The organism is Aerosakkonema sp. BLCC-F183 (assembly GCF_041929145.1).
Taxonomy (GTDB): Bacteria; Cyanobacteriota; Cyanobacteriia; order Cyanobacteriales; family Aerosakkonemataceae; genus Aerosakkonema.
The window spans coordinates 1-57,671 of the sequence record NZ_JBHFNU010000096.1 but is presented as its reverse complement, the minus strand read 5'-3'; the positions used below and the strand labels follow the sequence as shown (position 1 = coordinate 57,671).

Sequence of the window (57,671 nt, the reverse complement as noted above, 5' to 3'; positions counted from 1 at the left end):
CCGCTCAAATTGCTAATTGTTCATTGCTAATCGCTCACTCTCCATACTGCATTTCTTGCTCTTATGAGCTATCAGCGATGAACCGCTCGTCCGATTTTTGCTGTCCTTTTTTGCCCTTTTCTGCCCTTTTTTGCTCCTGATACTATGTTTAACCTCTCCATCCTCGCTCCCAAGTCTAAGACACTCTTTGGTTTTCGCCCAACTCAAAAGCCAAGCTCTAAAATTGCGAAGAGAAGCCCTTCTGGAAAAGAAGTATTTATTTGCCCGGAAGAATCTAATTTTTACTCGCAGTGCTTAGAGATGATGGTGCTAAACGATTGCGGTGAGGATGAAGTAGCGATCGAGTTTGGTTCTGGCGATGGCCTGCCAGTGATTAATTCATTGCTGAGAAACCAGTTTAATGGTATAATTCACGGCTACGAACTCAATCAGTCAGCTTGCGAAGTGGCCAATGCCAAAATCGCTACATACGAGCTCGAAGATCGATATGTAATTCATAATTCTTGTTTCTTCAATTCCGCTAAACCCGATTCGCGATATCTTGTATCAAACCCACCATATCTGCCATCATTAGATGACGATATCTATCTGCCATTATTACGCGGAGGCATGGATGGATCTGGAATTACCAGACAACTACTGTCATTAGATTACGAGAACGTGATGCTGATGATTTCCAGTTATTCCAATCCAGTAGACACCATTGATTATGCCATTGCCAAAGGCTACTACGTTTCTAAGTTTCTCGTTACCCCTCTAGAATTTGGCTATTATAGTTCTGAGCCAAAAGTTAGGAATACGATCGCAAAGCTGCGCGAACACAACATGGCTTTTTATTCAGAAAATGTCTACCTTTTGGCTGGTGTTTTGTTTCAAAAACAGCATAAACTTTCTATAGACTTGTCTAACGAGTTAATCCAGATAATGACAAGTTTGTGAACTCAGTAGCTTTTTGGTTAAAGATTTGGAGAAGAGAGAATTTGCCGATCGGTTCTGGAATCATTGCGAAGGTGTGGAGAGTTCCGAGGGACGCTGGGCGAACGGCAAAGGCCAGTTCGAGTATCTCGCCAATCCTCAGCCGCTTGGCCCAGAACCGCACCCACCCCAACCCGATCCGAAATTGCACGGGACGCCAAAAGACAGATAAAAGTGTTTGAGTTCTAGGGGCGATCGCACGATCGCCCTTATTTTATTCTGCCGCGAGTTTGAATAGCGATCGCGATTTAGTTAATTTTTGCAAATATTATCCCCCAGGTAGGTATAAACTAGGTTAAGGCTTGGTTAAGCATATCTATAAATACCGTTATCAAACGAAGAATCAATGGCCACTAACGGAGAAAATTTCAACCAACAGAACAAAAACAACTTTTTATACCCTAGAGGCCGCTACTACGGTGCCTTTACGCCCGAACAACTAGCTTTTAACGCTAATTTGCAAGAATTTGCTCAAAAAGTTGCGTATATCGCGGCCCTAGAAACCGGAGGAAAGATTTTGCCAGAGGAGGCGTATCAAAAGATCAAATCTTTGTGGAAGCAGTTAAAGCGAAGCAGGAAGGCGATGAAGATTGGCGAAAATCCGCCATCGGAAACGCAATAGTTTTTTCTGCTATCAGTTTATATTTATCACCGCTCAAAATAACCAAGATGTGTAACGCCTTGGCGGAATTCTTGGCGCAAACAGTTACCGGGCCAAACCATTTGCAACTGCCGAACTTTTAGCAGCGATCGCCCCACCGCAAATTGCCGAGCTTGTTTTAGGTGGGCAAATGTTGTAAAATCTAACAAAAATTGATGTGATGGCAGCTTTCTGAGCGCAATTAACCAAAAAAATCAAGTTGCGACACCCTAAAAGCACAGCATTAAAATTGAAAAATATTTAAATTATGCCATTGATAACTTCTTACACCTAGAAATACAAAAATGTCTCTAAAAGTTGAATTATTAGAACAAAGTTTCCAGCGCATTAAACCTCACGCGGAAGAATTTGCCGCTAGTTTCTACGAAAACTTATTTGCCGCTAACCCCAGAGTAAAACCGCTATTTGCTCATAGCGACATAAAAAAGCAGCAGGGAAAGTTGCTGAGTGCTTTGGTGTTAGTAGTAGAAAGTCTCCGGAAACCAGAAGTTCTCAAGGAAGTTCTTAAAGACTTAGGAAGCAGGCACGTCAGTTACGGGGCAATACCAAAATATTACCCGTTAGTCGGCGCGGTGCTGTTGGCAACTTTTGAACAATACCTACAAGAAGATTGGACTCCTGAAGTTAAGCAAGCATGGGTGGATGCTTATAGTGCGATCGCAGCTTTAATGTTTGAAGGCGCAGGTTATCCAGCCCAAACTCTCGAATTAGAAACAGTAACAATTCTTTCACCAGCCCCACACAAATCTACCACTGCAATCAAGGAAGTTGCAGCATCAGTTACCCCACTTCCGCCACAACAAAAATTATCAATCGCTTCCACCGACGAGAAGAAAACAGCGATCGGACAGCGGTCTTCTGGTGAGATGTTAAAAGATGCCGCCAGTGCAGCGCCACCTCCATTAATAGAAAAACAAGCAATCGCTTTTGTAGGGGAGAATAAAGCACCAATCGTGCAGAAATCCACTACCAATGTAAACGAATTTACAGCTAATGTCGCGCCACCTCCGCCACAAAAATCCGGTGCATTACAAGTAGAATTACTCGAAAGTAGCTTCGCCAAAATCAAACCCCAAGCAGAGCAATTTGCAGCTAGTTTCTATGAAAACCTATTTGCAGCTAACCCCAGAGTCAAAACTCTATTTGCTCATAGCGACATGAAAAAGCAGCAAGGAAAGTTACTCGCTGCTTTGGTATTAGTAATAGAAAGTTTGCGTAAGCCAGAAGTTCTCAAGGCAGTTCTTAAAGATTTGGGAGCAAGGCACGTCAGTTACGGAGCCATACCCAAATATTACCCGCTAGTTGGCTCTGCTCTAGTCACAACACTAGCGCAATATCTACAGTCAGATTGGACAGAAGAAGTCAAGCAAGCCTGGGTGGATGCTTATAGTGCGATCGCAGCTTTAATGTTTGAAGGCGCAGGTTATCCAGCCGAAACTTTGCAATTAGAAACACTACCAATCCCTTCAGCAGGCGAGCAGAAACCACCAACACCGCAAGAATCCACTACCTCTATATCAAAAAGTACAGCATCGACGACTTCTTCGGTATTAGAAAAAGCACCAGCACTAACTCCTTCTCCGGTATTGGAAAAAGCACCAACTCCGCAGAAATCCGGCGCTTTACAAGTAGAATTACTCGAAAGCAGCTTTGCTAAAATTAAGCCACAGTTGCCGGAATTTGTGGTGAGCTTCTACGACAACCTGTTTGCCGCTAACCCAGGTGTGAAACCGTTATTTGCCCACATCGATATGAAAAAGCAGCACAAAAAGCTGCTGAGTGCCTTGGTGCTGGTAGTAGAAAGTTTACGCAAACCAGAGGCTCTGCGCCAAGTGCTTCAAGACTTAGGATCTCGGCACGTTGCCTATGGCGCTTTACCAATATATTATCCCCCAGTGGTTTCTGCACTGTTGGTGACTTTAGAACAATATCTACAGCAAGATTGGACTCCCGAAGTAAAGGTTGCATGGGAGAATGCTTTTGCGACGATCGCCAATGTGATGTTGTCAGGTGCCGGTTATGCAGCCCCATCTCTGCCATCGCCGCCAGTACCTACTTTTTCTAATGACACAGTAACGGTACCAGTTACAGAAAAGTCTCCCGTTTTCCAGAATGAATTAATTAATAACAAATTCACTCTGCTTAAAACTCAAGCGCAAGAACATATAAAACGCTTAACATCGGTTGTTAAAGAAGGTGTAACAACAGAACAAATACAGGAAAAACTTACTGTTTCCCAGGAAACATTAGTTAAATGGTTCTGGGAACTACCGACATGGGCGATCGCCAGCTTTGCAGCCTTAATATTAATATCGCTCGTTCTCATCAGCGATGAAAATTCCCCTCTAGCAAAAATTCTGGGCAGTGCTGACGCTATCAGCGTTCTGCTGGCTTTGATTCTATTCATCAAAGAAATTCCCGAACGTAGGAAACAATCTCACTATCAAGCTTGGAGCATCATAGATGGAGCGGAAGGCGTAGAAGTTAGCTATGCTAGGTTAATGGCATTACAAGATTTGAATCGCGATCGCGTTTCTCTTAGAGGGGTAAAAGTTGCTGGTGCAAAGTTAGAAAATATCGATCTAAGCGAAGCAGAATTAACTGAAGCGGATATGAGTAACGCCGATCTCGATGAAGCCAATTTCACTCGCGCCAACCTCAACCGCGCCAATCTCAGTTTTGCCAGTCTCACTCGCGTCAACTTCAGCCGCGCTAACCTCAGTTTTGCTAAATTAAAAGGTGCAAGAATGGCTGGCTCTAACTTTAAGAATGCCAATTTGCTCGGTGCGGATTTAAGTGATGCTTTCTTGACTGGTGTAGATCTCAAAGGTGCTAATTTGAGTGCAGCTAACCTCAAGGATGCCAACCTGAGTGGCGCTAACCTGGAAAATGCCACTTTGACTGGTGCCAATCTAGAAGGTGCTATTATGCCTGATGGTTTCCAAGAAGGGTAAGATTTTGCCAAACCTGCCCCCTTCTTTTATAAGAAACGAAGGGGAACTATCGATCGTTTCGATTACAACTGTAAATTTTCCAATTCTTGCCACACACTATTCATAAATTCTTTGGCATCCTTGATTCCCATTTCTCCCAAAGCAATCCACTCCTCATCGCTATGCTCTCTATCCATTCCCATTACTTCTCTCGTCCAATAAGGCAAATTTGATGGGTTTTCCATCAGATCGCGAACTATCTCTAAAGCACTCTTACCAGCTACTTTCTCATCCCAGCCGATCGCCAAACAAAATCTTAGCAATTTCGCTAGGTTGCTCTTAGGCGGAATCGACAACAGCAAGGCCATATTTTCTGCAAGATAATATTTTTGGATGTCCATTTGCATCTACTCTTTTAGTTAGGCATTGATGACATTTAGAATACTCCAATTGTCATCTATCTAAAGATTGGCTTAGGAAATCTTAAGCTTCATTATTTATGGTTTGGGGTAGGCGCGATCGCATTCCGCTAGAAGGTGCGTTAGGACTAGGACTTCCCTATTTGTGACGATTTCCCTCACTTACAGCCTGTCGAGAGATCCCTGTTTTGTGGAGAGATCCCCGACTTCTTCAAGAAGTCGGGGATCTGTTTTGTGGAGAGATCCCCGACTTCTCTAAGAAGTCGGGGATCTGTTTACCTCAGACTTAGCGTTTTTGGATAAATCAAATAAAAAAAATAACGATATATCAAATATCTACCTTTAGGCAGTATTTTGTCGTACACAAAACTTGTTAGCAATAGAAGATAAAATTAAAGTGAATCCTGAAATAATGAAAAAAATTACCAGTTTTCGATTGTTCGTTACTAATTGTTCAGATATAGCAAGTACCTTCGTCCATTAGGACGTTCTAATTCCACCAAGCCCTTTATTATAGCTTCTTTTTTTGACTTTTTCTAGCCCCTAGCTATATGCCACAATACTTTGGAAAATTGCCCACGACAAATCAACCTTGGACAACAATCGGAACAGTGCGATCGATCCTACACGACGATCGCGACGTTTGGTGCTATTGCGGCGATACCCGCCTTGCCATTAGCATCCTAGCACCCAACTTAATCCGCGTTCGTCTAGCACCAAATGGCGAATTTACACCGCACAGTTCTTGGTCTGTTGCTTTAGATGATAAAGAATGGCCTATCGTACCTTTCCAATTTAAAGAAACTGCTTCAACCATAGAAATCGAAACAGAAAAGATGCGCGTTTCAATTCAACGAAACCCTTGCCGCATCGAATTTTTTGACAAAAATGGCCGTCCATTTGCTTGCGATACCGAAATGAGTATGGGTTGGCGAATGGGTGCAGTTGCTGCTTGGAAACGCATCGAAGCAGACGAACATTACTACGGTTTTGGCGAACGTACAGGATTTCTCGATAAATTATCCGAAGTTAAGACAAATTGGACAGTTGATGCGCTAGATTACGGTTCGCTTACCGACGAAATGTATCAGGCAATTCCATTTTTTATGGCATTGCATCAGGATGAAATTCCCCCCAGTTCACGGGGGGGATTAGGGGGGGTTAGTTATGGTTTATTTTTTAATACCACATTTTGGAGCCAATTCGATATCGGTGCCGAAAAACCCGGTGTTTTGCGAATGGAAACTCGCGGCGGCGAACTCGATTATTACATTATTTATGGCCCAGAACCAGCCCAAATACTCGATACTTATACGCAACTGACGGGGAGAATGCCCCTACCGCCAAAATGGTCGATCGGCTATCATCAATGTCGCTGGAGTTACGAATCGGAAACAGTAGTACGAGAACTGGCAAATGAATTTCGCCAACGCAATATTCCCTGCGATGTAATTCATCTCGATATCGATTATATGCGCGGTTATCGCGTCTTCACCTGGAGTCCGAAACGGTTCCCCTATCCTGCTAAACTGATTGGCGATTTGAAACAAAATGGTTTTAAAACAGTAACAATTATCGATCCGGGAGTTAAGTACGAACCAGAAGCAGATTATCATGTGTTTGATGAAGGAATAAAAGACGATTATTTTGTTCGTAATGCGGATGGTCAACTATTTCACGGCTACGTTTGGCCAGATAAAGCAGTATTTCCCGACTTTTTGCGACCCGATGTGCAGCAGTGGTGGGGCGACTTACAAAAAAGCCTCACCGATATCGGTGTTGCCGGTATTTGGAACGATATGAACGAACCGGCATTAGACGATCGACCTTTTGGAGATCCCGGCAATAAAATTTGGTTTCCCCTCGATGCACCCCAAGGAAACTCCAACGAACTCACAAATCATTTAGAAGTACATAATTTGTATGGCTTGTCAATGGCTAAAGCTTGTTTTCAAGGGCTAGAAAAGCATCGTGCGTCAGAGCGATCGTTCGTGCTGACGCGATCGGGTTTTGCAGGCATTCAACGCTGGTCATCTGTGTGGATGGGTGACAACCAATCCTTATGGGAGCATTTGGAAATGTCGCTACCGATGCTTTGCAATATGGGATTGTCGGGCGTGCAATTTGTCGGTTGCGATATTGGCGGTTTTGCTGGAAATGCCACAGCGGAATTATTCGCTCGATGGATGCAAGTCGGAATGCTTTATCCCTTAATGCGCGGTCATTCCGCAATGAGTACCGCACGACACGAACCGTGGGTATTTGGCGAAAGAGTCGAGAAAATTTGCCGCGAATACATCAATTTGCGCTATCAATTATTGCCTTATATTTACACACTTTTCTGGTCAGCGGCGACAACAGGCGCACCGATTTTGCGTCCGTTACTTTATCATTATCCTAACGATCCGAAAACCTACAATCTCTACGATCAAGTATTACTCGGCCCGTCCCTGATGGCAGCACCCATCTACCGACCCGGAATCGAACATCGCGCCGTATACCTGCCCGAAGGTACGTGGTATGACTGGTGGAGTGGCAATCGCTACGAAGGGCCAATTCACATCCTCGCCCACGCGCCTCTAGAACGAATGCCTCTGTACGTTGGCGGCGGTGCGATTATCCCAATGGCACCCGTAATGCAATACGTTGACGAACGTCCCCTCGATCGCTTAACGTTGCGTATTTGGCCCGGAACAGGTGAATGGACGCTTTACGAAGATGACGGTCATACCTTTGCCTACAAAACAGGCGCTTGGGCGACCACAACTTATCGCGTTTATCGAGAAGGACAACAAATAATTGTCGAAATTGGGGCGCGTGAAGGACAATTTTCGCCACCAGTAAGGGATGCGATCGTCGAACTCGTAGGCATAGGAGAACAGCATTTCCAAGATGATGGTACTGCAAAACATTTCACTTTTTGAACTTTTCAAGTGATCGAAAAAGCCGGTTTCTATGGAAAATCGTGCTTGGCGACGAGAAATCTCCGCAGAAATCGGGTTTTTGGCCTCTGCGTGCGTAACTCCCGTTTTAATTAAAAATCTGTAATTGGGAATACAGTTTGATGTATCTTTTGACAGAAGTTACAGCCTTAATTAAACACTTAGGATACTTGTGACAAAAAACAAAAAGGAAAATACTATGCAACGCCTTTTTTCCAGTTTAAAGCACGCATTTCGCCAAAGCTTTTTCATTTTCAGCTTGATTAGTTTGATTGGCCTCTCAAGTTTATTCATTTTCAGCCCGCCAAGTTTAGCCGCCGCCCCCACAGAAAGACAACCCACTTTAGAGAGAGGAATTGATAAAGCCGCTCAAACTAACCAAGCTGGCCATAATCGCGTAGATGCTTACGAAAAAGCAGTGAAAGCAGTTGACGATCCTCAAGGTCTGGATAAAGTTTACGAAAAAAATCTCGGCAAATACGAAGAAACACAACCAGATACAGGCATCATCAAAGAAGCTAGCAAAATAATTGAAAAAGTCACCGGTCAAGAGTAATCTATTTTTCAGAACTTTCGCAACTGGCCAATTAAACAAAGGTATGTTGTTGCGCTGTCTTCGCTAAAGCGCAACAACATACTTAAAAACTAACTCTACTTTTTGTGCCGATCGTAAAAATTTATCTAATCGTAGGGTGGGTTAGGCACGGGCGATAATTTAAACACTTTCAACCAATAATTTAGTTCCCTTACCGTAACCCACCGATCGCAATCTACTGTAACATAAATAAACATTTTCCCCATAAATCCGAAAGAGCCTACGATATAACATATTAATTGGTACGAATTTGAGGCATGGTGCGTTAGGCACTTTTGACTTTTGACTTTTGACTTTTGACTTTTGACTTTTGACTTTTGACTTTTTAGTCCCTAGCTATAACGTTGCAATTCCTGTTGCAAATGTTTTCCCCACTCAGTAGCTATAGCTATATCTGTGAAGGGAATTCGGATAGAATCGGTTGTATCTGCAAAAGAAAATTCTAACGCTACTGAACGACCTCGATCGGGTGGATTTTGTAAATCAGCTAACTTGTCATCTACCATTAGAGAGATTGATTTGACATTTTTCAGAGAAAACGTTTGCAGATTCACTGGTTCTGTGCGCGTAGGTTTTCCCCAAGTTAAATTGCTGCCATTTTGACCCAAAACAGCATAAATATCGTACTTTGCCCGCTCAAATTGCGACGCCCAGCGACGATAAGCTTCAACCTTTTGAAATTCGTTCCAGCCAGCCCAAGCTAACCAAATAAATAGTGCCAGCAGTGGCAGCCAAATAAGACCTCTTTCCATATTTCCGCGATCGACTTTTGGTAAATATCCTGCAACAACAGTTTCTAAACTGGGTGAGGTTGAGTTATGGTGGTGATCGAGCTGTCCCTACCCCTGGCAGGTTGACATGAAAAAGCTTTTTCTTCTGAGTTTGTTTATCATCGGTCTCGGTTTCGCCATCTTTAATTTTAAAGGACTGGCAGCCAGAGGCAACTATGACTCGATCGTACTGGACTTCCGGGAAGATGTTCCAGCGGCCCAAATTGCCGAAAAGTTGAGCGCGATCGCAAAACAGTACCACGTTAACCCTTATCTCAATAGCGAGTTCTCTGTAAAGGATAATGTCTATATTGTCAAGGGCGATGAGAAATTACTTAACGCCCTGAAAAAATCAGATCTAGCCAAACAGACAGAATCTATTGAGCCAAACTATCTGTATTACGCCCTAGAAATCCCCAACGACCCAGAGTACAGCAAGCAGTGGAACCTGCGAAGCATCAACATCGAGTCAGCGTGGGAAGAAACCAAAGGTAGCGGTGTGACAGTAGCCGTCATCGACACTGGCGTCAGCCGCGTTCCGGACTTGCAAAAAACTAATTTCGTCAAAGGCTACGACTTTGTGAACGACAAAGTAGAAGCTGATGACGACAACGGACACGGCACCCACGTTGCAGGTACGATCGCACAATCTACCAACAACGGTTATGGCGTCGCCGGCGTCGCCTACGAAGCCACCATCATGCCGCTGAAAGTCCTCAGTGCAGGCGGTGGCGGTACAGTTGCCGATATTTCCGAAGCCATCAAATTTGCCGCCGACAACGGTGCAGGCGTCATTAACATGAGCTTGGGTGGTGGCGGTGCCAGCGAACTGATGCAAGAAGCCGTTGACTATGCCCACAGCAAAGGCGTAGTTGTAGTAGCAGCAGCGGGTAACGAAAGCCGAGATTCCTCCTCCTACCCAGCTCGCTATCCCCATGTAATCAGCGTATCCGCACTCGGCCCCGACGGTGAAAAAGCACCCTACTCCAACTTTGGTGCAGCTGTGGATATCGCCGCTCCCGGTGGCAGCGAAGCTGGTAAGATTCTCCAAGAAACCATTGACTACCAAACCGGCGAACCAATCTTTGCCGGTTATCAAGGCACCAGCATGGCATCTCCCCACGTTGCTGGAGTCGCCGCGATGGTAAAAGCAATGGGTATCGAAAACCCAGATGAAGTCGAAGAAGTCCTCAAAAAATCCGCACTTGCGGTCAAAGAAGACCCCCTCAACCACTTTGGTGCGGGAAAACTGGATGCCGCCGCAGCAGTGAAACTCGCCGCCAAAGGACAAATCACCTTCCGCGACTTCTTCCGCTGGTTGCGCGAAAATGGTTATCTCAACCTCCGCTTCTGGTTTGATGGCGGTGCTGTAGCACTCCTACCTAAGATACTGATGGTATTGGGTTCCTACCTGTTAGCCTGGTTCTTGCGGAACTATTTACCCGGCTGGACTTGGGGGCTAAACAGCGGTTTAATCTTTGGCAGTTCCGGTTTGTTCTTCCTGCGCGGTTTATACGTCTACGATGCGCCCCAGTGGCCTTTCCGAGTCTTGGGTAGTTCTATTCCCGAACTGGGTAACGCCATTCAAGGCACTAGCGCTTTAAACCCGATATTTGCCAGCGTGCTAATTCCTTTAGTTTTAGTAGCGCTGTTGCTGGGAAATCGCAGTTGGAAGTGGTTTGCGATCGGATCTGGCATAGGTGTGGCCAGCTGCTTGCTTGTCAGCGCCGTGATGATGCCTCATGTCATGTGGCTGGGAGAAGGTATCTGGGCCCGCGCTTTCCTGATCGTCAACGCTCTACTCTGTTTCGGACTTTCTCGGTTAGCTATGCAAGGAGAAAAACAAACTGCATGAGTTTAAGCGTCACAGGTACGATCGAACGCAAAGGACTTGGGCCAGGAACCTGGGCTATAGTCACCGATAAAGGGGAAACCTACGAACTCTACGAAGGTGGCCCAAAAGAACTGCACGAATCCGGATTGAAAGTCAAAGTCAAAGGCGAAGTCCGAGATGATGTCATGTCCTTTGCCATGATTGGCCCCATCCTGGAAGTCAAATCTTTTGAGGTCGGTAAGTAATTACCGGAAAATCGGGGTTTGTAAGGGGGAGATTGAAAGCCTCTTCCTTATAGGGAAGGGAAGATGAAAATCTCCCCCCTTACACAAATAATTGAGCGGCAGCGAATCGATAGTTTTAATCTGCGCTATCGAAAACCTGGGTCTAAAACCCCGTCCTTCCAGGACGGCTTTTTTAGCTGCGGGCAATTTCTCTTTAGCCTCTAAAATTTTTAGACAAATATCTAACCCAGCCTCTAATCCATCTTCAAATTATCGTCGATATTCATCTCCACAATCACCGATTAGCTCATACAAATTCCGCGACTTTTCAGAGATGGAATCAATGCGATCGCCATCTTGCGCGTCTAGTGCAAAATCGAACACCTTCGCATTTTCTTCTATATGTTCCGATATGCTAAGTCTAGCACCGACGATCGCACCACCCACCGCTGGTTTATCCAGAACATAACGCACAGCTACGTTGGCAATACTTACGCCATATTTATCTGCTATTTGCTTGAGTGTATTCAGCAGTTCTTGGAAAAGATTCCACCCTCCCCAAGCATCGACCATATTTTTGTATTTTCTCAAGCTAACGGTGAAAAGATCTCCCCCTCGCGGTTCGGGATGACCCAAATATTTCTCCGACAACAAACCGCCGCAAAGTGTCCCGTAAGCAAACAGCTTAATATCGTGTTGTTGACAGAATTTTATCATGCTTACTTCCGGACGGCGATCGACCAAAGAAAATTGCACTTGATTGGATACAATTTTTATCCCTGCATCGGTGATAATTTTCAAATGCTCGGTATCGAAATTGGTTAAAGCTAGGTGTTTAATTTTTCCTTCTGCCTGAAGTTCCGCCATGTATTTTAGCGCATCCAGGTAGTTTTTATCCCTATATTCCCACCAGTGAAACTGTACCATATCCAAACTAGGTACATCCATTCTTCTGAGGGATATATTAATGTTATCTTCGACTACTTTACGAGTCATTTTGCTAGGGCGAGGTACCCATTTGGTGAAAGCTTGGAGATTTGATAATGCTGCTTGGCCGCGATTAGCAATTAATTGCCGTCTGAACTCGCCAATAAAATCTTCTGCGGGGCCATAATGGTCTGCTAAGTCCCAAGTGGTAAAACCCGCATCTATGTACTCGAACATATTAGAAATCGCGGTTTTTTGGTCAATTTTTCCGTGAGCGCCCGACACTTGCCACATACCATTGAGGATACGGCAGATGTTCAGATCGGGGGTAAGTTGCAGTCGGCTTGATGCAGGTAGTTTCATGTCGATCGCTTGGATTTTGAACTTAAGCTGTAGGGGTAATTCATGAATTACCCCTACAGGCAGAGATAACTTATCTATTTGAGTCCACTTAAGTGGACTTTTGCTATTAGCTGGGAACTTGATTTCCCAGGGGGATTAAAGCACAGATGCAAAATGCGAACCAAATCAAAACTGAACCCAACTGCCGTGGAAACCATAAGGTACGCGACTGGGTAGTGAAATTCTAGCAACAGGTTCGGCGGTTATTTCTTTAGCACTTACTACGACTAACTCGGAAGTTTCTTGGTCTTCGTCGTAAACAAATGTGACCAACCAGCCGTCATCTTCATCAGCAGCATCTGGTTGCGGCACAAATACTGCTTCGCCGCCATAACGTCCTTGCCCAAATTCGTGAATTTGGGAAGTACCGCTAACAAAGTCATACTTGATAAAGCCATCGAACAAAGGTACTGAAGTTGGGGCCGATCGCGCTGTATAACCGTAACGATTTGGACGTCCTACCAGTTGTTCGTTTACACGCGGAAATTCCGAGGGTATATCATCAATTTGTTCTTGTTTCATCGTACCAGTGCGGAGATTAAATCGCCAGCGGTGCAGCAGGGGAATATCGCTTTGGCTATTTTGAGATGTTGGGGAGGCAGCAAGCACGCTAGTGCTTTCCATGCGACAAGCGATGAGTACGATTTCATCTCCTTCTTCGTAGGCGTTGAGAGTGTGAAAAATATAACAAGCTGGTGCTTCAAACCAGCGAATGTTACTGTTATCTCCGTGGCGGGGAACGATGCCAAAGCGACTGGGTGTGTCCGATTCAAACATAAATGCCGGTTCGCCTCTTTTCATCCGTTCGGCTCGGAATGTGAGGGGCAAATCCATAAATATGGTGTAGTTTTCCGTGATGGCAAAGTCGTGCATCATCACGCCAACTGGTAAGTCAATTGGAACTGTTTGCAGCAACTTTCCTTCGGGAGAAACTACGCTGTATTGCAGATAAGGCGGTTGCGCTACTCCGTAGCCAAAAAACATCATTTCGCCAGTTACGGCATCGACTTTGGGATGGGCGGTGAAAGCGCTTTTTAGCTGGTTTTCATAAGTGTAGGAACCGACTGTTTCCAGTGAGGGTACTTTGATTTCGTGGGGTTCTCCGCCTTCCCAAAGTGCTAGCAGGCGTCGATCGTGCCATACTAAGGCTGTGTTAGCTGTGTTCTTGTATGGGCCATAGGGATTATTTTCCTGAATCGGTTCAAATATGCCCGTCCAAATGGCTTTATCGGCGTTGTGTTCGATTTGCCATCCTTGCGTTCGCACGTAACGGTTACGATAGGTAGCCCTGCCGTTGCTGATTTCTACTGCGTGTAACATTCCGTCGCCGTCGAACCAATGGTAACGACCTTTTGGGCGAAACTGGGGATTTGGGCCGTTACGAACAAACATCCCGTTGAGGTTGGGTGGTAGTTCGCCTATTACCGGGAGGTCTTGAGCTGTAATTTCCTCTGGGACTGGGGCAAAGTTACCTTCTAGATAGGGATTGACTGCTGTTGTTGTCATAACTCTGAATTTGCTTAATCGCTGGCTTTCCCTATTTTTACAAATTGTTACATAAGTAGCGATCGTTTTGGCGCAAGACCTTCTAAAATATCGATTCATTAATCCCAAAAAGCGGGTTTCTATAGGTCGCGCAATGAAATATGGCTGTTTGCAAAACAAGAAACACAGGTTTCTGGGCAAAGACAACGCCAAATCCAAAACGTTGGTACCAAAAGATGAGTAAATCTTCATCTATCAATAGATAGAGATTTTTATGGGATATCATTGTAAGACGATAGCCATCAACCTTCAACGGAAGAAGTTTCTTCCCTTTTTTTTCACTTTAAAAATCTAAACTTAAGTAAAAGCTCTACAGGTGGGATTGAAAGCTGAAATCTCAGAAAAACAACGAATAGAGACAACACCAATAAATTTAGGTATGGTAAAAATTATCACTTTGTTACTATAATGCACAAAATTTATAAGATTAATCAAAATTTAAACTTTCTCACGGATCTCTATACAGGATGCGATCGGCAGCTTTCCAGCCAGTGTAAGGGAATTAGTAAAATTATAGTAACTTCATCTCCTCTTGCCGCCCACACCTGACAATTTTCATAATAAAAGCGATACCCAGGGAGATATTGAGATGAGAATTCTGCTAGTAGAAGACGATGAGACAGTCGCAGGGCTTGTTTGTGACTTCCTTAGCAAACAACATTACGTCGTCGATGTTGCTGAAGATGGAGAAGCTGGTTGGGAATTAATAGAAGCCTATACTTACGACTTGATTCTCCTCGATGTCATGCTTCCTAAAATGGATGGTATGACTTTGTGCCGTCGAATACGATCTGGTGGGTATCGTATGCCCGTACTCCTCCTCACGGCTCGTCAAACTAGCATAGATAAAGTTACGGGTTTAGATGTGGGAGCCGATGATTATGTAGTCAAACCTTTTGATTTAAAAGAATTAGGCGCTCGCATTCGCGCCTTGCTGCGACGGGGAAATTCTGCTTTGGCTCCCGTTTTGCAATGGGGAAAGTTACACCTTGACCCCAGTACCTGTGAAGTCACTTATGAAAATAAAATAGTTCCTTTAAGCCCTAAAGAATATTCTTTATTAGAGCTTTTTTTACGCAATAGTCGTCGTATATATAGTCGCAGAGCAATTTTAGATCACCTTTGGTCTTGGGAAGATGCTCCGGGAGAAGATACAGTCAAAGCTCATATTAAAGGCTTGCGGCAAAAATTTAAATCTGTAGGCGCACCTGTGGATTTGATAGAGACAGTTTACGGTATGGGTTATCGTCTCAAACCACTATCTAAGGAACAGGAGGAAGAGAATCTGCCCTTGATTTTAGCGGCTGGTTTGCCCGAGCGATTAACATCCTGGTTGCAGGAGCGATTGGCTTTGCCAATCGAAAGAACTGATAGTAGTGAAGAAATGCTGGATGAACTAGAGCGAGGAAACTGGTCTTTACTGTTACTGGATGCGAGCGCGATCGATCCTACTGTAGCCAGAGTCTTAGAACAAGCTTATTCCCGACTCAAGGAAGCAAAACAATCAATCATCTATTGCTTCGATCCGAATTTAGCGACTAATTTACCAAGAAAACTAATCGGTCAAATTTTACTTCACCCTTTGGATTGGGAGGAATTAGCTAGGAGCGCAGCAGACACTTTGGGATTGACTTTAACTCCGGCTCAGCAATTGTCTACTTCAGATTTAACATTGCCTATCGAAACAGAAAACAGCCAATTGAAATTATCAAATTTACCCGCAGAAATTATTCATAACAAACAAGGGAAAAACAGCGCGATTGAAGATAAATCCGAGGTTCCACAAACGGAAATAATTACTGTTAATAGTGAAGACCCAACAAGTAATGAGGGCGCATCTATTGATAAACTAGCACGGATAGAATCGCTACAATCAGCAGTGGGAGGACTTTGGGAAAAGTTCAAAGACAAAATTATTAATCGTATTGCGGTGCTAGAACAAGCAAGTGAAGCTTTACTGGCAGGAACACTTAACGATCGATTAAGAGAACAAGCAATACGCGAAGCTCACAAATTAGCTGGGTCTTTAGGTACATTTGGTTTTGTTAAAGGCTCTTCAATAGCGCGGGAAATAGAGGAATTATTACAAGTAAAACAAGGGGAAACACATTCTCATGCCAGCAATGCGGACGAAGATCGACCACTACAAAAAACAACACTATCTACAGGCTCTTCCGGTTTGTGGAGTGGCTTAAAAATATCGCCAGCCCACGAAGTAAATATAATGCGCCTTTTTCAATTGGTGACAGCGTTGCGCCGGGAACTGGAAGCAGCTTCAGATGCAAATACTACCGATACTTTTCCTTATGCTGGGTGGCAGAGTTTATTAAATAATAATAAACGTAGACTATTAATAATAGAACCAGATCGACAGTTGGCAGAACCGTTAGTTAGAGAAGCAGTTACTTGGGGAATGCAGGTAGAGAGTCTTAGCAATTTGTCTGATGCCAAAGTGACAATTGAAAATAGTAATCCTGATTTAGTGCTGCTCGATCTTTATTTTGGCGATTCTACTGAGAACGGATTGAAGCTGTTGAAGGAACTATCGGCGCAAAATCCACCTGTACCAGTTATTATCTTGACATCTCGCGATACTTTCAGCGATCGTGTAGAAGTTGCTCGTATGGGTGGGTGCGCTTTTTTGCGAAAGCCGATCGAACCAGCCGGTGTGATGGAAGCAGTTAGTCAAGTGCTACAAAAAGAACGCAATAATGAATTTAAGGTCATGGCAGTAGATGACGATCCTCAAATACTCTCCACTTTAGAAACTATATTGCAGCCTTGGGGCATCAAGCCGATTTCCCTAGACGACTCGCGACGTTTGTGGGAAGTCCTAGAAGCGACTGCACCGGATTTGTTGATTTTAGATATAGATATGCCTCATGTGAATGGGATTGAAATATGTAAAGTCATACGTAACGATCCGAAGTGGAACTATCTACCCGTGCTTTTTCTTTCTAGCCACACTGATGCCGAAACTATAAAGCGGGTTTTTGGCGTAGGCGCTGATGACTACGTATACAAGCCAATTATAGGATCGGAACTGATCGCCCGTATTTTCAATCGCATACACCGAGTCAGGGTACTGCGGAGTATTTCTGAAACGGATATTTTGACTGGAGTACTCAATCGACGCAAGTTAATGCAGGATGTACAGCGGTTTTTAGGGATGTGTAAACGTTATGGACAAACTTTATCCTTTGCCATTTTAGATTTCGACTATTTTCAGGAATTTAACGAAGAGTACGGTCATGCTGCTGGCGATATGATGTTGCAGCGATTTGGCAAATTGCTGCTGGAAAGTTTCTGTAGTGAAGATGTGGTGGGCCGTTGGGCTGATGGAAAGTTTGCGATCGGTATGTACGCTCTTAACAAAGAATCTGCCGCAAAACGCTTGAGCGACTTAATAGCTTGTTTCCAGCAATCGGAGTTCGATCGCCCAGAAGCAAGGAAGTTGCAAGTCCATTTTAGCGTTGGTGTGGCTCAATATCCTGATGATGGTGGTGACTTACAATCTTTATATCATAATGCTGGTAAAGCACTAGATTTGGCTAAGGCAATGGAAGGCGATCGCATCACCTGCTATAACTTACCATAAAATCTAAAATCGAAAATCTAAAATCAGCATGGCAGCCAAGCGCATTTTAATCATTGATGATGAAGACGATATCCGAGAAATAGCTCAAGTTTCCTTGGAAACTATGGGGGGTTGGGAAGTGCTAACAGCTGCTTCCGGTGACGAAGGTTTAGCGATCGCCTCAGAGCAAGTGCTTGACGCCATTCTCTTGGATGTGATGATGCCGGATATGGATGGCCCCACTATTTTTCAAAAGCTACAGGCAAATCAAGCCACCCAACACATCCCTGTGGTCTTATTGACAGCTAAGGTTCAGGCGGCAGAACAGCGCAGATTTGCACAGTTGGGCGTAAAGGCTGTATTGACTAAACCTTTCGATCCGATGATGCTGGCAACTCAGCTAGCAAAAGCACTAAACTGGAGCCAATAAACTGGCAATTAAGCTGTAATTTGCTGGAGGAAGCCGTGTCACTTAATGTGGGATTTCAAGATCGCAACAGTGCCGGTGAGCAGCTAGCCCAAGCGATTAATGCTCAAATCGACCAGGTTCGGGAGCAAGGAATTTCGGCTTCCCCCATTGTCTACGCGCTACCTCGCGGCGGTTTGCCAGTGGCTGCACCTGTGGCTCAGAAGCTGGGTTGCCCTCTAGATATTATCGTGGCTAAAAAGATTGTTCAGCCAGAAGACCCAGAACTAGCCATTGGTGCTGTAACTGTAGATGGGCAGGTGGTGTGGTCAAATCGATTGCCTTTCCCGGAAGATCGTCCGCAATTACAACAAGCGCTCCTTCAAGCTCAAGAAAAAGCGATCGATCAATTCGATCGCTTCGCTGCTTATCGTCCTAAAATTACGCCAGAAGGTGCGATCGCCATCTTGATCGATGATGGCATTGCTACCGGGATGACAATATCTGTGGCGACTTCGGCTCTGCAACTTCAAAAAGCGGCACAGGTTTGGATCGCTACGCCTGTAGCACCTCTGGGATTGATGAAATTTTTACGCCGAATTTGCGATCGCGTTATTATACTCGAAACGCCCCAACAGTTCTTCTGCGTCAGTCGCTTTTATGTAGAATTTCCCCAAGTCGAGATGGAAGATGCTTGTAGCTTGTTGGAGCAGGTAAATAGGGGTTAGGGGTTAGGGCGTCGGGATTAGGGGAGCAGTGGAGCAGTGGAGCAGGGGGGCAGGGGAGCAGGGGAGCAGGGGAGCAGGGGAGCGGGAAGAAATTCTTAATTTTGACTTTTGACGGAGTGACTTTTGCCTTTCCCTCCTCCACGGACAACGGACAACTGACAACGGACAACGGACAACTGACAATTGTTTTGACACAAAGGAAAAATTAAAATAGTTTACGAAACTTAGTACTCACGGGGAAAATGTCGGCAACCCTCGTCTCCTCAGCAACTTCCATACCCGGTGCATACTGGTCGTGGCGAGAGCAACCCATCTACTATGTGCGAGCTGGACAACAACACTCGCAACGTCCGCCACTGCTGCTAATTCATGGATTTGGTGGTTCCACAGATCACTGGCGCAAAAATATCGCTGGGTTGTGTAAAGATTATGAAGTTTGGGCGATCGACTTGTTGGGATTTGGGCGATCGGCTAAACCAAACTGGCAGTATAGTGGCGATTTGTGGCGCGATCAACTACATGATTTCATCACACAAGTCATCAATCAACCAGCTGTATTGGCAGGAAACTCTCTGGGAGGCTATGCCAGTTTGTGCGTAGCGGCGCAGCGTCCCGACTCTGCCAAAGGACTGATTTTGCTCAACAGTGCTGGGCCATTTACGGAAATCGAACCTCAGCCCCAACCAGATCTTGTTAGAAAGATTTGGGGCGAGATTATGCTATCCATTCTCCGCCAACCTTGGGCTAATTACTTGCTGTTTCAGTACCTGCGACAACGTTCTGTAATTCGTAAAACTTTGGAGAAACTTTATCTTGACCAAAGTGCAGTTACCGACGAGCTGGTAGAAGATATTTATCGTCCTTCTTGCGATCCCGGTGCCCCTCAAGTTTTTGCCTCTGTGTTCAGTACCCCTCAAGGCGAAAAAGTGGACGTTTTGTTAAAACAATTAATTTGTCCGCTGTTGTTAATTTGGGGAGAAGCAGACCCCTGGATGAATGTAAAAGAACGGGGAGCAAAGTTTCGTAAATTTTATCCCGAACTGACAGAATACTATCTGCGTGCGGGGCATTGTCCTCACGACGAAGTACCGGAACAGGTGAATACTTTGATTTCTGAATGGGTGTTAGGTAATTGCAAATTTTAAATTTCAGATTGCAAATTGAAAGTAATTTTTTATTTTCATTTGCAATCTTTTTTCTTCCCCTAACCCCTAACCCCTAAACCCTAACCCCGACGCCCTATAAAAATTATCGCCAATTGCCTACCAAAACGTAGGGAGCCCAAAAATAAGGAAATTTGTATCGCTTTGACTGCAAAAGCTGTACCTGAGCTTGTCTGAGTGCTTCAGCTTTCGTTATGCCGGATTTGGCTAACTCGTTGTAAAATTTCACCATCAAAGCTGCGGTCGAATCATCGCTGACTCGCCATAAAGTTGCTAGAGTGCTGCGTGCGCCTGCTTTTACCGCCACTCCCGCTAATCCTAAAGCGGCGCGATTATCGCCATCTGCGGTTTCGCAAGCGCTAAACACAAGCAGTTCGATCGGACGAGAAAATTTTTGTTGTTTCCGGCGCAGTAAAATATCTAAATCCTTGACATTAATTTTATCATTCCAAGTCAGGATAAAAGTTTTTTCAGCTTGGGAACTAAACTGACCGTGAGTGGCAATATGCACGATGGGAAAAGGAAGAACATTGAGTGCTTGTTGTAGATTGTTATCGGTAAATTCGCTATCTAACAATACCTGACTGTTTACCTGGGATTTGATTTGTTCTAATTCGGGTATTACATTAGGAAGGGCGGGAAATCCTTGACGTGCTTCCGATAAACCGGCTGTCAGCACTCTAAATTGCTCTCTTCTCAGAGGTTGAGGCGCGAGTAGCTGCAATCCTGGGGTAAGAGCAATGCTATATTTTTCGATTAAATATTGTTTGCCATCGTGCAAAGCAGCCATTGGGATATTTCGCAACAAACCATCTGGTACAAACACTAAAGTTTGCACTTTATTTTTCTCTAATTCTGCTTCTGCCGGTCTGATAATCCAGTCATATACTTGTTGTGAAAGGCGTAAAACCCGGTCATTGTTAGCAGCAACTCTACCTATGTCTTGTTGCAGTTCGTCGAGAATAATTGCGATTTCGCTCTCTGATTTGAGGGTGGTATATAAGCGCAGACCTGATTCTGGCAATGCAAAGATAACAGCTAATTTATCTTTCAAAATGATCGGATAAATTACGGCAGCAGATGTGTCAACTCGATCGATTTGTACTGGTTTGGCATTGATGCAAGCTTCTTGAAAGAAGTTATCTAATTCTGCTAGTTGGAGAGATTCGATCGCATAACGCGCTTGGCGTAAATTTTCTTGACTTTGTTCGCTTTTTATGCTTACTAATAAATCGACAAATTCGCGATAAACTGGTTCTACCGTATCTCGAAAAGAAAACTGGATATCGGAATTATCGGCATTAATGGCAACCAAGTCACTGCGTAGGGATTTAAGGGTTTCAACTGCTACGCCATAAGCTGCGATCGCACCTTTTTCATCACCTTGAGTTTTGAGCAATCTTCCTAACTGCCATTGCCACCGATAATAAACATCAGCAGCGTTAATTGCTTGTGCCAAAACAAGCGCTTGTTGAGTGAGATTTTCGGCTTCTTTTGCTTGGTGCGCTAGTTCGTACAATGCCCCCAAGTTACCGAGAGCAAAAGATTCAGCACGTGTATCTTTTATGCTTCTGGCTTCTTGAACTGCTTTAGCTAATATTTGAGCGATTTCTTGTCTATTAGCGAGAGGCAATTGCGAATTTTCTTCTTTTTTGCTATTATCTATTTGCGATTTTCCATTTGTCAATTTACCTAAACTTTGGGCAAAGTTAATGCGAGCAAATACAGACCTGCGACTGGCAGGTAATTTCTCGAAATGAATTTGCGCTCGCAAATTTTCCGCTTCGCTAAATTGTCTTTCTTCAAGCAGCAAGCTAAGTTGATTCACTTGTGCTTGCACGCGCATGATTGGGGAAGTCGATGTTTCCGCTGCTTGTTGATACGCGCTGATAGCAGCTTGTACTTCAGTTTTTGCAGATGCTGCATTCTCTAAATATTCTGCTCTATTTGCCAAAGCTCTGTTGGTATTTCCTAAACTGAATTGAGCCGCGCTAATTGCTGCTGGCGATCGCAACTCTTGGGCTATGCTCAAACTTTGTTGCAACAATTGGCGGGATTTTTCCAATTCGCCTATCGCACGCAATGAATTACCCAAACTACGCAAACCTGTTGCTTTTAACAAAGAATTCGGTTGAGTTTGCAGAGATACTTCTACTTCTTCTAAAGTTTTGCGAGCGCGGCGGTAAAGACCCAAATTTTGCAGAGCTTGGGCTTGATTGATTTGACAGCCGATCGCACCTTCTTTATCTCCGATTTGAAAATATGTTGTCGCTGCTTTTTGCCAATTTTTTAAAGCAGCTTCCGATTGTCCCAAAGCTAGTTGCAAATGACCTTGGGCATTCAAAGCTTGAGCCAGAATAATTCCCGATTCGCTATTGTTATCTGAGTTACGAATGAGGGCGAGACTGGAAGCGATCGCATCTTGAGCTTCTGGCAATTTTCCTAATTGTTGATAAGCCAAAGATAAATGATTTAAAGCTTGAGCTTCGCCGAGTTTATCGCCAGAAGCTTTAAATGCAGCAGCAGCTTGTTGCCAAACTTCTGCTGCTTGAGAAAATTGTTCGGCTTGAAAAAATTCTCTCCCCTGTTGTAATAATTGTTGGGAATTGGGTATCGGTGATTGAGAATTGGGGATTGGTTCTTTGGCATTTACGATGGCCCATTGCCCATTTCCCGTGAGTGCGATCGAAATGCCAACGCCCACAAGCGCGGCTAAAAATGCCAGTACAAATCGCGCTAGCCACTTTTTAGCCAATCGCCAATATCGAGATAGATGAAAACGATAGATATGGGATTTTGTCAAAAATGCGATATGCCATCCAGCACCCGGCGGGAACGTCTTTCTCAAAAATTGTTTATGTTTAATAAACATTTTATACCTCCCATTTTGCCCGCCAGGGATTTAAATCCCTACATCATAGCGAAAGTCCACGCTCAGTGGACTGCATAATTTTTGAGATTCCTCTTGAGAGGACTTGGACTATTAGCTGGGGAATTGATTCCCCAGCGGGCGAACAAATTAGTAAAAAAGCTCAAATTAAGGCGCATGACATATATCGTTCAAGGATAACCTCCTTAGTTGAGTGCGATAATTGGAAAATCTCCTAACTCTTTCAGTCCGGCGGATTCTAATAGTTTTTTCCACTCCTGTGCTAATTCTGTATCGTTAGGATCGTCGCGGCGCAGTTCGGCTAAGGTTGCCAAGGCATCGTACCAAACGCCATTTTGAGCGTACAATTGCGATCGCTCTTTTTGCCCCACTCCCTCTAGTTCGCTTGCCAAATTAGGCCGCAGCGCGTTTATTTCCACTCGCCGAATCCACCCGTCTACTGTACTGCTCTGACGGCGATTTTTGGAACTGCAAAAAATTGAAAAATACCAATGATAATTTTGGTTTTTATCTAACTTAACAACGTTTTTGGGTACGCTAAATCTGACTATTCCTGCTGCACCGGAAATGGGAAAAGTTGTGCGATAAACATCTTTTCCATCTTCATCCTGCAAGGCAAATTCTGCCATACGTGCGGAAGTTTGGGGCACATATACAAAAATTTGTGGATTTTCTTCTGTCGTTAACGCCCAGTTATTATCTTTATTCAAACTGGGGATCAAAGCAGTTAGCAACGTACTTGTATTTTGTTCATCTCTGGAACAACTTCCCGAACGAGTCGCTCCCGATGCAGTTTCTGGAGGTACGCCTAAATTTTTTGGCGGTACGTATTGCGCTATCTCAAAATTGGCGACTGGAAAATTTTCGGAGGGAATGAAATCCCTTTCAACTTTGTTTGTCAAAGATAATACCTGGTGTGGCAAGAGGACGATCGCGCACAAATCCAGACTTAGAGCTACCGTAAATATTGCTTTGCTTGAGATAGAAATCTGTCTGCTCATATGTATCTACTTATTTAGAAACGATCGCTGTTTGGATTACCTCCAATACCGCCAAATCTTTTATTATAGCGGTTCCCTGAATTAATTTTTGATTTTGCCATACCAAAGCTTTGTTAAAATTATTAACAAAGCAACTGGTTTCATTCAACCAAAACTTGATAAACCTTCACCGGATGTTCGCGTCCCTTGAGCAAAACGCTGCCGACAAGTTTGGTGAGAAACTTGTCTTGATTGTACAGATAAGTGTCCTCGCTAATCAAAATTCGGCAGCTACCTCCATCAAGAGTCTTATCATAACTTTCCAACCGCGAGGCAATATTAACTGTGTCTCCGATCACAGTATAATCCTGTCTGCGATCGCTTCCTAAGCTGCCGGCCACAACTACACCAGTAGCAATGCCTACTCGCATACATACAGTAGGTAGACCCTGACTCTGCCAGCGCCTGTTAAGCGATTTTAATGCCTCTGCCATTGCCACAGCACAACTGACTGCTTTTTCGGCGTCTAAAGCGATTTCTTCAGGAGTTGTAGCGGGGATGGGAACGCCAAAAACTGCCATAATTGCATCGCCGATAAATTTGTCAATTATGCCATCGCGATCGAGAACAACTTGCGTCATTACTTTCATATAATCATTGAGCCAACACATAAGTATTTTTGGCTCCATATTCTCGGCAATGCTGCTAAAACCTTTTAAGTCGGTGAATAAGACAGTTGCCGTCATTTCTTGAGCTTGTAATTCTCCCTCTTCTAAAAACTTAGATCGCTCGCGCCAGATAGCCTCGGCTATTTTTGGCGTCACATTGCGCTCAAAAAGCTTCATTAAAGCTTGGCGTTCTTCTCTTTCTAAATTGGCGATGTGAATAGCCATCGCCATCTGAGAAACAGATAAAGCTAGTAGCGAAGGAACTACTGGAATCCACCAACCAATCAAAAAAGCTAAGTAAGAACCAACAATTAAACCTCCTCCGATAATTGCGATTGTGAGGATGATTAAATAAATTAAATAAAGTCGATATTTTGTACTAAAATATCTCTCCCACCAAGCCAAACCCACACCAATTGCCGACCACCCAAAAATCCATAAGTACTCTAAAGGTTCAGACCAAACTTTAATCAAAGGTCGCCCATCAAGTGCAGATGCAATCATTTGGGATATCGAGTTAGCATGAATTTCTACTCCAGAAGTACGTTTCGGAGAACTCGAAATAATAGTATCATCGTAAGGAGTCTGGAAATAATCTTGTAAACTGGCGGCATTTGAACCAATTAAAACAATGCGATCGCGCATCAAATTGGCTGGAATTCTGTTTTCTAAAACATCCATCATCGTGACGATTTGGAAAGTTTCTCGTGGCCCTCTAAAATTAATCAGCACCTGATATCCGTTTGCCGAAGTACGGACATAGCCTCCATCATCGGGTTGAAAACGAATAAATACCGCCTTACCTAATTGTAAATATTCCGGATTTACTGCCGCATTTTTCGGAAGCATTCCCTTACCTTGCAGATAAATAAAAGCGAGCTTCAAAGGCAAACTGGGGATAGCTTCACCATGATTATTTCCTATATACAGAAAACCGCGACGAACTTTGCCATCTGCATCTATCGCTACATCGCTAGCACCAACTTGTCCTTTTTTAGCCAGGATAGGTGATGGATTAACTGCAAAACCATTCCGATCGCCACTTACTTTTTTTACTCCTATCAAATTAGGAGTTGTCTGAAAAACTTGAACCAGCTTTTGATGACCTGGTTCTACTGGTAAATCGCGATAAACGTCAAGACCGATCGCACTTGGTTTTTGCTGTTTTATTTTCTCGATTAACTCAGCGATATCGCCATCGGGAATAGGCCATTTGCCAACTTTTCTAATATCCGATTCAGAAATCCCTACAATCACAATACGCGAATCGGGAGATGACAGCGGACGCAGAAGAAAAAAACGATCCAAGGCTGACCATTCCAAAAATTGTAAAACTCCGGTTAGGCGCAGAGCAATTAATAGTGCGGCTACACTGGGGGCTGTAATTAGTACGCTACCCCAATCTTTAACAAAGGTATTCAGCCTTTTCCACATAATTGATTTAAACAATTTTAAAGGTAAATAAAGTACACATATTTGATGCACCATTTCGACATATAAAATGCAGCTAGTATTTAGTTTGACTAGCAAGGGGAAAATGTTCGGCCAAAAACGCTTCAGCAGCAGCGCGAATCTCCTGGGGAGATGCTTCGTTAACACAGACTACCCCATCCAGCGTTGCCGCTAACAAAACATCTAACATTTTGCTATATTGCGGCCCAGGTTTATATCCTAAAACTTTCAGATCGTTGCCGTTTAGCGGTGCTTTGATATTTCTCCATTCTGTCAAATATCGCCAAATCTTCCTACGCACAAATCTTGTGCTTTTCACCGCAACTAAAATTAAAGTAGGCAAATCGTAGCGGCGTAACAATTGCACTACTTTACTGATATGTTCGCATTTGGGTAAATTTTCGACAACTTCAAATTGAGCCTTATCCAAATTTTGCAAACGAGCAATACTATCTGTAGGTAGTTGGAGATTATTTGCCACCTTGCCGCGATATTCTGTTGCTAGATAAGCAATTAAAACTTCCAGTCGCATTTGCCAATGTTCTAAAGTTTTTTGAGCATCGAACCGCCGCAAACAGCGAGCGAGCAAACGCACTTGCCACCACAAATTTTCATCCAAATCCAAGGTAGGATGGATACAGCGCAACGCGCCTAAATCTGCGAGTAACTTTAAAGCCGCTTTCCAGTAAGGAGCTTGCAATATATATTTCAATTCGCTTTTGAGTCGCGTTTCCAGGGCGGGGGCTCGACCATTTTTGCCCTGCACTTGCTCGTAGATACCGCTAGCGATCGCATGACGAATATATCTTTCTGTTTGGGGTTCAATTTCAAATCCCAACCGCACCGCAAATCGCACAGCCCGATAAATCCGCGTTGGGTCTTCAATAAAACTATTAGCGTGCAAAACTCGAATTTGCCGAGATTGTAAATCCAATACCCCACCAAAGAAATCTAATAGCTCACCCGCACGCGGTTCTGTTAACCTTACCGCCAAAGCATTGATAGTAAAATCGCGCCGATACAAGTCCTGACGAATAGAACTCGCTTCCACTTCTGGATTAGCAGCCGGATAAGGATAAAATTCCGTTCTCGCCGTCGCAATATCAACCCAAAGAGAACCTAAATTTGGGTCGTTGTGCCACAACAAAGCAGCTGTTTGAAATTGACCGTGAACTTCTAAACGCGCAGCCGGATAAACTTGCTGAAGCGCTTTAGCTAATTCTACACCTGCACCGACATCAGCCGAGCGGTGAAAGCCGTCTACTACCAAATCTATATCTTCAAGCAGTACTTGTCCTTCATTATCAGCTAAAAGCAAATCCCGCACCGCACCACCAACTAAATAAAGATGCCAGCCTCGTTTTTCTGCCTCCTGAAATGCTTTTTGCAGTAATTGCCAAAGTGGAGAAGCGAGACGATCGCGAACAGAAGGCAGCAGGCAAAGCGCAAAAGACAAAAGCGAATCATCTTCCCATACTTTTGACTTTTGACTTTTGAATTTTGCCTTTTCTTGGTGCAATTGCCGCAACACATCCGTGCGCGTCACAATTCCCACTAACTGCCCATTTTGCAAAACTGGCAATCTGCCAATATCGTAAGTCACCATCAGCGACTCAATTTCTGGCAATGGCGTATCGGGAGCGATCGTTTTTAGATTAGTAGTCATGTAGCCTTTTACAGGTGCGTGACTGAAACCGTGATGCAGAGCAATATCGATATCTCGTCTCGAAATAATGCCAACCAATTCATCTTGAGCATTTACCACAGATAAACCAGAATGTCCGTAACGCAGCAAGATTCGTTGCGCTTGTTCAATTGTCGTATCCGGGCGAATTGTCCGCACTGGCGATGACATCAATTCCCTTGCCGTAGGGGGATGGGGAATCTGATTTTCCAGCTGTTCCACCAGCTGTTCTAATATTGCTTGTGAATCGACCGATCGCAAATTTGCAGACGCCGCCTGGGAATGACCCCCACCACCGATTTCTTGGAAAAGTCGGTTGAGGTCAGTGCCATCAATACGCGATCGACCAATTATCGTCAACCGATCGTCTGATTTTGGATTTTGGGATTGTAAATAGGTTAATTCTTCCGTCTCCCCCGCTCCCCCTTTCCCCCGCTCCTCTTCCCTCTGCTGATATCTCGCCGCCAGCAGCAAAGCATCACTTTCAGTTAGCTCGATCAGTTGGGATGCAAGACTCGATAACCCAGGTACAAAACCGGAAGTACTCAGCAAACACCAAGATATAGTGTGACCCCATTTGGTTATCCTCTGCATATTGTCGAGGGCAACTTTGAGCAGTTCTTGCAATTGGCGAGATAAACCTGGGTCAATATATTCGGCAATTACTTTCAAACTCGCTCCTTGGGCCATTAACCAACCCAAAGCGGCGGCGTCTCTTGGCGTCGTATGCTCAAAAGTGAGAGATCCCGTATCTACATGAATACCCAACGCCATCACCGTCGCCTCAGCGGGTGTCAGTTCGATTTTGGATTGGGAAGATTCTTTACTCAGTCCCCAGTCGCTTTTTTGTAGCTGTTCGACTACCAGGGTAGTAGTAGCTCCGACTGGCTCAATATAAATTTGGGTAGCTGGAATATCGCTATCTCCAGCTGGGTGATGGTCGTAAAGGACAATTTCATTCAAGTGGGGTAAGTCAAACCATTCAGCTGCTTTGCCAAGGCGATCGCGCTGTTGCGTATCGACTACAGTCAGAGAACGAATCTGTTTGGCATTAACCGATCGACGTTCGATCAAAGCAAACTCATCCCGGTGCAATGCCAAAAAATCCCGCACCGCTGGGTGTGCGCCCCCAGGCAAGACAATTTTCGCCCCAGCTTTCAGGCGCGATAATCCTACAGCTGCCCCCAGAGCGTCAAAATCTGCGGTTGTGTGACACAGTATCAAATCCATCTACCTTTACCACTCTTGCAAAATTTGCGATCGCTCTCTTCCCACACCCAATCAAACCTTCAATTCCATTACAGCTAAAAATCTTTGCGCTTGTTTTGGCCGAACTAAAAATCTAAATCCAGATTCTCACCCGCTCCCCCACTCCCCCACTCCCCCACTCCCCCGCTCCTGCGATCGAACTTCGCCAAGAATTAGTATTACTTTCGGTGCGATCGAGGTGGGCAGAGGCGTGTCGCTGTGCTGATAAAATGCCTTAAGACGGTAGACCGTGTTAGAAATCCGTTAGGCTGTTAGTGGTCGGGGTACGGTCAATTACCCCCTTAGACCTCCGTTCTCCGAACAAGAGCTAGACACGGCTAGAAAATTGGCAGGGTAAGCGATCGGATATTGTATCCTTAGCAATTGACGCTAAATAACGCTTGTATAACTAAAAATCCCGCTACTAAAAAAGGTGGGAATGTCGCTCGGTCTGTTGCTGTATTGGGAGAACCGCAAATGACAATTTTGTTTCAATTAGCTTTGTTTGCTCTAGTCGTCGTATCCTTTGCTATGGTGGTGGGCGTCCCCGTTGCTTATGCAACACCTCAGAATTGGGATCAATCCAAACGGCTTCTGTGGTTGGGTTCGGGCGTCTGGGTTGCTCTGGTGCTTATAGTGGGCGCATTGAGCTATTTTGTTGTTTGATCCGAGTTCATCAGTCATTAGTCGTTTGTCATTAGTCATCGGTTATCGGTCTCTCAGTCATGAGCAGCTAACCAATAACTTCTGACTTCTGACTTTTGAAAACTAACAAATGACCGATACCCAATGATTAATGACTGATGACTGATGACTCATCACAAACGATTAATGGCAAAGGACTATTGATATGGCAGTTTTCGAGGGAAATTTTACTCAGACAGAATCTCTGCGGTTTGCGATCGTCATCGGTCGATTCAACGACCTCGTGACAGGCAAACTTTTGGAGGGTTGTCAAGATTGTTTGAAACGCCACGGCGTCGATGTCAATCCTCACGGCACTCAGGTAGATTATGTTTGGGTTCCGGGTAGTTTTGAAATACCTTTGGTAGCGCGTCAGATGGCGATCGGCCAGCGCTATGATGCCGTAATTTGCCTGGGTGCGGTAATCAAAGGGCAAACGCCTCATTTTGACTACGTGGCGGCGGAAGTATCCAAAGGAATTGCTGCGGCTGGGTTTCAAACCGGTGTTCCGGTAGTATTTGGCGTCTTGACCGCAGACACGATGCAGCAAGCTCTGGAAAGAGCCGGAATAAAAAGCAATAAAGGCTGGGATTATGGGATGAGCGCTCTGGAAATGGCGACTTTGATGCGTCAAATCAAGGCCAGTTCAGATATTCAGCCAATACCTGCCTCCCTAAAAAGTGCTGTGGCTCCCAGGGAATCGGTATAAGAGAAATCCCAGAAATCACTTTCCCAAAAAAAATTCCCTTGCATAGTTGACATACAGGAGTTATTTTGACATACTAAAGAAAGTTCAGAGGTTGCGGGCATAGCTCAGTGGTAGAGCGTCACCTTGCCAAGGTGAATGTCGCGCGTTCGAATCGCGTTGCCCGCTTAAAAGTTAAAACAAATGCAAACGGTAGAATCTTAAGCTTCACCAATTAACATTTCAGCACTTTTTGCGAAGGAAAGAGGCAGAAATTGATAGTGGATTGGCCAAAAATTAGGCGATCGAACTGGTACTTCTAGGACGGCTTTGATTAATTTTGTGTTAATCTCAATGTCTAGCAGGATAGGGTATTCAACCTGGATAAAAACCCAGTCGCCTACAGGCAAAGCACCTTGAAAACTGAGGATAGAGGGTTCTAGCAGGAAATGCACTGTTAGGTAAAATCTTCATGCAAGTACCAGAAAACCAAAATTTTTGAGGTTGAAACTGTAGGGTAGGGCATACCCAAACAGGCTTCTGAAATGGAGTAAACGCTTGGGGAGAGAACCATCTCTGGTGCAAAACAGGCAACTGGGTTGTATTAAGTGGACTCGTTGAACCAAGAATCTCCGCCCTGAAGTGCGGGGAGTGTCAATAAAATGTTTTAAATCCCCTTTGGATAAACTCGGTTTGCTTGAAGACCGCTTGTGCCATCCCCGAAAGCCCAAAAGATAGATTTGAATGCTGACTACCCTTGTCCCTGCGGACGAAAGGGTCGTTTAGTGCCGATCGTACTGACGGAAGCCTTTGGCTGCAATCGCTGTCAGCAAATATTTGTCGTGGAAAAAAGCGAACAGGTAATTGAACAACTATCGACAACACATCCCTACAAGAAAGCTTGGCTGTGGACGGGCAGTCGATGGTACAGAGCCCATACTGGTTTGAAAGAACATTATTTGGCATCGGCTTTTGTGTTAGTTGTCCTGCTTCCGCTTATATGGGTGATAGGGGTTTGCAACATCCCAAACTTAGCTAACAGGCATTTGTGGGCAATAATACCCGTAGTGCTTGTGGAATTAATAGCACTGATACAGTGGTTAGCTTACAGGCGTTAGCTTTATGACTGCTGAAACGTTTGATGCAGCACCCGATCTGATGGCGACAGTTAGCAGCGCCTGGAGAGCATCTTTCGACTTAGGTACAACCAAGGGAGTCGATCGCAGCCGCGCTGTTGTGGCAATGGCACAAGCGCTGAAACGTGCCTCAGACGAGATTCTGGAAGCAAATACGCTCGACCTTTTGGCGAGTCGGGAAATGGCAGTGCCAGACCTAATTTTGGATTGGCTGAAACTCACACCCGAACGTCTCCAGACAACGATCCAAATGCTACAGCGGTTAGGAGAATTGTCCGATCCGTTGCGGCGAGTGATGAGCGCTTCCTATCAGTTAGAACACTCCCAGACTTATTGCCAGCTGATGCCTTTGGGCCTAATCGCTTTAGTGTATGAGGCATTTCCGGAATTGGGAGCGCTGGCGGCGGGTTTGTGTATCAAAACCGGCAATGCCTTGATTCTGCGAGGGGGAACAGAGGCGAGTCACTCGAATGCGACAATTGCCCAAGCTTTACAGTCAGCTTTGCAAGATGTAGGTATGCCGGCGGGATGTTTGGAACTGCTGCCATCGGATCTAGGCAGTTCGCTGCGGGATTTGATAACTCAAGACCGATATATAAATTTAGTCATACCATACGGTCGCCCCAGCCTTGTGCAGCAGGTAGTGCGGCAGTCAACTGCACCTGTTTTAAAAGCGGGGATGGGGAATTGTTATCTGTTTTGGTCGCCATCTGGTAGTTTGGAGTTGGCTCGCTGGATGATTTTAGATAGCCATCAAAGCGAACCCGACCCGGTTAACGCGATCGAAAAAGTTCTCATCCACAGCAATCAAAAGCCCTCTTCCTTGGTGACGCTTTGGAACAGCTTGAAGGAAAAGGGCTTTAAAATTCGAGGGGATGCCCAGTTAGTCAATGAGTTTCCAGACTTGAAGCAGGTGAGTGAGTCGGAGTGGGGGGAACCTTACTTAACTAAGACAGTTGCTTTTAAAGTAGTCAATAGCTTGGAAGAAGCGATCGCTTGGATTAACCAATACAGCAGCGGTCATGCCGACTGCATAGTCACTGAATCTTACCAAGAAAGCCGTCAGTTTGCCTTGGGCGTCAATAGCGCCACTACATACATCAACGCGACTCCTCGCTTTTCGCGCAATCCCTCGCGAGGCGATAACATTTTTCTCGGTATGTCTAACCAAAAAGGACATCGGCGCGGCTTGATCAGCATGGAAACCTTAACAACTCTTAAGCACATTGTCCAAGGCAATGGCAGATTTTAGGGATTCTTGGGCAAGAAAAGTCAAAAAAAAGGAGAGTGGGAGAGTGGGAGAGTGGGGGAGTGGGGGAGCAGAAGAATTAATATTTTCCCTTTTCCCTTTTCCCTTTTTCCTTTCCCTCCTCGCTCTCCCTCTTCTTTTTGACTGAGTGACTTTTGACTTTTTTTAGCCCCTAAATCTACTTTTGTGCCAGTTTCACATTTGTGGCCAGACCAAGAGCTTGTAATAATTGAATCGTCATCCAGGTGAGGTCAATTTCCCACCAATGCAAGCCGTGACGAGCCGAATATTGGAATGCGTGGTGATTGTTGTGCCAACCTTCACCGTAGACTAGCAAAGCAACCCACCAGCAGTTGGTGGAGCGATCGCCTGAATCATAGGTGCGATAGCCAAATTTATGGGTAGCGCTGTTAACTAGCCAAGTGCAGTGATACACAGCAACTAAACGCACAAAGATTCCCCACAACACAAAAGACCAGCCGCCCAGCAGATAAAGCACTACGCCCAGGAGAACTTGGAGCGGGACAAAATACTTTTGTAAAAACTGATAAACTGGATCTTCTGCAATATCTTTGGTAAAGCGGGGAATTTCATCCCTAGACGGTAGCTCGTAAAGCATCCAATTCAGATGACTCCACAAAAAACCTTTGTTGGAATCGTGAGGATCGCCATCCTTATCTGAGTGTAAATGATGCAGGCGGTGCATACCCACCCAATCGATCGGCCCGCCCTGGCAGGCTAAGCTACCAAAGAAAACCAGGATATATTCCAGCCACTTTGGCGTTTGAAAACTGCGGTGAGTGACCAAGCGATGAAATCCCAGGGTGATTCCCAAACCACCCGTCACCCAATGCAGAAAAACAGCCAAGCCTACCGCAGCCCAGCTAAAATTGCCGGGAAGGAAAGCAAACACGGCTACGATGTGAATCGCAACCATAAATAAAATCACAGGCCAATCGAGGCGAAGTTTGGTTGAGGTGGCAAGCGTCATGCAGTAACCTTGATACGAATTGTGCAGCCCAATCTGCGTGACCCAAAAATCCGCATAGCTATTTCGGACTTGTGGGGCGGCAATATTTTCATGCCGCCCCACGAGCCAACTATATCGTGAAAGAGGAATTGATGAACAGCTCTAAACAGCTGCTGGAAGCAGAACAGGCACTATTTCCGATTTTTTCTGGTATTGACACTCAGGTCAAGCAAAATCTCAAAAGGGTTCTGGAAGCCTTTCGCCGTCATCGAGTGGGAGCCCATCATTTTGCCGGAGTTTCCGGGTACGGTCACGACGACTTGGGGCGTCAGACAATGGATTTGGTATTTGCTGACGTGATGGGTGCTTCATCGGCGGCAGTACGGGTGCAGTTTGTTTCTGGCACTCATGCGATCGCTTGCGCCTTGTTTGGCGTCCTGCGTCCCGGAGATGAAATGCTGGCTGTCGTCGGTTCCCCCTACGATACCCTGGAAGAAGTAATTGGCTTGCGGGGTCATGGGCAGGGTTCATTAATTGACTTTGGCATTAAATACCGAGAATTGCCTCTTACTAAGGCAGGAACTGTCGATTACGATGCCCTTTCGCAAGCAGTAGGGAATAGTACTCGCTTAGTATTCATCCAGCGCTCCTGCGGTTATTCGTGGCGTTCCAGCCTTTCCATTGCCGATATCGAGAAAATTATCTACATCGTCAAGCAGCAAAATCCTCACACAGTTTGTTTTGTGGATAACTGCTACGGCGAATTTATCGAAGAAAAGGAACCCACCCACGTCGGTGCTGACCTCATTGCCGGGTCTTTGATTAAAAATCCCGGCGGTACGGTGGTGAGTGCTGGTGGGTACGTTTCCGGCAGAGAAGATTTAGTGGAAGCAGCCGCCTGTCGCCTCACAGCACCCGGAATTGGCAGTGCTGGCGGTGCTACTTTCGATCAAAATCGCCTGCTGTTTCAAGGGTTGTTTTTGGCCCCGCAGATAGTAGGGGAGGCCATGAAGGGGAATCACCTGACTGCGTATGTGTTTGACAAGTTAGGTTATCCGGTGAATCCTTTGCCGATGAGTCCCCGGCGAGATGTGATTCAAGCAATTAAGCTGGGTACGCCTGAAAAGCTGATCGCTTTTTGTCGAGTTGTTCAGCAGCATTCACCGATCGATTCCTATGTCGAACCGGTGCCTTGGGAAATGCCGGGATATGAAAGTAAAGTGGTGATGGCTGGCGGTACGTTTATCGAGGGCAGCACTTTGGAGTTTTCCGCCGATGGGCCGTTGCGGGAACCGTACATCGTCTATTCTCAGGGGGGAACGCATCGGGCTCATATTGCGATCGCACTGGAAGCTTTGATCGATGCGATCGGCCCTGCTTAAGCTATTGACATTTTCAGCAAATCATGTATATGGCTGGAACCGGGTTTCTGGCTAGCGTGGGATCGCAACACTTTCTAGCTAATTAGTTGCGATCGCAATCAGTTTTAGGCCAATGTTATACTTGCGATCGATCGGAAAAAATATCTGTTGATATCCATCCAGTATTATGGGCGATAAGCATTCTACTGGATGGAGCTATCGTGTACTGATTAACAACCAAAAAATATAAGGTGGGCAATGCCCACCCCACTTTATTTAAAAAGGAATGTCATCGACATCAGGCTGATTTCCAGCTATTGATTGACTTTGGTATGACTGTTTTTTAGCCGTCGGTATTGGTTCATCTTCATCATCATCTACTGAGGAAATATTAGCCATATTGACAGTACGGGTAGAAACAGGAGGAACTGTTGCTGTTGCAGCGGTTGAACTATAAGATTCAGAACCGACATAATTTGTGGTGTTTCTAGAAGTTGTAGATGCCGTAGAGATAGGCGTCCCGCTAGTTGTTGCAGTTGGAAAAGCGTCGTTGCTACCCAGATAGTGAATTTTTTGTGCTGTCAATTCAGCACGTTTTTCCTTGAAATTTTCCTGTCTTCGCTCGAAAGTTACGATGCTAAGACGACCTTCAATGATGATGCGATCGCCTCGGTGACAGCGTTGGTGAACTTCTTGTGCAAGATTTCCCCGCCCTACCACTTTTATGGTGTAGGGCGGGTCTTCTTCCCGTTGGCTGGGAAATTGCACAAACATCTCAGCAACAGCGACTTGGGAGTCGCCCGGTGTATAGCGAAGTTGAGGTTCTTCAACGACCTCTGCCATCAAAATGCAGCTATTCATAATCAAATTGTCCTTTTTCAGTTACTAATCGGTCATCAGTCATCGTTCGTCGGTCATCGCGCATTGGCAATTGTTATTGCTATTATTCATTATCGCTTATTTGTTAACTAATGAGTTGTGAAACTCGTAAATTACTAATTGCTAATGATGCAATTATATATCTACAACAGCTTCCAATCCCTGCTGATCGTCAACAAAGTTTTGAACGCGGGCGCGGTATTCCCTCAAAGTTTCATCCACCCATTCGCGCTCGTTACTGTTGGCGAAAATATGCACCATAGGCTCCCCGGCATCTGGTAAAATTAACACCCAACTATCATTAAATCGATGGCAAATCTTGACGCCATCGACTAACTCTAAGCTGTCAGTTGAATGGGTTTCCACCAAATGACGCATCAGGGCTCCTTTGACCGTCCAAGGACAACGAACGGAGGTAGTTTTGTGTGCAACGCGGGGCATAGATTCGCGAATGGAGCCGAGACTTCGCTCCTGAATCGTGAGCATCTCGATCAGTTTGGCAATGCAGAACATGGCATCAAAACCGGGATGCAGTTGGGGGAAAATAAATCCCATTTCTCCCGAACCGCCCAAGACCACATTAGAATGATTTTGAGACGCTTCCATTAAAGCACTGGGATTAGCTTTGGTGCGAACAACTCTGCCATCGTGACGACGCGCAATTTGTTCTACAGCACTGGAAGCATGAACCGGCACCACTACCGTACTTCTGGGATTGGCAGTAAGCATCATATCCACCATTAAAGCGGTTAACATCTCACCGCGAATTGGCATCCCAGATTCATCGACCAAAATCATCTGTTCCCCATTTGCAGATACCTGAACGCCAAAAGTAGCCTTGAGTGCTTCCACAACATGACCGAGTTGATGCAGTAAAGCTTCTCGTTCTGCTATGGATACGGCAGTTTGATTGAGACTGGCATTCAGGACTACAGCATCGCAGCCAAACTTTGCCAAAAGTTGCGGTAGCACAGCGCCAGAAACGGCATAAACATAATCAATTACGACTTTGGAATTGCTACAGCGAATGGCTTCTACATTAAGATGCTTCTCAAAGCTGGTACTGTAAATATCCATCACCTGGCTGGGATAAGCCATGTTACCGATTTCGTGAATTTGGGCTCGCCGCAAATCTTCTTTGAAATATGCCCCTTCTATTTTTTTCTCCTGAGCTTTGGAGATGTTGATGCCTTTGCCATCTAAAAATTCAATCAAAATATGATCGGCTCGGTCTGGGTGTATGCGTATATGAATACCACCGGCAACCGAGAGGGTAGGAATCAACGTGCGAGCGATCGGAATCGATGTTGCTTCTAAGTTCTGAATGTTGACTCCCACGGACATCATACCGGCAATCATAGAACGGGAGACCATGCGGGAAATACTGCGTTGATCGCGGGAAACAGCAACTTGAGAACCGGGTTTTAAAGTGGAGCCGTAAGCTGCTCCCAGTTTGACGGCAAATTCTGGGGTGATATCGATGTTAGCTAATCCAGAGACACCCCGTTGCCCGAATAAATTGCGGTGTGCTGTTTGACCCCAAATTAAATTGATGTTGAGGGTAGCGCCAGATTCAATTTGTTTGCTGGGCCAAACACGGACGCCGGGGCTGATCAGGCTTTCTTCTCCTACAGTGGAAAGGGAACCGACTACGGCTGCTTCCAGGACGTGGGCGCGGCGGTCTACTCTGGTACCTCTGGCGATTACGCAGGCGCTGAGATGGGCTTCTTCGCCTATGATGGCTCCATTCCATATGATTGGGCGTTTGAGACTGGCGTCAGCACCGATCGTCACATTGTCCCCTATGATGGTTCCAGCTTCAATTTGCACTCGCGGGCCAATCCGGCAGTTGTTACCGATCAGCACGGGGGCTTCTATTTCGGCGGAGGGGTCTATGTAGGTATTCTGACCTACCCAAATTCGATTTCCTCTGGCTTTGGCAGATCTTTCTTCGTAGGCAAAGTCGAGTTTGACTTTGGAGTAAAGCCCATCGTATTGAGCTTCCCGATAGGCGTCGAGATGACCGACATCGCACCAATAGCCTTCGGCAATGTAGCCGTACATGGGGATGCCTTTGTTCAGGAGAAGGGGGAATAAATCTTTGGAAAAGTCGCTTTCTTGGCCGGCTGGTAGATAGTCTAGGACTTCTGGTTCTAGGATGTAGGTGCCGGTGTTGACGGTATCGGAGAAGATTTCGCTTGTGGATGGTTTTTCTAAAAAACGGTTGATACGGTCTTCTTCGTCGGTGATGACAACACCAAATTCGATCGGATTGGGAACGCGGGTCAAAATTATCGTGGCTTTTGAGTGACGGCGTTTGTGAAAGTGAATGGCGGCGCTGAGGTCAAAGTCGGTGATGCTGTCGCCGCTGATCACTAAAAATGTTCTATCTAAAAGTTCGGCAATGTTTTTTACACAACCTGCTGTACCCAACGGCTGGTCTTCTTCCACAGCATAGGTCATCTGAACGCCAAAGTCGCTGCCATCGTGGAAGTAGTCGCGGATAACGTCGGGTAAGTAGTGCAGGGTGGCAATCACTTCGGTGATGTGATGCCTTTTGAGTAAATTTATGATATGTTCTGCGATGGGTCGATTGAGGATCGGCACCATCGGTTTTGGCAGATCGCAAGTTAGCGGTCTCAGCCTAGTTCCAGATCCGCCAGCCATTAGCACTGCCCGCATATTTCCTCCTGTTTCCACTCTTGTCTTGTCGTCTCGAATTCTTGGCGATCGGCTTGTCTACAGATCCCAGCCTGGGCTTTGCACTCCAGCTCCGGCGTCGTCAAAGGATGTCGCCCCTTTTTAAATTAACAAAAGTGGAGAAAGTGGAGCAAGAATTCCCCCACCATCTTACATGGTGGGGAATAAATTGCTACCAACCAACCGTCATCGTAGCCACAATAAAAATCTTGGGCTATACTCTTATCAGGGTTGCTTAGCATCAATAATGTATCAAACCTGTAAGTTTCGTATCTATCCAACTCCTGAACAACAAGCGCATTTATCAAAAGCGTTTGGGTGCTGTCGTTGGTTTTGGAATTACAGCTTGAACCTGTGCCAAGAAACTTACAAGACTACAGGTAAGAGTTTGTCTAGAGCTAGTATCCAAGGCTTATTACCAGAACTAAAAAAAGAGTATACTTGGTTAAAAACGGATGTTTATTCCCAGTGTTTACAAGTGGTCGCTCTCAATCTTTATACTGCTTACAAAAACTTTTTTGAAAAACGAAGTGGTTTCCCTAGTTTAAAGTCAAAACATGGTAGACAATCAATCAGTTTCCCTCAAAATGTCAAGTTAGGTAAGAACTCAATTAAATTGCCTAAATTAGGGGAAATTTATTGTCGTATTCATAGACCGATAGAAGGCACGATTAAAACCGTGACGATTTCCCAAAACCCCGATGGCAAATATTATGCTTCTATCTTGGTTGGTGACGGTAAGGAGCAACCGCTAATCAGTAGCGAAGGCAAGGCGATAGGAATTGATGTTGGCGTCACCCATTTTTGCATTACCAGCGATGGAAGCAAATATAGTAATCCTAAGCACTTTGCTAAACATCAACGCAACCTGAAGCGCAAACAGCAAAAATTAAGTCGTAAGAAAAAAGGTAGTAAAAGGCGTAATAAAGCTAGGATTACAGTTGCTCTTATTCACTCTAAAATAGCTAGATGTCGAGAAGATTTTCTACACAAGCTATCCCGCAAGATAGTCAACGAAAACCAAGTAATAGTGGGAGAAAATCTCAATATCAAAGGCATGGTACGCAATCACAATCTAGCGAAAGCTATTAGTGATTGTGGGTGGGGAATGTTTCAGACAATGCTCAAGTATAAAGCAGAAAGAGAAGGAAAAATTTATCTAAAGGTTGACATATTTTTTCCAAGCTCTAAAACTTGTAATCATTGTCTGCATAAAGTCGCTGATATGCCTTTAGATATTCGTGAATGGATTTGTCCTAAATGCGGTACATTGCATGACAGGGATGTGAATGCAGCAAAAAGCATCAGAGATGAGGGCTTGCGGATATTGTCGTTAGGAACTAGCGACACTGCCAACGGAGGGAATGTAAGTCGAACTGGTAAAACTTCTGTTTTGCTAGACGCAATTCCCTGTGAAGTTGGAAGCCCCGACTATGCTCCAACATAGTCGGGGTAGTTCACAGATTTGAATAGGCTAAGGTGATGGGGGAGTCAAAAGTCAAAAGTCAAAAGTCAAAATTTTTCCTCTTCCCTAACCCCTAGTCCCGACGCCCTAGTCCCGACGCCCTAACTGTTCTGACAATGACGGCCTGAGTACACATAATTGAAATAAAGAGGGTATCCGCTGCAAGGAGATTTTATGAATAGTTTAATTGTCATAGCATTGCTGGTAACTTACGTAGGCGGGGTCTGGAAGTTCTGGACTGGCTTTGAGAAGACTAACTTTAACCGCAATTTGACGACTCGGCTATCTATGTCGATGTTGTGGCCATTCTTACTGATTAACAAATCGTATCGTAAGAACTTTACCAAAGCTTTGAAGGGTTAATCGTTTTTTTGGCAGAGTGGGCTTTTGCAGTACCAAGTAGAATCAATTGGGCGACTGTGGCTGATCGGTGGAACTACTGAAAGTATCCAGCTGGCGGCGGCGATCGCACAAGGTCAGCTGCCTTGCACTATTTCGGTAACTACGGAAACTGCGCGATCTCTCTATCCCGATGTGCCGATTTTGCGTGTCTGGGTGGGGCGTCTTTCCCCTTCGGAGATCGGGCAATTTTTGCTCGCCCAAAATATTGTGGCGGTGCTGGATGCTTCTCATCCTTTTGCGCTGGAGATTTCTCAAAATGCGATCGCGGCTTGTTCGCAATTGCAAATTCCCTATCTGCGCTACGAACGCCCCCGTTTGCAGGGGGAGAATAATGCGATCGTCAATAGTAAACTGATTGAGTTAGATACTTTTGCTACGCTTGTTGCTGGGAATTATCTGGAAGGACAGCGAGTGCTGCTCGCTGTGGGGTATAAAGCTTTACCTCTGTTTCGTCCTTGGCAAGACCGATCGACTTTATTTGCTAGGGTTTTACCTTCCAGTACTTCTATTGAAGCAGCAATAGCTGCTGGGTTTACTCCAGACCGAATTTTTGCGATGCGACCGCCAATTTCTGCCGATTTGGAAAAAGCTTTATGGCGTCATTGGCAAATTTCAATGGTAGTCACAAAAGCTTCCGGTACTAGCGGCGGGGAAGATGTTAAGCGAAGCGTAGCAGATGAATTAGGAGTAACTTTGGTAGTTATCGATCCGCCTGCGATCGACTATCCGCAAGTTACTAGCGATTTGTCAGAGGCGATCGAGTTTTGTCAACTGAATTTATCGAAAATTTAACTTACTTTATTTTTAGTCAGGAGAGCATCGCCCACCAATATTTAGCGGGCAATGCCCACCCTATTGGGCTTTACCAATCATATTGAAGCTCTCCAGTCTCAATTTTGTCTAAAACCAGTTTTCTGTACAATTCAAGTTCAGTCACCGTAACTTTTTTATCGGCATAGGTTGCCGCTCTAATATCATCGAGTTCTTTGCGAGAAATCTTGCCATCGGCTACCGCATTATTAATCACGGTTTTTAGTCGTTCTAGGTGCTGCTTTTCTTCCGGTGTAGGTTGTGCCGCATTTGGGCGTTCAATTAACATGATGACCACCTCCTAAAGGTAGATTCTTATATGATGGATAATATTTGTCGAAAATTAAATAGTGAATTGATTTATTCAAGGGTAATTTTCATAACAAATTATGTAGTTTATGACATAAAATAAATATTTCTAAAGTTTTTTGTAGGTAAATTTAACATTTATAAAAAAATAGATATTTATCTTTGCGTTACTTTACTTGCAGATTTAGGGAAAACACACTCGTCCATAATTGTGTGAATTGTAAGCATTCGTATTTGGCAAGTAAAGTGCTTCTAATTTACTTCGCATCTTGAGTCATCACCCACTGCAACAAACCGGGAAATAAACGGTATGCTTCTGTAGCAAGGAATGTAGGGCCAACAACTACTTCAGATCGTTTATTTTTAACAGCATCCCAAATCGCATTGGCAATATCTTCCGGTTTGCTTACCCACGATGATTCAAGTACCTTCTTCATCTGCTGACGGCGCGATTCTATTTCGGATTCATCTTTACCTCGAAACATAGCGCGTTCCATAAAATCACTGTTAATAACTCCAGGATGTACACCGCACACTTGGATACCTTTAACTGCGAGTTCCAAGCGAAGGGTTTCTGTTAACCCCGTGATTGCGTACTTGCTGGCACAATAGGCGGTCATTTGTGGCAGAGGCATTTTGCCGCCGAAAGAACCCACGTTGACAATAGTGCCTGTGTTCCGCTCTAGGAAATGAGGCAAAATAGCATTAATTGTATAAACGTAACCCCAAAAATTGGTGTCCATAATCTGCTGCCAATCACGCAGAGAAGTTCTTTCCATTGGCGCAGTGAGACAGATGCCTGCGTTGTTAATCAAAACATCGATATTTCCGAAATTTTCTATCGCTTTATTGACCAGCGTTTGTACTTGTTCAACATTGCCGACATCGGTAGAAACAGCTAAAGCAGAACGACCGAGGTTATGGATTTCTTGCGCTACAGCTTCTAATCTGTCTGCTTGACGTGCTGCTAGGACAACATCGTAACCTTTGCGAGCAAATAAAAGTGCAGTTGCTTTGCCACTGCCTTGAGAAGCGCCTGTAATGAGAAGAGTTGGAGCCATATGGTTTTTTGATATGTTTTTAGTAGGCTAATGCTATGCCATCGGCGCGGGGTTCGGAAGCGGCAATCAAAACTTTGTTTTGCCGCCAGATAATCTGACCTTTACCAAACAGTGCGACATCTTCGGTAATTTGAACTTCGTGACCTTTTTCGGATAATGCCTGTGCTATTTCTTGAGATACTGCTGGCTCTAAAAGTACTCTTTTTCCCGATACGAAATGCCACCTGGGAGCATCTAAAGCTGCTTGCGGATTCATCCCATAATCGGCGAGATTTACTACTACTTGAAGATGTCCTTGGGGTTGCATTGGCCCTCCCATGACACCAAATGGCCCTAAAGGTTGATTGTTTTGGGTGAGAAATGCGGGAATAATTGTATGAAAGGGACGTTTTGCTGGTGCAATTTGGTTGGGATGTCCTTCTTCTAAGGTAAAAGCGATTCCCCGGTTGTGCAATGCTACGCCAGTACCGGGAACGAGTATGCCGCTGCCAAATCCCTCGAAATTTGATTGGATGAAAGAAACCATTAATTCTGCATCACTTGCTGCTAAATAAACGGTTCCACCTTTAGGAAGTCCGGATTCGGCGATAGGAATAGCTCGATCGTTAATTAAGTTTCTCCGTTCGCCTGCATAAGTTTTATCTAACAGATGTTCTGCGGCAACTGTCATAAACCGAATGTCGGCAATATGACGGTGAACGTCGGCAAATGCCAACTTCATTGCTTCGATTTGGAGATGATAGCTTTCGACTGATTCGCGGGGATATTTGGCAATATCGAAACCTTCTAAAATGTTTAAAGCTATTAAGGCAGCTATGCCTTGTCCGTTGGGTGGGATTTCCCAAACAGTTAAATCGCGATAATTTGTGCAAATTGGCTCTACCCAATCTGCTTGATGTTTGGTAAAATCGTCTCTTGTTAAAAACCCACCTGTATCGGCTGCAAAATTTGCTATTTGCTGTGCTATTTCGCCTCTATAAAAACTTTCGCCGCCAGAAGATGCGATCGCTCTCAGGGTCTTGGCGTGCCACTCACTTGCCCAAATTTCCCCCGCTGCTGGTGCGCGGTTACCAGGGAAAAACACTTCTTTAAAATGTTGAAATTCCGGACGAGTCAAGGATAGAAAGATATTTTGCGATCGCTGCCAAGCTTGTGCCGTTACTGGCGATACGGGAAACCCTTCTTCTGCATAGCGAATTGCTGGCGCAAATAACTGCTCGAACGGCAATTTTCCCCAGCGTTCCCACAACTTTCTCCAAGCGGAAACCGCACCGGGAACTGTGACAGGTAACCATCCGGTAGATGGTACTTTATCCATGCCGATAAATGCTTCTTGAGAGAGAGATTGGGCGCTTTTTCCAGAAGCATTTAAACCGTGCAATTTACCATCCCAAACTAGGGCGAAAGCGTCTCCACCGATGCCGTTGGAGGTGGGTTCGACGACAGTAAGTGCGATCGCCATCGCCAATGCCGCATCTACTGCATTTCCTCCAGACATCAGCATTTCCATGCCTGCTAAAGCAGCTAGGGGTTGACTTGTCGCCACTGCACCCCGCCGCCCCATCATCACCCTTCGCCCAGAGGCATAGGGATAGTCTGTCAAGTTTCCTATTTGCATAATCAAGGCAAAAGGCAAAAGGTAAAATGCCAAATAAATAATTACTAACTAAAGATTGGGAGATAGGGAAATAAGTAGAAATATTTTCATAATAAATTGAATATTTACTTTGACTTACTAGCCCCTACGCCCTTATCCCTAGACCCGACGCCCTTATTTCTTATTTCCCGCCATAGTAGAAGGCAATTTCTTTCTCTTTGAGGGGTGCAAAGTCGGCGTCTATTAACATTTGGTTGAGTTCTGCTTGGGAAATGTGTTTAGCGCCGATGCGAACAATGCGCGATCGCATGGTATTCGATACACCGCTTCTTTGCCGTCCTGCTTCCAACCCCATCACCTGGCGATAGAGTTCCAGTTTGGCAAGCGGAATGGGGCTACCGTCAAAGTCTATTCCTTGGGCGATCGCTTCATCAACAGCATCTGCACCTGTGGTTGATTGGGAAGTTGATGTTTTTTCGGACGACATAACAACCTGCAAAAGTAAGAACAAGATTATTTTACCAGGATGGGCAAATATGTAATTAGGCTGATGTCCGATATCCATTGAGAAATAAAACTTAATATTTAGAGGTTGAATAAAGTCTGTAGGGTGCGTCAGGCGTAACGCACGCAATTACTGAAAGTATGGAAAAGGAGGCAAAGGCTTGACTGACGAACTGAAAAAAGGCGATCGCGTGGAGTGGAAAACCTCTCAAGGTACTACCACTGGCGAGGTGAAGGAAAAACTGACTTCTCCGACGGATATCAAAGGACACCACGTTGCTGCGTCGGAAGATAACCCGGAATATCTGGTAGAAAGCGATAAATCTGGAAAAGAGGCGGCTCACAAACCAGAATCTTTGCAAAAAATCAAGGGTAGAGAAAAGTCAAAAGTTAAAAGTCAAAAGTCAAAACCTACTTAGTTTAAAGAAGGTGTCAGCTATCGGCGATCGCAAGCAATCTATTTAGCGCATAAGAGCCGATTTTTCAAGAGGATTACTCATCCGGAAAACCGCTCAAGGATTCGGCTGCAACCGTGGTAAAAATAAATAAACAAACAGGTAAAGTGCTTCGTACCGATATCTCTGGGCAACGTTTTTACCCCAAGCCGCAGAAAAATGAATTCAACAAATAATATAGTGCCACAATTAGGTTTAGTCTGCATTACTGCGTCTGACAAAGTGCGGTATCGTGCTTTGACGCGCAAACGGCTGTTGCAATTAGCACCAGAAGAACAGGTGCGGGTCTTGCGGGAGTTGTATACTGACAATTCGATTCGGCTGAATGCGGCGATCGCATTTTGCAATTTCCATAACATTCGCTTGTATCGCGTTACCTCTGCGCTATTTCCATTTGCTGACGAACCTGTAGGCGAAGCAGTGTTAAGTGAATTTACGGATAAATTGCAAAAAACGGGAGCGACTGCTACCGAACTTGGGATCAGAATAGTGATTCACCCAGACCAATTTGTCGTGCTAAGTTCGGATAAACCGGAAGTAATCGAAAATAGCATTAAGATTCTCAGCACTCACGCCCGGATTTTGGATATGCTGGGGTTGGCGCGATCGCCTTGGACGGTTATGGAAATACACGGAGGAAAGAGCGATCGAGCGGAACGTCTGATTAATGTTATCCGCAATTTACCGGAGGGTATTCGCTCCAGATTAGGATTAGAAAACGACGAATACGCCTACAGCGCCTCCGAAATCCTGGAAATTTGTCGCGCCACAGGCGTCCCGATGGTATTTGACGCTCACCATCACGTTATTCACGAAAAGCTGGATAGTTACGATCATCCCAGCGTTGCTGAAATGTTAGCAGCAGCGCGGACAACTTGGCCTTTTCCTGAATGGCAACTCGTACATATTTCTAATGGATGCGAATCTTTCAACGACCCGCACCACAGCGATTTGATTGCTGTAATGCCAAGTTCCTATTACAACGCGCCTTGGATAGAAGTTGAGGCTAAACTGAAAGAGCAAGCTATTGAGAAACTGCGTGCAGAATGGTTATCAGAGAAACAACTGAGCAAAGCATAGATGCGATCGGGTCTTTCGGGTTGATGGTGGAAAATGTTTGTATATGTTACAGATAGCTGGTATGGTGGGTTACGGCACGGGAACTTAATTATCGATCGAAGGTGCTGAAATTATCGCCCGTGCCTAACCCACCCTACGATGAAATAAGTTTTGACGATCGCCGCAACAACAGAAGATCCGATGCGATCTTATATTAACAAACTATTTCTCATTCCCCCTCCCTGTTGCGGGGAGGGGGTTCCCTTGTTCTTTTTCAAGAAATAAGTGTATTCAAATTGCTTGAATCCACTCGCGCACTTCGTATTCAGTCCAAATCCCGTTTTGCCAATAGGGATCGGCTTCAATTAATTGACGTACAGTAGCTTCATCTGGTGCTTCGTAGATACCGAAAACTTTGGTCAAATCTTTGGTAGGGCCAATAGTAACCAAAACACCAGATTCTTTTTGGGCGGCGAGTCCATCTAAATGAGCTTGGCGATAAGGTGCCCGTTTTTCCAGAACATCTTCGCAATAACTTCCAAACAACACGTACTTTGGCATAGCTCGATTTTGGATTTTAGATTTTAGATTTTAGATTGTATACTCAATCCAAAATCTAAAATCTAAAATTAATTAACTTCTGAGAGTGACGTTGAACTTGTCGCGTAGGGCTTCGCGAACTTTTCCATGAACGGATTCGACATCTTCATCCGTGAGAGTGCGATCGCTCGCTCGATAAATTAAGCGAAATGCCAAACTGCGTTGTCCCGGCGGCACATTTTCACCCTTATATTCATCAAACAATTCCACCGACTCCAACAAATCCCCAGCAACTTTAGTCATTTCCCTTTCTATTTCGGCAACATACACTTGTGATGGTGCGAAGAAAGCGATATCGCGATCGGATGCAGGGAAAGAAGAATAAGGATGGAACGTGGGAATAAAGTTTTCATCCCGATCCAAATAATCCAACAACACATCCAAATCCAAATCAAAAACGTAGACGGCATCTGGCAAATCCCGTTCTTTCCGCAACTGGGGATGGAGTTGGCCAAAAGTGCCCAAACGATCGCCCTGCAACCACAAAGAAGCAGTGCGTCCCGGATGCAGACGCTCATCGCGTCGGTCTGGTTGATACTCTACCTTCAAACCCAATCGCTGAAACACATTGTCCAGCACACCTTTTGCCTCATACCAACTCATCGGTTCTTCGCGACCGGAACGAGTCCACTTACCGAGAGTGGGATCGCCGCCGATAATACCGGCTACGGAGTCTGCTTCCATCAATCCATCTTCTTCCTGCCAGAAGATGCGACCGATTTCAAACCCATTCAGGGGGCCATTTCTCTGTTCCAGATTGTATTGGAAGGCATCGATCAGTCCAGATATGAGATCTTTTCGCAAAGCCGAATATTCAGAGAACATGGGATTGCGAATGATAATTTTTGTATCTGCTTCCGGTTTGACCACAGAGTAATGCACTAATTCCGTCAATCCCGCTGCCCGCAAAGCTTCTCGCAGCTTCCGAGTTAGTTGCTGGTCAACGGAAATATATCCGGCTTCTGTCTCTGCGGGCAAATCATCGCAGAAGTTGTCGTAACCGTACAAACGGGCAATTTCTTCAATTAAATCGATTTCCCGTTCTAAATCACGATAGCGATACGGTGGGACAGTTACTGTCCAGACTTTCTCAGCAGCAGCGGGAGTGACTTGACAACCGAGTGCTGTCAGGATGCGTTCGATATCCTGCGCTTGCAGTTCTCCAACATCTTCTCCCAAATCGATCGGCCCTAAAATCTGGTTTACTCGTTCCAGACGCAGTTCGATCGATCGCGTCCAAGCAGACTGATTCGGTCTGGCGTCCGCTATTTCTCGAACTACAGGTACACCGCCTGCCAATTCTGCGATCATCCCGATAGCGCGACGACAGGCGATTTCTAATTCTGCCTGATTGACGCCCCTTTCGTAGCGGGCCGAAGCTTCAGTCCGCAAACCTTGACTGCGCCCAGAACGGCGAATTGCCATCATATCGAATATGGCAGCTTCCAGAAGTATATTTTGAGTGCCTTCGTGGACTTCAGTTTCTTCACCGCCCATCACCCCTGCGAGGGCGACTGGCTTATCGTTAGCTGTAATGAGGAGCGTTTGGGATTGTAGCGTGCGCGTCTGCCCATCCAAAGTTTTGAGGGATTCACCTTGTTGAGCGAAGCGGACGCCAATCGTGAGCGAATTTTTACCTGCAACAACTTGTAAACGATCGCGATCGAAAGCGTGCAGCGGTTGACCCCATTCTAATAGTATGTAGTTAGTTATATCGACTACATTGTTAATAGGTCTCACACCAGATAATTGCAAACGTCGTTGCAGCCATTCTGGAGAAGGGCCAATTTTAACTTGTTCGATTACTGTTCCTATGTAAGCAGGACAAGCTTGAGGCTCCTCAATTTTCAGCATCAGGCCAGTGCCTTTAGCTGCGATCGACACCTCTTGAGCTTCTGGTAATTTTAGAGTTGCCCCAGCGAGCGCCGCCACCTCCCGCGCTATGCCTACCATACTCAAAGCATCCGCTCTATTAGCAGTTGCTGTGATATCTAAGATTGCATCATCCAAACCCAGCAGAGGCCGGACGTCGCTCCCCAGTTCCAGGTTATCTTCATCGTCAAAACTATGAATGCCAGAAGATTCTTTTGCCAGACCGAGTTCAAAGAGCGAACAGATCATCCCCTCCGATCGAACACCCCGCAGTTTCGTAGGCCGAATTTTCAGGTCGATGTTGGGCAGATAAGTGCCCGGAGTAGCTACGGGCACATACAAAGAAGCGCGGACATTGGCAGCTCCGCAGACAATATTCAGAGGTGCAGCAGCGCCGATATCGACTTCGCAAACTCTGAGCTTATCGGCGTTAGGGTGGGGTTGACAGCTAAGCACTTTTCCGACAACCACCCCATCAGCCCAAGTGCGCCGATCTTCGATATCTTCTACTTCAAACCCAGCCATTGTCAGCGTATGGGCCAACTCTTCTGGGGTCATCGTGAAATCAACCAGTTCCCGCAGCCAGTTCAGAGAGATACGCATTTGCAAGAACGCCTTTACATATGTCAGACTGACTATTTTACCAGGGGTGTAGGGTATTGGGGCATAGGGGCCTGGGCTCCTGGCAAAGAGGAACTTCAAAGGAGAAACTAGAGACAAGATGTTAGAGCGTCGGGAAGAGGGCGTCGGGAAGAGGGCGTCGGGAAGAGGGGAAAAGGGAAAATATTAATTCTTCTACTCCCCCACTCCCCCACTCCCCCACTCCCCCTGTTCGCTTTCCCAGTTCGCTGGGGCACTCTAAATTATAGATGAGTTAAATTGTTAGGCAATTTTATGGTGGTAAATATTCGGGTATTCACGAACACTTTACATACTGCTAGTGTGTGTTTATCAACTCTTTAAAATATTTTTTGCACAAATACCACTGTATTTGTCCGTTTAAGCCCGGATAATGAAAGAAGGGCACCTCTAGACCGCTGATTAATCCTGAAGCGAGTGACGCTGAATGAGCTATTGCTTAAATCCAGCCTGTCCCAATCCAGAAAACCCCGACCTCGCAGACGTGTGTCAGGCGTGTGGAACCAATCTGCGACTGCGCGATCGCTACCGCGCAACAAAACCGTTGGGGCAAGGTGGCTTCGGGGCAACGTTTTTAGCCTTAGACGAAATGTTACCCGGTCAGCCCAGCTGCGTGATCAAGCAACTGCGGCCAACGGCCACCGCACCTCACGTTTTGCAGATGGCACGGGAGTTGTTTGAGCGCGAGGCCAAAACGCTCGGTAAAATTGGTAACCATCCCCAAGTACCGCGACTGCTCGATTACTTTGAAGACCAGCAACAATTTTATCTGGTTCAAGAGTATGTTTCCGGTGCAACCTTACAGCGGGAAGTAAAGCAGAACGGCCCATTTAGCGAGGAGGGAGTCAAACAATTCTTGAGCGAACTTTTGCCGGTGTTGCAGTACATCCACAGCCACCAGGTAATTCACCGCGACATCAAACCTGCCAACTTGATTCGTCGCCAACAAGACAAAAAACTGGTACTGATCGATTTTGGAGCAGTGAAGAACCAGGTAAACCAAGCCGCTTCGAGCGCTTCAGAGCAAACAGCCCTAACAGCTTATGCGATCGGTACTCCCGGTTTTGCCCCGCCGGAGCAGATGGCCATGCGCCCGGTTTATGCCAGCGACATCTACGCTCTGGGAGTCACCTGCATTTATCTGCTGACTGCCAAATCTCCCAAAGACTTAGATTACAATCCATCCACCGGTGAGATGTTGTGGGAAAAACACATCCGGGTCAGCCCCCACTTTGTCGAAGTTCTCAAAAAAATGCTGGAGGTATCGGTTCGACACCGCTATCAGTCAGCGAATGAAGTCCTCCGAGCCCTAGAGCTGGAACCGTATATGGATAGCTTAGCTCAGGGTCTGATCGCACCCCCCTCTGCTGTCTCGCAACCGCCTCCTAGCAAGTTCGGGCCAATTTCCAGCGGTTCGGCGGGAGCGTCAGGTGGAGCGGCTGGGTCGGGGTCGGTTTCCCGTGCGGCAATGGCGATTCGCGCTAGGCGAACTAGGCTGGAGGGACCCGATATAAACTCAGGCATAGCTGGGAATCGGAGCGGTATGGGCAGAACCGGGGGAAATACAGTACAGAGTAGCGGTTCGGCTGGAAATAAAAGCAAAGTGCCCCGCAAGCTGGATGCCCAAGAAGTACAATCATCCTATAACAAGGGCAGACGCGATTTCGCACAGCAAAATCTCAGCTTGCTCAACCTGCAAAAAGCTAATTTGTCGGAAGCGATTTTCCATCAGGCAAGGTTGAACAAAACAAACCTCCAAGGAGCTAATTTGTTCCATGCCGATTTTGGTAGAGCGAGTTTAAATTACGCCATTTTGCGGGATGCAAATTTAGGTAGGGCTTATTTGAGCTATGCAGACTTAGAAGGTGCTGATTTGCGGGGAGCTGACCTAAGTTACGCCCATTTAAGCAATGCTAATCTCCGAGGCGCAAACCTCTGTGGAGCAAATCTTACAGGTGCCAGAATAACAGAAGAGCAGTTGGCTACGGCAAAGACAAACTGGATGACAGTGCGACCTAGCGGTAAAAGAGGCTTGTGGTAAGGTTTTCAGTTTTCAGTTGTCAGTTGTCAGTTTTGCGGATAACTAATGACCGGGACTAACGATCGATGACCAAGACAGCACTTATTACAGGAATTACAGGCCAAGATGGCTATTACCTCAGCCGATCGCTCTTGGAAAAAGGATATCGCGTCGTGGGTTTGTTGCCACCCCAACGCCAAACTAATCTAGCAAAACTCGGTTCTCTTAGCGATCGGGTAGAAATTTACGCTGTAGACCTAACAGATTGTGCTGCTCTTGAGGATGCGGTGGCACAATTGCAGCCCCAAGAAATTTATAATTTGGCGGCTCCCAGTTTCGTACCGGATTCGTGGAACGATCCGCTGGGAACGCTGGACTTGGTGACGGGAACGGCAACGCGACTGTTGGCAGCAGTACGCAAAGCCGGACTCGCCACTCGCTTTTATCAAGCTAGCAGTTCGGAGATGTTTGGCGATGTAGATCGATCGCCCCAAGACGAACAAACGCCCTTTCGTCCGATGAATCCCTACGCAGCCGCAAAATTACACGCTCATTGGACTATGGTGCATCACCGCCAGCACTACGGTTTGTTTGCTTGTAGCGGTATTTTATACAATCACGAGTCGCCCCGACGCCCGCCTCAGTTTGTCACTCGTAAGGTATGTTTGGCCGCAGCAGCAATAAAATTAGGGTTGAGCGACACAATTGAAATGGGCAATCTGGATGCAAAACGCGACTGGGGTTATGCTGGAGATTATGTAGAAGCAATGTGGCGGATGTTGCAAGTTGATGTACCGGAGGAATACGTAATTGGCAGCGGTGAGCTACATAGCGTTCGGGAACTGGTTGCTACCGCCTTTGGGTGCGTGGGGCTGGACTGGAATAGCTATGTGGTGGTAGAACCAAAGTTATTCCGACAGGACGAACATTTTCAATTAGTTGCCAACCCAGCCAAAGCCAAAAATAACTTGAAATGGGAGCCTCAAGTTAGCTTTGAAGCTCTTATAGAAAAAATGGTTTTGAAAGATTTGGAACGATTGCAAAATGGCAAAATATCGCCTGCTGCTTTCAGTAAATAGATATTAGCCAAATCGCTGAATCAGAATGGAAAATGGCAAAACAATTGTTCAGCACGAGTAATAATTATTCCCAGTCTTCAACCAAGATTCACGACTGAGACTCGAGACAAAAAGTTTTTTTAGGAATTTTTTACCGCAGATGAACGCAGATGAACGCAGATGTAAATTTATATGGGGAAAACAGGATTTTCAAGATAGGCTCTCAGCCTGATGCCAAAACCAGCTATGTGTTCGTTTTCTTGGAAATTTTTGCTGCTGAAGGTGGGATTCAATCTTATGTTAAAGATATTTGGCGAGCTTATCTGGCCATACCAGATCGAGAGCCAGCCGAAGTATTTTTATTGCGGGATGTAGCAGGAACGGATAATCCTTTCGAGGCCAAGAATTTTAAATTTCATTACTGCAAAACTTTCCACCCGATGCTGGGGCGAATCGGGCTGAGTGCTTCCTTACTTGCGTGTCTGTGGGGGCAGCGTCCCAGTCATGTTTTCTGCGGTCACATTAATCTAGCTCCTCTGGTACAAGCGCTATGCCAACCATTTGAGATTCCCTACACTATTTTGACTTACGGTAAAGAGGTGTGGGAGCCGCTACCGCTACAATATCAAAGGGCGCTCAAGCAAGCAGCTGGGATATGGACGATCAGCCGTTACAGTCGCGATCGCCTTTGCGCTTCCAATGCGATCGATCCCATACAAGTGCAAATTTTACCTTGTTGCGTTGATGGGGATGCTTTTACCCCTGGCCCCAAACCAAAGGCATTGGTGCAGCGGTACAATCTGGAAGGCGCTAAGGTGCTGATGACGGTGGCGCGATTGTGGTCTGGAGATATTTACAAGGGTGTGGACGTTACCATTCGATCGTTGCCTGCGATCTCCAAGATTGTTCCAAATGTGAAATATTTAGTCATCGGTCGCGGAGACGATCGACCCCGTTTGGCCCAACTAGCCCAAGATCTGGGTGTGGCCGATCGCGTTGTATTTGCTGGTTTTGTACCTACAGAAGATTTGGTAGAACACTATCGCGTTGCCGATGCTTATATTATGCCTTCTCAGGAAGGATTTGGTATTGTGTACCTAGAGGCGATGGCTTGCGGCATTCCCGTAGTATCCGGTGACGCAGATGGATCGGCTGACCCTTTGCAAGACGGAAGTTTGGGCTGGCGAGTCCCTCATCGCGATCCAGAGGCGGTGGCGGCAGCTTGCATTGAAATTCTCAAAGGTGACGATCGCCGCTGCGATGGCCAATGGTTGCGAGAGCAATCTCTGGCCTACTTCGGCAGGGATGCTTTGGCCCAGCGTTTAAAAGAACTGCTGGACAAACTAGGTAAGTCAAAAGTCAAAAGTCAAAAGTCAAAATTCTTTTGAGTGTCAGGCATTCAAGCATTTCAGATCTGGTGAGTTACTTCTGCCGTGCTGCACTAGGGCGTCGGGAGGAGTATCAGGAGGGACGAACGAAGAGAAGGAGAGAGAAGCATCAAGGGAATTGTCCTGTCCCTCTCTTTTAGTTCTTACTTTTGACTTTTGACTTTTGACTTTTCTAACCCCTATCCCCTTCTGAGAACTCGCTATGCTAGAGGCAGACCAAGATGAGATGCAAAAGATGGGCATCAGAACCTCTCAATTCAATCTTTCAGGCTTTGGCTGTGCGATCGCTCTGCTGGTAATGTTTTGGTTACTGGGTGCTGTTGGGCTGGGCTGGTTAGTAAAGTCTTTTGTGATTTTGGTAATCCTTATCCTCATGGCACCGGTAATAGCGTTGATGGCGTTCCTTGGGTTTCAGTGGTGGCTGCAACGCAACCTGGTAGAGGATAAATGTCCCGTGTGCGGCTATCAATTGACAGGCTTGAATCAAACTCAAATACAATGCCCCAGCTGTGGCGAACCTCTCCTCGTCGAGCAGGGCCATTTGACGCGGATCGCGCCTCCCGGCACCATTGATGTCCAAGCGGTTGAGATTTCAGCTAAACAAATTGAAGATTAAAAGCTTAGTGCGATCGGCTGGCTGCACCCCTATTGCGAACAGCGGTCAGATCGTCCAAGCTCAAACTTACGTGTTATAGCAAATCGCGTGATATCATACGCAATAAAATTCTTTGAGTAAACCTTGTCGCCAATTGTTGCGCTAGGTTATACCAAGTTTTTGCCTGACAAGCAGATTTCCTGTTGCTTTCTGTAGTAGGGTTAGCAAGTAAAACAAATATGTTTATTAAAATGAATTTCAAACCGAGCTATAAAAAATCAATTAATAATGGGATTTGATTTAGGCGAATAGCGAAAGCTCAACAAATATACACAGAGAATTTAAAGTTTTAAGCAATTATTTGATGGTTATCCCCATGTTGAACAAAGGCACCAATTCATCCGAGATGTCTTGGCAAAAAAGATTTCGTAAACTGCCACTCGGCGTTCGTCGCTGCGGTGCCTGGGTTGTAGAAGTTTCGTTGATTGTAGCTAGTGGGGCAGTTCCCTTCAGCATAGGATTATATGCAAAGGAACACCAAGCCCAGGAAGCAGTGCCGCTCAACCCGGTGCTGGTAAAAACTCACGAAACAATCGCGCAAACTCTTTCTTTACCGATTTATCAAAAGAATCCACAGGTCGCACCCTTGACTAACTTCTTTTGGACGGCGGCGCTGGTAACGCCGTTGCTCGTGACTGGCTGGCAACTTTACAAACTGGGAGTGAGGGGCCAAACTCTGCCCAAACAGTGGTTTGGTGTTCGGGTAGTGACGGGAGAAGACCATTCCCCAGGTGTGGGGCGAGTTATGTTGCGGGAAGGTGGTCGATGGGGTTTGTCGGCGGGAATTGCCTTTGCTATCTGGCGCTACATCGGTGCCTATCCAGATTTGGGGGTATTGACGGGGTTAATTGGCTTGGTTTTACTCGGCGATGGGCTGAGCGCAAAGATAGATCGCCGAGGCCGATCGCTGCATGACACAATAGCAGGAACCAGGGTTGTGGATGCAGGTGAAGACGATCGAACTCTACCCGGTTCTTTTCCGGCATCACCGCCACGGTGGTTGCTTCAGAGGCCGGGTAGAACTACAGCTACAACAGGAGAAGTAGGCGCAAGGCAAAACAAAAAAGCATTTCTTTTCTTCAATTGGGTGCGTCAGCACCCTCGTTTCACCGTGTTGATCCTGTTTCTATTCAGCATGGTAGTTATGGCAGGTCTTTTAGTGGGAGCCTATATTTATCTTCAAATTCGGGCTGAGCGCTCGATATCGGCACAGCAGAAAAATGACTTATTTATCGCTCTCAGCAAACAGATAAGTGCTAATTCCAATGGGACGCTGGCAGAGAAACAAACAGCTATCTCGGCTGCGGCAGCGCTCGAAGACGACCCACGAGTGGTAAGGTTATTAGTTGATTTGCTGGCGCAAGAAAAAGAGCCAAAAGTAATCGAAACAATTCAGCAAGTGTTAGTAAGAATTGGGCTGGATGCTTTGCCAGAATTGCAACGTTTGAATCAGACTTTAGCTAAAGAGTTGGATGCTCTACTGATTAGCGAAGCTCAAAAAGAAGAAACAGGAAAAGCAGCAGACTCATCCAAAAAATTAGTACCGCCGCTAAGAAAAAATGAGTTGACCGATGCGGAAATTTCAAACAATCCGTTAGCGTTAGTGCAGCTGCGCCTGCGGGCAACTCAGGAAGCGATCGTTAAAATTATTAGCATCAAAAATAATCCCGGTACGGTTAAAGATCTCAGTCGAACAGTACTGGGTCAAACATTAGGTGCCGCTCCTTTCGATCTGGTACTGGACAAAATCGACGTATCCGGAATTAATTTTCAAGGAGCAAGCTTAGCTGGCGGCAGTTTCCAAGGGACTCGCTTCAGCAGCGCCGGTAAAGACGATCGTTTGGGAACATTCGACGATTTAATTGCTGATTTAAGCAGTACAGATCTGAGGCAAGCTAACTTGACTGGTGCGGTTTTAAGCTACGTTTCATTAGAAAATGCCAATCTGATTCGCGCCACTCTAGATCGGGCAAATTTATTTGAGGCACGCTTAACAGGTGCTAACCTTGGCAGCGCCAAATTGATTGGTGCTTCTTTAGAGAAAGCAGTGTTAGAAAAGGCTAGTTTAACAGGTGCAGATCTGACGGAAGCCAATCTATCCCAAGCAAATCTGCATCGCGCTAGTTTGACTAGAGTAGGTGCAATGGGAACGCAATTGCAGTTGGCCAATTTGACTGAATCGGATTGGCGAGAAGCAGATCTTTCAGTTGCTAATTTCAATCGTGCCATACTCAAAAATGCCAACCTTGGCTCTACCCGACTTAAGGGTACTAATTTTAATGGTACGCAACTACAAAATGCCAGCTTCCGCAATGCGGATTTGAGTATGGCGGATTTCCGAGGCGCGAATTTAGAGGGAGCGGATTTTCAGGGAGCGATTTTTCTAGCTCCCAAGCAACCTGTGGTAGGAGATCAATTCATTCAAACGCCAAATATTGCCACTGGCCCTCGGATTAAGGGTGTTGATTTCAGCAAGGTTAAAAATTTAGATTCTGAGCAAATCGGTTATATTTGCGAGAATGGTGGGCGTCATCCTCGCTGCCAATAATATACAGTTGGGGAGGTTCTCAAATTATGAGTTCTCATCTCGATCCACAAGTTCGGTACTGGGGGATGTGGTGTCATCTCTCCGGTCTTGTCTGTGAACTAAAGTAGTGGTGGCTTGGTCTGTAGGTACTAGCAAGATTTGGCTGATATTAACGTGAGATGGTCTAGTGGCGCAGAAAAATACGACATCAGCTACATCATCTGGAGTCAGAGGTGTTAGTCCCTGATAAACTTTTTTGGCTCGTTCCGTGTCGCCGTGAAATCTCACTTCACTGAATTCCGTTTCGACTAAACCGGGATCTACACAAGTAACTCGTACTGGCGTTCCCAAGAGGTCTTGTTTTAACCCTTCAGAAATTGCTCGCACTGCTGCTTTGGAACCGCAGTAAACATTGCCGCCAGGATACAGCGCTTTGCGCTGTTATGAGGTACAGTAACAACAACGAGCAAACCAATTTCTTAAATGTTGAGGATTGATTAAATGGAGAGCCACTGCAATGATTTTATCAATCATAGAAGTGGAAGTGGGAGCGAACTTCCGCA

Annotated in this window: 47 protein-coding genes, 1 tRNA gene and 1 pseudogene (1 of these 49 running past the window's edge); 29 read left to right on the top strand and 20 right to left on the bottom strand. The window is 45.5% G+C overall.

The features are described 5' to 3' along the window. From ACE1CD_RS28190 to ACE1CD_RS28175, 4 genes are all read left to right on the top strand, one after another. Window positions 1–16, top strand: the 3' end of a protein-coding gene (locus tag ACE1CD_RS28190) for an iron-containing redox enzyme family protein (RefSeq protein ID WP_374826924.1). Its footprint begins 1,085 nt before the window's first position; the window shows 16 of its 1,101 coding nt (coding positions 1,086–1,101); its start codon lies off the left edge, out of view; its stop codon occupies window positions 14–16. Window positions 17–300: 284 nt separating this feature from the next. Further along, a complete protein-coding gene (locus tag ACE1CD_RS28185; protein ID WP_374826923.1) occupies window positions 301–939 on the top strand; it encodes an SAM-dependent methyltransferase in 639 nt (212 codons plus the stop codon). Window positions 940–952: 13 nt separating this feature from the next. Continuing rightward, a complete protein-coding gene (locus tag ACE1CD_RS28180) occupies window positions 953–1,147 on the top strand; it encodes a hypothetical protein (RefSeq protein WP_374795895.1) in 195 nt (64 codons plus the stop codon). Window positions 1,148–1,321: 174 nt separating this feature from the next. After that, the gene (locus ACE1CD_RS28175; protein ID WP_374795896.1) at window positions 1,322–1,597 is read left to right on the top strand and encodes a hypothetical protein; all 276 of its coding nucleotides are present in this window, start codon (window positions 1,322–1,324) and stop codon (window positions 1,595–1,597) included. 26 nt (window positions 1,598–1,623) lie between these two features. Here ACE1CD_RS28175 and ACE1CD_RS28170 read toward each other — a convergent pair whose 3' ends face one another. Continuing rightward, window positions 1,624–1,785, bottom strand: coding sequence for a hypothetical protein (locus ACE1CD_RS28170; protein ID WP_374795897.1), 162 nt, complete (start codon window positions 1,783–1,785; stop codon window positions 1,624–1,626). A gap of 135 nt (window positions 1,786–1,920) precedes the next feature. Here ACE1CD_RS28170 and ACE1CD_RS28165 point away from each other — a divergent pair, with 135 nt between their 5' ends. Then, a complete protein-coding gene (locus ACE1CD_RS28165; RefSeq protein ID WP_374826922.1) occupies window positions 1,921–4,590 on the top strand; it encodes a globin domain-containing protein in 2,670 nt (889 codons plus the stop codon). A 62-nt stretch (window positions 4,591–4,652) separates the two neighbouring features. Here the strand turns inward: ACE1CD_RS28165 and ACE1CD_RS28160 are convergent, their stop codons facing one another. Next, window positions 4,653–4,970, bottom strand: a complete 318-nt coding sequence (locus ACE1CD_RS28160) for a hypothetical protein (protein ID WP_374826921.1) — start codon at window positions 4,968–4,970, stop codon at window positions 4,653–4,655. A 569-nt stretch (window positions 4,971–5,539) separates the two neighbouring features. Between ACE1CD_RS28160 and ACE1CD_RS28155 the strand changes: the two genes are divergently transcribed. Both ACE1CD_RS28155 and ACE1CD_RS28150 read left to right on the top strand, forming a co-directional pair. Continuing rightward, the gene (locus ACE1CD_RS28155; protein ID WP_374826920.1) at window positions 5,540–7,912 is read left to right on the top strand and encodes a glycoside hydrolase family 31 protein; all 2,373 of its coding nucleotides are present in this window, start codon (window positions 5,540–5,542) and stop codon (window positions 7,910–7,912) included. Window positions 7,913–8,129: 217 nt separating this feature from the next. Further along, the gene (locus ACE1CD_RS28150; RefSeq protein WP_374826919.1) at window positions 8,130–8,486 is read left to right on the top strand and encodes a hypothetical protein; all 357 of its coding nucleotides are present in this window, start codon (window positions 8,130–8,132) and stop codon (window positions 8,484–8,486) included. A gap of 371 nt (window positions 8,487–8,857) precedes the next feature. Here ACE1CD_RS28150 and ACE1CD_RS28145 read toward each other — a convergent pair whose 3' ends face one another. Continuing rightward, entirely contained in the window at window positions 8,858–9,277 is a 420-nt protein-coding gene (locus ACE1CD_RS28145) for a hypothetical protein (RefSeq protein ID WP_374795902.1), read from the bottom strand. 106 nt (window positions 9,278–9,383) lie between these two features. Between ACE1CD_RS28145 and ACE1CD_RS28140 the strand changes: the two genes are divergently transcribed. Continuing rightward, window positions 9,384–11,150, top strand: coding sequence for a DUF5942 domain-containing protein (locus tag ACE1CD_RS28140; RefSeq protein ID WP_374826918.1), 1,767 nt, complete (start codon window positions 9,384–9,386; stop codon window positions 11,148–11,150). Then, the gene (locus ACE1CD_RS28135; RefSeq protein WP_190473756.1) at window positions 11,147–11,374 is read left to right on the top strand and encodes a hypothetical protein; all 228 of its coding nucleotides are present in this window, start codon (window positions 11,147–11,149) and stop codon (window positions 11,372–11,374) included. Before ACE1CD_RS28140 ends, ACE1CD_RS28135 begins: the two co-directional genes overlap by 4 nt. Before the next feature lie 249 nt (window positions 11,375–11,623). On the opposite strand, the gene ACE1CD_RS28130 is transcribed toward ACE1CD_RS28135, so the two are convergent. Together ACE1CD_RS28130 and ACE1CD_RS28125 are read right to left on the bottom strand one after the other, a co-directional pair. Beyond that, window positions 11,624–12,643, bottom strand: a complete 1,020-nt coding sequence (locus ACE1CD_RS28130; RefSeq protein ID WP_374795904.1) for an aldo/keto reductase — start codon at window positions 12,641–12,643, stop codon at window positions 11,624–11,626. A gap of 165 nt (window positions 12,644–12,808) precedes the next feature. Further along, the gene (locus ACE1CD_RS28125; RefSeq protein WP_374826917.1) at window positions 12,809–14,188 is read right to left on the bottom strand and encodes a carotenoid oxygenase family protein; all 1,380 of its coding nucleotides are present in this window, start codon (window positions 14,186–14,188) and stop codon (window positions 12,809–12,811) included. Between the two features lie 628 nt (window positions 14,189–14,816). Here ACE1CD_RS28125 and ACE1CD_RS28120 point away from each other — a divergent pair. The 4 genes from ACE1CD_RS28120 to ACE1CD_RS28105 all read left to right on the top strand — a co-directional run bounded on the left by ACE1CD_RS28120 (window position 14,817) and on the right by ACE1CD_RS28105 (window position 20,083). Beyond that, window positions 14,817–17,825, top strand: coding sequence for a response regulator (locus ACE1CD_RS28120; RefSeq protein ID WP_374826916.1), 3,009 nt, complete (start codon window positions 14,817–14,819; stop codon window positions 17,823–17,825). Window positions 17,826–17,853: 28 nt separating this feature from the next. Then, a complete protein-coding gene (locus ACE1CD_RS28115) occupies window positions 17,854–18,234 on the top strand; it encodes a response regulator (protein ID WP_374795907.1) in 381 nt (126 codons plus the stop codon). A gap of 35 nt (window positions 18,235–18,269) precedes the next feature. Continuing rightward, window positions 18,270–18,938 carry a phosphoribosyltransferase gene (locus tag ACE1CD_RS28110; RefSeq protein ID WP_374795908.1) on the top strand — a complete coding sequence of 223 codons (669 nt, stop codon included), beginning with the start codon at window positions 18,270–18,272 and terminating at the stop codon, window positions 18,936–18,938. A 242-nt stretch (window positions 18,939–19,180) separates the two neighbouring features. Continuing rightward, window positions 19,181–20,083: an alpha/beta fold hydrolase gene (locus tag ACE1CD_RS28105; RefSeq protein ID WP_374795909.1), complete on the top strand. Its 903-nt coding sequence runs from the start codon at window positions 19,181–19,183 to the stop codon at window positions 20,081–20,083. Between the two features lie 103 nt (window positions 20,084–20,186). Here the strand turns inward: ACE1CD_RS28105 and ACE1CD_RS28100 are convergent, their stop codons facing one another. From ACE1CD_RS28100 to ACE1CD_RS28085, 4 genes are all read right to left on the bottom strand, one after another. After that, a complete protein-coding gene (locus tag ACE1CD_RS28100) occupies window positions 20,187–22,973 on the bottom strand; it encodes a CHAT domain-containing protein (protein WP_374826915.1) in 2,787 nt (928 codons plus the stop codon). 203 nt (window positions 22,974–23,176) lie between these two features. Beyond that, window positions 23,177–23,992 carry a DUF928 domain-containing protein gene (locus tag ACE1CD_RS28095; RefSeq protein ID WP_374795911.1) on the bottom strand — a complete coding sequence of 272 codons (816 nt, stop codon included), beginning with the start codon at window positions 23,990–23,992 and terminating at the stop codon, window positions 23,177–23,179. Between the two features lie 140 nt (window positions 23,993–24,132). Next, window positions 24,133–26,073 carry a CHASE2 domain-containing protein gene (locus ACE1CD_RS28090; RefSeq protein ID WP_374795912.1) on the bottom strand — a complete coding sequence of 647 codons (1,941 nt, stop codon included), beginning with the start codon at window positions 26,071–26,073 and terminating at the stop codon, window positions 24,133–24,135. A 73-nt stretch (window positions 26,074–26,146) separates the two neighbouring features. Then, window positions 26,147–29,005 (bottom strand): CBS domain-containing protein, encoded by a 2,859-nt coding sequence (locus ACE1CD_RS28085; RefSeq protein ID WP_374826914.1) that lies wholly within the window; start codon window positions 29,003–29,005, stop codon window positions 26,147–26,149. A 495-nt stretch (window positions 29,006–29,500) separates the two neighbouring features. On the opposite strand from ACE1CD_RS28085, the gene psbZ reads away from it, so the two are divergent. The 3 genes from psbZ to ACE1CD_RS28070 all read left to right on the top strand — a co-directional run bounded on the left by psbZ (window position 29,501) and on the right by ACE1CD_RS28070 (window position 30,581). Then, window positions 29,501–29,689 carry a photosystem II reaction center protein PsbZ gene (psbZ, locus tag ACE1CD_RS28080; RefSeq protein WP_190464334.1) on the top strand — a complete coding sequence of 63 codons (189 nt, stop codon included), beginning with the start codon at window positions 29,501–29,503 and terminating at the stop codon, window positions 29,687–29,689. Between the two features lie 184 nt (window positions 29,690–29,873). After that, window positions 29,874–30,416: a 6,7-dimethyl-8-ribityllumazine synthase gene (ribH, locus tag ACE1CD_RS28075; RefSeq protein ID WP_374795914.1), complete on the top strand. Its 543-nt coding sequence runs from the start codon at window positions 29,874–29,876 to the stop codon at window positions 30,414–30,416. 93 nt (window positions 30,417–30,509) lie between these two features. Continuing rightward, window positions 30,510–30,581, top strand: a tRNA-Gly gene (locus tag ACE1CD_RS28070). Between the two features lie 32 nt (window positions 30,582–30,613). Here ACE1CD_RS28070 and ACE1CD_RS28065 read toward each other — a convergent pair. Beyond that, on the bottom strand, window positions 30,614–30,847 hold the full coding sequence (locus tag ACE1CD_RS28065) for a hypothetical protein (protein WP_374826913.1): 234 nt from the start codon (window positions 30,845–30,847) through the stop codon (window positions 30,614–30,616). Between the two features lie 255 nt (window positions 30,848–31,102). Between ACE1CD_RS28065 and ACE1CD_RS28060 the strand changes: the two genes are divergently transcribed. Both ACE1CD_RS28060 and ACE1CD_RS28055 read left to right on the top strand, forming a co-directional pair. Beyond that, window positions 31,103–31,510 (top strand): hypothetical protein, encoded by a 408-nt coding sequence (locus tag ACE1CD_RS28060; RefSeq protein WP_374795916.1) that lies wholly within the window; start codon window positions 31,103–31,105, stop codon window positions 31,508–31,510. Between the two features lie 4 nt (window positions 31,511–31,514). Continuing rightward, window positions 31,515–32,780: a glutamate-5-semialdehyde dehydrogenase gene (locus ACE1CD_RS28055; RefSeq protein WP_374795917.1), complete on the top strand. Its 1,266-nt coding sequence runs from the start codon at window positions 31,515–31,517 to the stop codon at window positions 32,778–32,780. Window positions 32,781–32,955: 175 nt separating this feature from the next. On the opposite strand, the gene ACE1CD_RS28050 is transcribed toward ACE1CD_RS28055, so the two are convergent. Then, window positions 32,956–33,768, bottom strand: coding sequence for an acyl-CoA desaturase (locus tag ACE1CD_RS28050; RefSeq protein WP_374795918.1), 813 nt, complete (start codon window positions 33,766–33,768; stop codon window positions 32,956–32,958). 131 nt (window positions 33,769–33,899) lie between these two features. Between ACE1CD_RS28050 and ACE1CD_RS28045 the strand changes: the two genes are divergently transcribed. After that, the gene (locus ACE1CD_RS28045) at window positions 33,900–35,129 is read left to right on the top strand and encodes an aminotransferase class I/II-fold pyridoxal phosphate-dependent enzyme (RefSeq protein WP_374826912.1); all 1,230 of its coding nucleotides are present in this window, start codon (window positions 33,900–33,902) and stop codon (window positions 35,127–35,129) included. A 255-nt stretch (window positions 35,130–35,384) separates the two neighbouring features. Here the strand turns inward: ACE1CD_RS28045 and ACE1CD_RS28040 are convergent, their stop codons facing one another. Both ACE1CD_RS28040 and ACE1CD_RS28035 read right to left on the bottom strand, forming a co-directional pair. Continuing rightward, complete coding sequence (locus ACE1CD_RS28040) at window positions 35,385–35,969, bottom strand: single-stranded DNA-binding protein (protein ID WP_374795920.1); 585 nt, start codon at window positions 35,967–35,969, stop codon at window positions 35,385–35,387. Window positions 35,970–36,122: 153 nt separating this feature from the next. Beyond that, window positions 36,123–38,669, bottom strand: a complete 2,547-nt coding sequence (locus ACE1CD_RS28035) for a sugar phosphate nucleotidyltransferase (protein ID WP_374795921.1) — start codon at window positions 38,667–38,669, stop codon at window positions 36,123–36,125. A gap of 265 nt (window positions 38,670–38,934) precedes the next feature. Here ACE1CD_RS28035 and ACE1CD_RS28030 point away from each other — a divergent pair, with 265 nt between their 5' ends. The 3 genes from ACE1CD_RS28030 to ACE1CD_RS28020 all read left to right on the top strand — a co-directional run bounded on the left by ACE1CD_RS28030 (window position 38,935) and on the right by ACE1CD_RS28020 (window position 41,346). Beyond that, window positions 38,935–40,134: an RNA-guided endonuclease InsQ/TnpB family protein gene (locus ACE1CD_RS28030; RefSeq protein WP_374826964.1), complete on the top strand. Its 1,200-nt coding sequence runs from the start codon at window positions 38,935–38,937 to the stop codon at window positions 40,132–40,134. A gap of 192 nt (window positions 40,135–40,326) precedes the next feature. Next, window positions 40,327–40,515 (top strand): hypothetical protein, encoded by a 189-nt coding sequence (locus ACE1CD_RS28025; RefSeq protein ID WP_374795922.1) that lies wholly within the window; start codon window positions 40,327–40,329, stop codon window positions 40,513–40,515. Between the two features lie 24 nt (window positions 40,516–40,539). After that, window positions 40,540–41,346 carry a cobalt-precorrin-6A reductase gene (locus tag ACE1CD_RS28020; RefSeq protein ID WP_374795923.1) on the top strand — a complete coding sequence of 269 codons (807 nt, stop codon included), beginning with the start codon at window positions 40,540–40,542 and terminating at the stop codon, window positions 41,344–41,346. A 70-nt stretch (window positions 41,347–41,416) separates the two neighbouring features. Here the strand turns inward: ACE1CD_RS28020 and ACE1CD_RS28015 are convergent, their stop codons facing one another. From ACE1CD_RS28015 to ACE1CD_RS28000, 4 genes are all read right to left on the bottom strand, one after another. After that, entirely contained in the window at window positions 41,417–41,653 is a 237-nt protein-coding gene (locus tag ACE1CD_RS28015) for a hypothetical protein (protein WP_374795924.1), read from the bottom strand. A 277-nt stretch (window positions 41,654–41,930) separates the two neighbouring features. Next, on the bottom strand, window positions 41,931–42,734 hold the full coding sequence (locus ACE1CD_RS28010; protein WP_374795925.1) for an SDR family NAD(P)-dependent oxidoreductase: 804 nt from the start codon (window positions 42,732–42,734) through the stop codon (window positions 41,931–41,933). A 19-nt stretch (window positions 42,735–42,753) separates the two neighbouring features. Then, window positions 42,754–44,352: a gamma-glutamyltransferase family protein gene (locus ACE1CD_RS28005; protein WP_374826911.1), complete on the bottom strand. Its 1,599-nt coding sequence runs from the start codon at window positions 44,350–44,352 to the stop codon at window positions 42,754–42,756. A gap of 160 nt (window positions 44,353–44,512) precedes the next feature. After that, on the bottom strand, window positions 44,513–44,818 hold the full coding sequence (locus ACE1CD_RS28000; protein WP_374795927.1) for a DUF4090 family protein: 306 nt from the start codon (window positions 44,816–44,818) through the stop codon (window positions 44,513–44,515). Window positions 44,819–44,996: 178 nt separating this feature from the next. Here ACE1CD_RS28000 and ACE1CD_RS27995 point away from each other — a divergent pair, with 178 nt between their 5' ends. Beyond that, window positions 44,997–45,254 carry a DUF2945 domain-containing protein gene (locus ACE1CD_RS27995; RefSeq protein ID WP_374826910.1) on the top strand — a complete coding sequence of 86 codons (258 nt, stop codon included), beginning with the start codon at window positions 44,997–44,999 and terminating at the stop codon, window positions 45,252–45,254. A gap of 195 nt (window positions 45,255–45,449) precedes the next feature. Further along, complete coding sequence (gene uvsE, locus ACE1CD_RS27990) at window positions 45,450–46,370, top strand: UV DNA damage repair endonuclease UvsE (protein WP_374826909.1); 921 nt, start codon at window positions 45,450–45,452, stop codon at window positions 46,368–46,370. A gap of 270 nt (window positions 46,371–46,640) precedes the next feature. On the opposite strand, the gene ACE1CD_RS27985 is transcribed toward uvsE, so the two are convergent. Next, on the bottom strand, window positions 46,641–46,910 hold the full coding sequence (locus ACE1CD_RS27985) for a YciI family protein (RefSeq protein WP_374795930.1): 270 nt from the start codon (window positions 46,908–46,910) through the stop codon (window positions 46,641–46,643). A gap of 72 nt (window positions 46,911–46,982) precedes the next feature. Then, entirely contained in the window at window positions 46,983–49,424 is a 2,442-nt protein-coding gene (pheT, locus tag ACE1CD_RS27980) for a phenylalanine--tRNA ligase subunit beta (RefSeq protein WP_374826908.1), read from the bottom strand. A 463-nt stretch (window positions 49,425–49,887) separates the two neighbouring features. Here pheT and ACE1CD_RS27975 point away from each other — a divergent pair, with 463 nt between their 5' ends. From ACE1CD_RS27975 to ACE1CD_RS27955, 5 genes are all read left to right on the top strand, one after another. Next, complete coding sequence (locus ACE1CD_RS27975; protein WP_374826907.1) at window positions 49,888–51,501, top strand: pentapeptide repeat-containing protein; 1,614 nt, start codon at window positions 49,888–49,890, stop codon at window positions 51,499–51,501. Window positions 51,502–51,566: 65 nt separating this feature from the next. Continuing rightward, complete coding sequence (locus tag ACE1CD_RS27970) at window positions 51,567–52,559, top strand: GDP-mannose 4,6-dehydratase (RefSeq protein ID WP_374795933.1); 993 nt, start codon at window positions 51,567–51,569, stop codon at window positions 52,557–52,559. Window positions 52,560–52,708: 149 nt separating this feature from the next. Continuing rightward, window positions 52,709–53,926: a glycosyltransferase gene (locus ACE1CD_RS27965; RefSeq protein ID WP_374826906.1), complete on the top strand. Its 1,218-nt coding sequence runs from the start codon at window positions 52,709–52,711 to the stop codon at window positions 53,924–53,926. 202 nt (window positions 53,927–54,128) lie between these two features. Then, window positions 54,129–54,542, top strand: coding sequence for a hypothetical protein (locus tag ACE1CD_RS27960; RefSeq protein ID WP_374795935.1), 414 nt, complete (start codon window positions 54,129–54,131; stop codon window positions 54,540–54,542). Between the two features lie 385 nt (window positions 54,543–54,927). Then, window positions 54,928–57,129, top strand: a complete 2,202-nt coding sequence (locus tag ACE1CD_RS27955; RefSeq protein ID WP_374826905.1) for a pentapeptide repeat-containing protein — start codon at window positions 54,928–54,930, stop codon at window positions 57,127–57,129. Between the two features lie 24 nt (window positions 57,130–57,153). Here ACE1CD_RS27955 and ACE1CD_RS27950 read toward each other — a convergent pair. Continuing rightward, window positions 57,154–57,534 (bottom strand): annotated as a pseudogene (locus ACE1CD_RS27950) (SDR family NAD(P)-dependent oxidoreductase); the annotation flags it as partial. Window positions 57,535–57,671 lie beyond the last annotated feature (137 nt).

Coding starts and splice junctions, on each gene's coding strand:
- ACE1CD_RS28185 (WP_374826923.1), top strand. CDS start 301: ATGATGGTGCTAAACGATTGCGGTGAGGATGAAGTAGCGATCGAGTTT.
- ACE1CD_RS28175 (WP_374795896.1), top strand. CDS start 1,322: ATGGCCACTAACGGAGAAAATTTCAACCAACAGAACAAAAACAACTTT.
- ACE1CD_RS28165 (WP_374826922.1), top strand. CDS start 1,921: ATGTCTCTAAAAGTTGAATTATTAGAACAAAGTTTCCAGCGCATTAAA.
- ACE1CD_RS28160 (WP_374826921.1), bottom strand. CDS start 4,970: ATGGACATCCAAAAATATTATCTTGCAGAAAATATGGCCTTGCTGTTG.
- ACE1CD_RS28155 (WP_374826920.1), top strand. CDS start 5,540: ATGCCACAATACTTTGGAAAATTGCCCACGACAAATCAACCTTGGACA.
- ACE1CD_RS28150 (WP_374826919.1), top strand. CDS start 8,130: ATGCAACGCCTTTTTTCCAGTTTAAAGCACGCATTTCGCCAAAGCTTT.
- ACE1CD_RS28145 (WP_374795902.1), bottom strand. CDS start 9,277: ATGGAAAGAGGTCTTATTTGGCTGCCACTGCTGGCACTATTTATTTGG.
- ACE1CD_RS28140 (WP_374826918.1), top strand. CDS start 9,384: ATGAAAAAGCTTTTTCTTCTGAGTTTGTTTATCATCGGTCTCGGTTTC.
- ACE1CD_RS28135 (WP_190473756.1), top strand. CDS start 11,147: ATGAGTTTAAGCGTCACAGGTACGATCGAACGCAAAGGACTTGGGCCA.
- ACE1CD_RS28130 (WP_374795904.1), bottom strand. CDS start 12,643: ATGAAACTACCTGCATCAAGCCGACTGCAACTTACCCCCGATCTGAAC.
- ACE1CD_RS28125 (WP_374826917.1), bottom strand. CDS start 14,188: ATGACAACAACAGCAGTCAATCCCTATCTAGAAGGTAACTTTGCCCCA.
- ACE1CD_RS28120 (WP_374826916.1), top strand. CDS start 14,817: ATGAGAATTCTGCTAGTAGAAGACGATGAGACAGTCGCAGGGCTTGTT.
- ACE1CD_RS28115 (WP_374795907.1), top strand. CDS start 17,854: ATGGCAGCCAAGCGCATTTTAATCATTGATGATGAAGACGATATCCGA.
- ACE1CD_RS28105 (WP_374795909.1), top strand. CDS start 19,181: ATGTCGGCAACCCTCGTCTCCTCAGCAACTTCCATACCCGGTGCATAC.
- ACE1CD_RS28100 (WP_374826915.1), bottom strand. CDS start 22,973: ATGTTTATTAAACATAAACAATTTTTGAGAAAGACGTTCCCGCCGGGT.
- ACE1CD_RS28095 (WP_374795911.1), bottom strand. CDS start 23,992: ATGAGCAGACAGATTTCTATCTCAAGCAAAGCAATATTTACGGTAGCT.
- ACE1CD_RS28090 (WP_374795912.1), bottom strand. CDS start 26,073: ATGTGGAAAAGGCTGAATACCTTTGTTAAAGATTGGGGTAGCGTACTA.
- ACE1CD_RS28085 (WP_374826914.1), bottom strand. CDS start 29,005: ATGGATTTGATACTGTGTCACACAACCGCAGATTTTGACGCTCTGGGG.
- psbZ (WP_190464334.1), top strand. CDS start 29,501: ATGACAATTTTGTTTCAATTAGCTTTGTTTGCTCTAGTCGTCGTATCC.
- ribH (WP_374795914.1), top strand. CDS start 29,874: ATGGCAGTTTTCGAGGGAAATTTTACTCAGACAGAATCTCTGCGGTTT.
- ACE1CD_RS28055 (WP_374795917.1), top strand. CDS start 31,515: ATGACTGCTGAAACGTTTGATGCAGCACCCGATCTGATGGCGACAGTT.
- ACE1CD_RS28050 (WP_374795918.1), bottom strand. CDS start 33,768: ATGACGCTTGCCACCTCAACCAAACTTCGCCTCGATTGGCCTGTGATT.
- ACE1CD_RS28045 (WP_374826912.1), top strand. CDS start 33,900: ATGAACAGCTCTAAACAGCTGCTGGAAGCAGAACAGGCACTATTTCCG.
- ACE1CD_RS28040 (WP_374795920.1), bottom strand. CDS start 35,969: ATGAATAGCTGCATTTTGATGGCAGAGGTCGTTGAAGAACCTCAACTT.
- ACE1CD_RS28035 (WP_374795921.1), bottom strand. CDS start 38,669: ATGCGGGCAGTGCTAATGGCTGGCGGATCTGGAACTAGGCTGAGACCG.
- ACE1CD_RS28030 (WP_374826964.1), top strand. CDS start 38,935: ATGTATCAAACCTGTAAGTTTCGTATCTATCCAACTCCTGAACAACAA.
- ACE1CD_RS28025 (WP_374795922.1), top strand. CDS start 40,327: ATGAATAGTTTAATTGTCATAGCATTGCTGGTAACTTACGTAGGCGGG.
- ACE1CD_RS28015 (WP_374795924.1), bottom strand. CDS start 41,653: ATGTTAATTGAACGCCCAAATGCGGCACAACCTACACCGGAAGAAAAG.
- ACE1CD_RS28010 (WP_374795925.1), bottom strand. CDS start 42,734: ATGGCTCCAACTCTTCTCATTACAGGCGCTTCTCAAGGCAGTGGCAAA.
- ACE1CD_RS28005 (WP_374826911.1), bottom strand. CDS start 44,352: ATGCAAATAGGAAACTTGACAGACTATCCCTATGCCTCTGGGCGAAGG.
- ACE1CD_RS28000 (WP_374795927.1), bottom strand. CDS start 44,818: ATGTCGTCCGAAAAAACATCAACTTCCCAATCAACCACAGGTGCAGAT.
- uvsE (WP_374826909.1), top strand. CDS start 45,450: ATGAATTCAACAAATAATATAGTGCCACAATTAGGTTTAGTCTGCATT.
- ACE1CD_RS27985 (WP_374795930.1), bottom strand. CDS start 46,910: ATGCCAAAGTACGTGTTGTTTGGAAGTTATTGCGAAGATGTTCTGGAA.
- pheT (WP_374826908.1), bottom strand. CDS start 49,424: ATGCGTATCTCTCTGAACTGGCTGCGGGAACTGGTTGATTTCACGATG.
- ACE1CD_RS27975 (WP_374826907.1), top strand. CDS start 49,888: ATGAGCTATTGCTTAAATCCAGCCTGTCCCAATCCAGAAAACCCCGAC.
- ACE1CD_RS27970 (WP_374795933.1), top strand. CDS start 51,567: ATGACCAAGACAGCACTTATTACAGGAATTACAGGCCAAGATGGCTAT.
- ACE1CD_RS27965 (WP_374826906.1), top strand. CDS start 52,709: ATGAACGCAGATGTAAATTTATATGGGGAAAACAGGATTTTCAAGATA.
- ACE1CD_RS27960 (WP_374795935.1), top strand. CDS start 54,129: ATGCTAGAGGCAGACCAAGATGAGATGCAAAAGATGGGCATCAGAACC.
- ACE1CD_RS27955 (WP_374826905.1), top strand. CDS start 54,928: ATGTCTTGGCAAAAAAGATTTCGTAAACTGCCACTCGGCGTTCGTCGC.